The sequence below is a fragment of the Kitasatospora sp. NPDC097605 genome (assembly GCF_040302725.1).
Taxonomy (GTDB): domain Bacteria; phylum Actinomycetota; class Actinomycetes; order Streptomycetales; family Streptomycetaceae; genus Kitasatospora.
In genome coordinates, this window is sequence record NZ_JBEOSF010000010.1 from 170,876 (window position 1) to 227,062 (window position 56,187).

48 protein-coding genes (1 of these 48 running past the window's edge) are annotated in these 56,187 nt (G+C 75.9%); 25 read left to right on the top strand and 23 right to left on the bottom strand.

Translation table 11 applies throughout. The annotated features are described in order from the left end of the window. Nucleotides 1–478, top strand: the final stretch of a protein-coding gene (locus ABTX81_RS14455) for an APC family permease (RefSeq protein WP_350544472.1). Its footprint begins 1,187 nt before the window's first position; 478 of the gene's 1,665 nt are visible here — the last part of the coding sequence; its start codon lies beyond the left edge, outside the window; the stop codon is at nucleotides 476–478. Nucleotides 479–541: 63 nt separating this feature from the next. Here the strand turns inward: ABTX81_RS14455 and ABTX81_RS14460 are convergent, their stop codons facing one another. After that, complete coding sequence (locus tag ABTX81_RS14460; protein WP_350544475.1) at nucleotides 542–2,167, bottom strand: FAD-dependent oxidoreductase; 1,626 nt, start codon at nucleotides 2,165–2,167, stop codon at nucleotides 542–544. A 306-nt stretch (nucleotides 2,168–2,473) separates the two neighbouring features. Between ABTX81_RS14460 and ABTX81_RS14465 the strand changes: the two genes are divergently transcribed. The 7 genes from ABTX81_RS14465 to ABTX81_RS14495 all read left to right on the top strand — a co-directional run bounded on the left by ABTX81_RS14465 (nucleotide 2,474) and on the right by ABTX81_RS14495 (nucleotide 7,862). After that, nucleotides 2,474–3,640, top strand: a complete 1,167-nt coding sequence (locus ABTX81_RS14465; protein ID WP_350544478.1) for a SchA/CurD-like domain-containing protein — start codon at nucleotides 2,474–2,476, stop codon at nucleotides 3,638–3,640. A gap of 110 nt (nucleotides 3,641–3,750) precedes the next feature. Next, on the top strand, nucleotides 3,751–4,185 hold the full coding sequence (locus ABTX81_RS14470) for a cupin domain-containing protein (RefSeq protein WP_350544480.1): 435 nt from the start codon (nucleotides 3,751–3,753) through the stop codon (nucleotides 4,183–4,185). Then, entirely contained in the window at nucleotides 4,182–5,441 is a 1,260-nt protein-coding gene (locus tag ABTX81_RS14475) for a beta-ketoacyl-[acyl-carrier-protein] synthase family protein (RefSeq protein ID WP_350544483.1), read from the top strand. Before ABTX81_RS14470 ends, ABTX81_RS14475 begins: the two co-directional genes overlap by 4 nt. A 5-nt stretch (nucleotides 5,442–5,446) precedes the next feature. Continuing rightward, nucleotides 5,447–6,688, top strand: a complete 1,242-nt coding sequence (locus ABTX81_RS14480) for a beta-ketoacyl synthase N-terminal-like domain-containing protein (protein ID WP_350544485.1) — start codon at nucleotides 5,447–5,449, stop codon at nucleotides 6,686–6,688. A gap of 76 nt (nucleotides 6,689–6,764) precedes the next feature. Next, nucleotides 6,765–7,025, top strand: a complete 261-nt coding sequence (locus ABTX81_RS14485; RefSeq protein ID WP_350544488.1) for an acyl carrier protein — start codon at nucleotides 6,765–6,767, stop codon at nucleotides 7,023–7,025. Between the two features lies 1 nt (nucleotide 7,026). Beyond that, nucleotides 7,027–7,482, top strand: coding sequence for an SRPBCC family protein (locus ABTX81_RS14490; protein ID WP_350544490.1), 456 nt, complete (start codon nucleotides 7,027–7,029; stop codon nucleotides 7,480–7,482). Between the two features lie 2 nt (nucleotides 7,483–7,484). Continuing rightward, nucleotides 7,485–7,862 carry a TcmI family type II polyketide cyclase gene (locus ABTX81_RS14495; RefSeq protein ID WP_350544492.1) on the top strand — a complete coding sequence of 126 codons (378 nt, stop codon included), beginning with the start codon at nucleotides 7,485–7,487 and terminating at the stop codon, nucleotides 7,860–7,862. Nucleotides 7,863–7,928: 66 nt separating this feature from the next. Here the strand turns inward: ABTX81_RS14495 and ABTX81_RS14500 are convergent, their stop codons facing one another. The 9 genes from ABTX81_RS14500 to ABTX81_RS14540 form a co-directional block, all read right to left on the bottom strand. Further along, nucleotides 7,929–10,769 carry a condensation domain-containing protein gene (locus ABTX81_RS14500; protein WP_350544495.1) on the bottom strand — a complete coding sequence of 947 codons (2,841 nt, stop codon included), beginning with the start codon at nucleotides 10,767–10,769 and terminating at the stop codon, nucleotides 7,929–7,931. After that, nucleotides 10,766–12,646: a non-ribosomal peptide synthetase gene (locus tag ABTX81_RS14505; RefSeq protein WP_350544498.1), complete on the bottom strand. Its 1,881-nt coding sequence runs from the start codon at nucleotides 12,644–12,646 to the stop codon at nucleotides 10,766–10,768. The genes ABTX81_RS14500 and ABTX81_RS14505 overlap by 4 nt, the downstream gene beginning before the upstream one ends. A gap of 81 nt (nucleotides 12,647–12,727) precedes the next feature. Further along, entirely contained in the window at nucleotides 12,728–14,587 is a 1,860-nt protein-coding gene (locus tag ABTX81_RS14510; RefSeq protein ID WP_350544501.1) for a non-ribosomal peptide synthetase, read from the bottom strand. A gap of 42 nt (nucleotides 14,588–14,629) precedes the next feature. Further along, nucleotides 14,630–15,829, bottom strand: a complete 1,200-nt coding sequence (locus ABTX81_RS14515; protein ID WP_350544503.1) for an acyl-CoA dehydrogenase family protein — start codon at nucleotides 15,827–15,829, stop codon at nucleotides 14,630–14,632. Continuing rightward, entirely contained in the window at nucleotides 15,826–19,167 is a 3,342-nt protein-coding gene (locus tag ABTX81_RS14520; RefSeq protein WP_350544506.1) for a non-ribosomal peptide synthetase, read from the bottom strand. Before ABTX81_RS14520 ends, ABTX81_RS14515 begins: the two co-directional genes overlap by 4 nt. A gap of 120 nt (nucleotides 19,168–19,287) precedes the next feature. Next, complete coding sequence (locus ABTX81_RS14525; RefSeq protein WP_350544509.1) at nucleotides 19,288–20,604, bottom strand: non-ribosomal peptide synthetase; 1,317 nt, start codon at nucleotides 20,602–20,604, stop codon at nucleotides 19,288–19,290. Between the two features lie 583 nt (nucleotides 20,605–21,187). Next, nucleotides 21,188–22,480 carry an MFS transporter gene (locus ABTX81_RS14530; protein ID WP_350544511.1) on the bottom strand — a complete coding sequence of 431 codons (1,293 nt, stop codon included), beginning with the start codon at nucleotides 22,478–22,480 and terminating at the stop codon, nucleotides 21,188–21,190. A gap of 339 nt (nucleotides 22,481–22,819) precedes the next feature. Continuing rightward, entirely contained in the window at nucleotides 22,820–23,740 is a 921-nt protein-coding gene (locus tag ABTX81_RS14535) for a hypothetical protein (protein ID WP_350544513.1), read from the bottom strand. 78 nt (nucleotides 23,741–23,818) lie between these two features. Then, nucleotides 23,819–24,271: a PPOX class F420-dependent oxidoreductase gene (locus ABTX81_RS14540; RefSeq protein WP_350544515.1), complete on the bottom strand. Its 453-nt coding sequence runs from the start codon at nucleotides 24,269–24,271 to the stop codon at nucleotides 23,819–23,821. 253 nt (nucleotides 24,272–24,524) lie between these two features. On the opposite strand from ABTX81_RS14540, the gene ABTX81_RS14545 reads away from it, so the two are divergent. Together ABTX81_RS14545 and ABTX81_RS14550 are read left to right on the top strand one after the other, a co-directional pair. Beyond that, nucleotides 24,525–24,917, top strand: coding sequence for a hypothetical protein (locus ABTX81_RS14545; RefSeq protein WP_350544517.1), 393 nt, complete (start codon nucleotides 24,525–24,527; stop codon nucleotides 24,915–24,917). Between the two features lie 139 nt (nucleotides 24,918–25,056). Further along, nucleotides 25,057–25,749, top strand: a complete 693-nt coding sequence (locus ABTX81_RS14550; RefSeq protein WP_350544519.1) for a class F sortase — start codon at nucleotides 25,057–25,059, stop codon at nucleotides 25,747–25,749. A gap of 90 nt (nucleotides 25,750–25,839) precedes the next feature. Here the strand turns inward: ABTX81_RS14550 and ABTX81_RS14555 are convergent, their stop codons facing one another. The 3 genes from ABTX81_RS14555 to ABTX81_RS14565 all read right to left on the bottom strand — a co-directional run bounded on the left by ABTX81_RS14555 (nucleotide 25,840) and on the right by ABTX81_RS14565 (nucleotide 29,692). Continuing rightward, nucleotides 25,840–26,871, bottom strand: a complete 1,032-nt coding sequence (locus tag ABTX81_RS14555; RefSeq protein WP_350544522.1) for a methyltransferase — start codon at nucleotides 26,869–26,871, stop codon at nucleotides 25,840–25,842. 85 nt (nucleotides 26,872–26,956) lie between these two features. Further along, nucleotides 26,957–28,144, bottom strand: coding sequence for a right-handed parallel beta-helix repeat-containing protein (locus ABTX81_RS14560; protein ID WP_350544525.1), 1,188 nt, complete (start codon nucleotides 28,142–28,144; stop codon nucleotides 26,957–26,959). A 243-nt stretch (nucleotides 28,145–28,387) separates the two neighbouring features. After that, nucleotides 28,388–29,692 (bottom strand): cytochrome P450 family protein, encoded by a 1,305-nt coding sequence (locus ABTX81_RS14565; protein ID WP_350544528.1) that lies wholly within the window; start codon nucleotides 29,690–29,692, stop codon nucleotides 28,388–28,390. A gap of 162 nt (nucleotides 29,693–29,854) precedes the next feature. On the opposite strand from ABTX81_RS14565, the gene ABTX81_RS14570 reads away from it, so the two are divergent. The 3 genes from ABTX81_RS14570 to sph all read left to right on the top strand — a co-directional run bounded on the left by ABTX81_RS14570 (nucleotide 29,855) and on the right by sph (nucleotide 34,166). After that, complete coding sequence (locus ABTX81_RS14570; protein ID WP_350544529.1) at nucleotides 29,855–30,835, top strand: deoxyribonuclease IV; 981 nt, start codon at nucleotides 29,855–29,857, stop codon at nucleotides 30,833–30,835. A 163-nt stretch (nucleotides 30,836–30,998) separates the two neighbouring features. Next, nucleotides 30,999–33,095, top strand: coding sequence for an MMPL family transporter (locus ABTX81_RS14575; protein ID WP_350544532.1), 2,097 nt, complete (start codon nucleotides 30,999–31,001; stop codon nucleotides 33,093–33,095). 72 nt (nucleotides 33,096–33,167) lie between these two features. Next, complete coding sequence (gene sph / locus ABTX81_RS14580) at nucleotides 33,168–34,166, top strand: sphingomyelin phosphodiesterase (protein WP_350544535.1); 999 nt, start codon at nucleotides 33,168–33,170, stop codon at nucleotides 34,164–34,166. A 13-nt stretch (nucleotides 34,167–34,179) separates the two neighbouring features. Here the strand turns inward: sph and ABTX81_RS14585 are convergent, their stop codons facing one another. Together ABTX81_RS14585 and ABTX81_RS14590 are read right to left on the bottom strand one after the other, a co-directional pair. Next, nucleotides 34,180–34,377, bottom strand: coding sequence for a hypothetical protein (locus ABTX81_RS14585; RefSeq protein ID WP_350544537.1), 198 nt, complete (start codon nucleotides 34,375–34,377; stop codon nucleotides 34,180–34,182). Between the two features lie 3 nt (nucleotides 34,378–34,380). Next, complete coding sequence (locus ABTX81_RS14590) at nucleotides 34,381–37,512, bottom strand: SNF2-related protein (RefSeq protein WP_350544539.1); 3,132 nt, start codon at nucleotides 37,510–37,512, stop codon at nucleotides 34,381–34,383. Nucleotides 37,513–37,636: 124 nt separating this feature from the next. On the opposite strand from ABTX81_RS14590, the gene ABTX81_RS14595 reads away from it, so the two are divergent. From ABTX81_RS14595 to ABTX81_RS14625, 7 genes are all read left to right on the top strand, one after another. Then, the gene (locus ABTX81_RS14595) at nucleotides 37,637–38,029 is read left to right on the top strand and encodes a nuclear transport factor 2 family protein (RefSeq protein ID WP_350544541.1); all 393 of its coding nucleotides are present in this window, start codon (nucleotides 37,637–37,639) and stop codon (nucleotides 38,027–38,029) included. Nucleotides 38,030–38,119: 90 nt separating this feature from the next. Then, nucleotides 38,120–38,311 (top strand): YegP family protein, encoded by a 192-nt coding sequence (locus tag ABTX81_RS14600; protein WP_350544544.1) that lies wholly within the window; start codon nucleotides 38,120–38,122, stop codon nucleotides 38,309–38,311. A gap of 123 nt (nucleotides 38,312–38,434) precedes the next feature. Continuing rightward, nucleotides 38,435–39,664 carry a glycosyltransferase family 4 protein gene (locus tag ABTX81_RS14605; protein ID WP_350544546.1) on the top strand — a complete coding sequence of 410 codons (1,230 nt, stop codon included), beginning with the start codon at nucleotides 38,435–38,437 and terminating at the stop codon, nucleotides 39,662–39,664. Continuing rightward, nucleotides 39,661–40,806, top strand: a complete 1,146-nt coding sequence (locus ABTX81_RS14610; RefSeq protein WP_350544549.1) for a glycosyltransferase — start codon at nucleotides 39,661–39,663, stop codon at nucleotides 40,804–40,806. The genes ABTX81_RS14605 and ABTX81_RS14610 overlap by 4 nt, the downstream gene beginning before the upstream one ends. 51 nt (nucleotides 40,807–40,857) lie before the next feature. Next, nucleotides 40,858–41,787 (top strand): SGNH/GDSL hydrolase family protein, encoded by a 930-nt coding sequence (locus ABTX81_RS14615; protein WP_350544552.1) that lies wholly within the window; start codon nucleotides 40,858–40,860, stop codon nucleotides 41,785–41,787. 487 nt (nucleotides 41,788–42,274) lie between these two features. Next, nucleotides 42,275–43,387 carry an NUDIX hydrolase gene (locus tag ABTX81_RS14620; protein WP_350544555.1) on the top strand — a complete coding sequence of 371 codons (1,113 nt, stop codon included), beginning with the start codon at nucleotides 42,275–42,277 and terminating at the stop codon, nucleotides 43,385–43,387. Between the two features lie 68 nt (nucleotides 43,388–43,455). Continuing rightward, nucleotides 43,456–43,896: a DUF6188 family protein gene (locus ABTX81_RS14625; protein ID WP_350544557.1), complete on the top strand. Its 441-nt coding sequence runs from the start codon at nucleotides 43,456–43,458 to the stop codon at nucleotides 43,894–43,896. Nucleotides 43,897–43,927: 31 nt separating this feature from the next. Here the strand turns inward: ABTX81_RS14625 and ABTX81_RS14630 are convergent, their stop codons facing one another. The 5 genes from ABTX81_RS14630 to ABTX81_RS14650 form a co-directional block, all read right to left on the bottom strand. After that, a complete protein-coding gene (locus ABTX81_RS14630) occupies nucleotides 43,928–44,302 on the bottom strand; it encodes a hypothetical protein (protein ID WP_350544559.1) in 375 nt (124 codons plus the stop codon). 92 nt (nucleotides 44,303–44,394) lie between these two features. Continuing rightward, nucleotides 44,395–44,787, bottom strand: a complete 393-nt coding sequence (locus ABTX81_RS14635) for a roadblock/LC7 domain-containing protein (protein ID WP_502892776.1) — start codon at nucleotides 44,785–44,787, stop codon at nucleotides 44,395–44,397. Between the two features lie 82 nt (nucleotides 44,788–44,869). Further along, nucleotides 44,870–45,964 carry a hypothetical protein gene (locus ABTX81_RS14640; RefSeq protein ID WP_350544564.1) on the bottom strand — a complete coding sequence of 365 codons (1,095 nt, stop codon included), beginning with the start codon at nucleotides 45,962–45,964 and terminating at the stop codon, nucleotides 44,870–44,872. Next, nucleotides 45,961–46,344 carry a hypothetical protein gene (locus ABTX81_RS14645; RefSeq protein ID WP_350544566.1) on the bottom strand — a complete coding sequence of 128 codons (384 nt, stop codon included), beginning with the start codon at nucleotides 46,342–46,344 and terminating at the stop codon, nucleotides 45,961–45,963. Before ABTX81_RS14645 ends, ABTX81_RS14640 begins: the two co-directional genes overlap by 4 nt. Nucleotides 46,345–46,884: 540 nt before the next feature. Continuing rightward, complete coding sequence (locus ABTX81_RS14650) at nucleotides 46,885–47,640, bottom strand: TetR/AcrR family transcriptional regulator C-terminal domain-containing protein (RefSeq protein WP_350544569.1); 756 nt, start codon at nucleotides 47,638–47,640, stop codon at nucleotides 46,885–46,887. A gap of 136 nt (nucleotides 47,641–47,776) precedes the next feature. On the opposite strand from ABTX81_RS14650, the gene ABTX81_RS14655 reads away from it, so the two are divergent. The 5 genes from ABTX81_RS14655 (at nucleotide 47,777) to ABTX81_RS14675 (ending at nucleotide 53,634) form a co-directional block, all read left to right on the top strand. Further along, nucleotides 47,777–49,390, top strand: coding sequence for an amidohydrolase (locus ABTX81_RS14655; protein ID WP_350544572.1), 1,614 nt, complete (start codon nucleotides 47,777–47,779; stop codon nucleotides 49,388–49,390). Between the two features lie 153 nt (nucleotides 49,391–49,543). After that, the gene (locus tag ABTX81_RS14660) at nucleotides 49,544–51,049 is read left to right on the top strand and encodes an APC family permease (RefSeq protein ID WP_350544574.1); all 1,506 of its coding nucleotides are present in this window, start codon (nucleotides 49,544–49,546) and stop codon (nucleotides 51,047–51,049) included. Between the two features lie 218 nt (nucleotides 51,050–51,267). After that, on the top strand, nucleotides 51,268–52,089 hold the full coding sequence (locus ABTX81_RS14665; protein WP_350544577.1) for a YncE family protein: 822 nt from the start codon (nucleotides 51,268–51,270) through the stop codon (nucleotides 52,087–52,089). A 46-nt stretch (nucleotides 52,090–52,135) separates the two neighbouring features. After that, the gene (locus ABTX81_RS14670; RefSeq protein WP_350544579.1) at nucleotides 52,136–52,780 is read left to right on the top strand and encodes an alpha-ketoglutarate-dependent dioxygenase AlkB; all 645 of its coding nucleotides are present in this window, start codon (nucleotides 52,136–52,138) and stop codon (nucleotides 52,778–52,780) included. 107 nt (nucleotides 52,781–52,887) lie between these two features. Beyond that, a complete protein-coding gene (locus tag ABTX81_RS14675; RefSeq protein WP_350544582.1) occupies nucleotides 52,888–53,634 on the top strand; it encodes a VOC family protein in 747 nt (248 codons plus the stop codon). Between the two features lie 100 nt (nucleotides 53,635–53,734). On the opposite strand, the gene ABTX81_RS14680 is transcribed toward ABTX81_RS14675, so the two are convergent. The 3 genes from ABTX81_RS14680 to ABTX81_RS14690 form a co-directional block, all read right to left on the bottom strand. After that, nucleotides 53,735–54,259, bottom strand: a complete 525-nt coding sequence (locus ABTX81_RS14680; protein ID WP_350544585.1) for a nucleotidyltransferase domain-containing protein — start codon at nucleotides 54,257–54,259, stop codon at nucleotides 53,735–53,737. Between the two features lie 78 nt (nucleotides 54,260–54,337). Continuing rightward, nucleotides 54,338–55,186, bottom strand: coding sequence for a carbohydrate ABC transporter permease (locus tag ABTX81_RS14685; protein ID WP_350544588.1), 849 nt, complete (start codon nucleotides 55,184–55,186; stop codon nucleotides 54,338–54,340). Continuing rightward, nucleotides 55,183–56,118 carry a carbohydrate ABC transporter permease gene (locus ABTX81_RS14690; RefSeq protein WP_502892777.1) on the bottom strand — a complete coding sequence of 312 codons (936 nt, stop codon included), beginning with the start codon at nucleotides 56,116–56,118 and terminating at the stop codon, nucleotides 55,183–55,185. Before ABTX81_RS14690 ends, ABTX81_RS14685 begins: the two co-directional genes overlap by 4 nt. Between the last annotated feature and the right edge of the window lie 69 nt (nucleotides 56,119–56,187).

Sequence of the window (56,187 nt, forward strand, 5' to 3'; positions counted from 1 at the left end):
GTACGCGGGCGCCCCGCTCGCCTTCGGCGCCCTGCGCCGCCGGCTGCCGGCCCGCGAGCGCTCGTACCGCCTGCCCGGCGGCGCGGCCGTCGCCCCGGCGTCCTTCATCGTCTCCAGCCTGATCATCTACTGGTCCGGCTGGCACACCCTGTCCCGCCTGGGCATCGCGATCGTCATCGGCTACCTGCTGCTCGGCAGCTACGCCACCTACGCCATCCGCAAGGGCCTGCCGAACGCCCCGCACATGGACTGGCGGGCCGCCCAGTGGCTGCCGGCCTACCTGCTGGGCCTCGGCCTGATCTCCTGGCAGGGCGGCTTCGGCGACGGCACCGGCCGGATCCCGATGTGGTGGGACATGGCCGCCGTCTCGGTCTTCTCGCTGGCGATCTACTACTGGGCGATCCGGGTCGCGCTGCCGGCCGAGATCATCGAGCGGAACATCGAGGACGTCGAGGTCGTCGACGAGGGCGGTCACTGACCTCGCGCCGGACATGACGAAGGGCCCGCCGGATGGTGCGACCGGCGGGCCCTCTGTTGCCGGCTACAGCGACAGCACCGACCGCAGCGCCCGCTCGATCTCCGCCTCCGGGTCGTCGGCGGGGTGCTCGGAGCGCCAGGCGACGAAGCCGTCCGGGCGCACCAGCAGGGCGCCGTCGGGGCGGATGCCGTGGACGGCGGCGAAGTCGGTGCCCGGCTCCGGGGCCAGGTCGTCGTCCGCGCCGTCGCCGATCCGGTAGGCGTCCAGCGGGACGGCCAGCCGGTCGGCCGCGCGGCGGGCGGCGTCCCGCCAGGCGGTGCCCGCCGAGCCGGCCAGCAGCACCATCGCCTGCTCGTACAGGTCGAGGGTGGACAGCCGCACGCCCGCGCGCAGCAGCCACTGGTGCGGCGCCCGGCTGCCCGGCTCGCCCGCCGACTCGAAGGCGTCCGGGACCACCGGGCCGGCCGGGTCGGTGCCGGTGACCGCGCCCTGCCGGTAGCGGTAGCCGAGCGCCACCGCCAGCACCCCGGCCTGCCGGCCGACGCCCGGGACGACGGCGTACCCGGGGTGGCTGTGCTCGGCGGAGCGGGCCGAGGCGCGCTCGCTGGTCACCCGCGCCACCGGACGGCGCTCCTGCCCGTAGGTCTCCAGCAGGCCCGGCCCGGCCCAGCCGCAGAGCACCGCGGCGAGCTTCCAGGCCAGGTTGTGCGCGTCCTGGATACCGGTGTTGGAGCCGAAGGCACCGGTCGGGGACATCTCGTGCGCCGAGTCCCCGGCCAGGAACACCCGCCCGGACGAGTAGCGCTCGGCGACCCGCTCGGCGGCGTGCCACGGGGCCTTGCCGGTCACCTCGACGTCCAGCTCGGGCATCCCGATCGCGGCCCGGATGTGCCGGGCGCAGCGCTCGTCGGTGAACGCCTCCAGCGGCTCGCCGTGCTCCGGGTGCCAGGGCGCGTGGAACACCCACTCCTCCCGGTTGTCGACCGGCAGCAGGGCGCCGTCCGCCTCCGGGTCGGTGAGGTAGCAGGCGATGAAGTGGCGGTCGCCGACCACCTCGGCCAGCCGCTTGGCCCGGAAGGTGATGCTGACGTTGTGGAACAGCTCGCCCTTCCCGCTCTGGCCGATGCCCAGCCGGGTGCGGACCGGGCTGCGCGGGCCGTCCGCCGCGAGCAGGTACTCCGCCCGGACGACCCGCTCCTCGCCGCTCTCCCGGCTGCGCAGCAGCGCGCTCACCCCGTCGGCGTCCTGCTCGAAGGAGAGCAGCTCGGTGCCGAAGCGGATCTCGGCGCCCAGCTCGCGGGCCGCGCGGCGGAGCACCGGCTCCAGGTCGTTCTGGCTGCACAGGCACCAGGAGCTGGGGCTGAACCGGGCCAGGCGCCCGCCCGGGTCGATCTCCCGGAACAGCCACTCCTGCTCCTCGCCGGTCAGCGAGGGGGCCTGCAGGATGCCGTGGTTCGGGGCCAGCACGGACGCGGCCTCGCGGATCGCCGTCTCGATCCCGGCCACCCGGTACAGCTCCATGGTCCGTACGTTGTTGCCTCGGCCGCGCGGGTGATGCGAGGTGTCGGCGTGCTTCTCGACCAGCAGGTGCCTGACACCCAGTCGGCCGAGGAAGAGCGAGGCCGACAGCCCGACCAGCGAGCCGCCGACGATCAGGACCGGTACCCGGTCGTCCACCTTCGGATTCATCAATTGCTCCAGCCTGTACAGGAGTTCGGGGCCGCATGCGGGGCTCGGCGCGGCCCTCGGAGGGGCCCGCGGGCAACGACGGCCCGGTCCTACCGTCCCCCGCCGCGGGAGCGTTGTGCCGTCTCTTCGCCCGGATGGCCCGCATATCTCGCGCCACCCGGGAGCGCCGCGCACGATCGACCTCAGGCCTGATGGCCGACCGCCACCGCAGCACCCCTCCCGCCGGGGGCCGCCCCGGCCCCCTCCGGCACCGGCGCCGCCGCACGCGGCCCCCGACGCGCGCGGCCCAGAAGCAGAAAGTGGATCATGACGACTCTGTCCGAACCGCCCGCCCGGCAGCACTCCTCCTCCGAGACCCGCCTGCGGGTGGTGCTGATGCTGGAGATCCAGGACGGCGCCCAGCAGCGCTTCATGGACGTGTACGAGAAGCTCCGCCACCAGGTCGCGACCGTGCCCGGCCACGTCAGCGACCAGCTCTGCCAGTCCATCAACGACCCCCGGCAGTGGCTGATCACCAGCGAGTGGGAGGACCAGGAGACCTTCCTGGAGTGGGTGGACAGCCCGGCCCACCGGGAGATGGTCAAGCCGATGCACGGCTGCGTCAGCGACACCTTCCGCTCCCTGCGCTACGCCATCCTCCGGGAGACCTCCGCCGCCGGCGCCACCGGCAGCCGGGCGCCGCTGGAGGTGCCGGCCGACCTGCCGCGCAGCGCCCCCACCGGCCAGCCCGGCCCGCCGAAGGCCGTCCCCGGCCCGGACGGCGTGGTCCGGCACGCGCTCACCTTCACCGTCAAGCCCGGCAGCGAGCCCGAGGTGGCCCGGATCCTGTCCGGCTACGCCTCCCCCCGCGCCGAGGTGGACGAGACCACCCGGCTGCGCCGCACCTCGCTGTTCATGCACGGCAACCGGGTGGTCCGCGCGGTCGAGGTGATCGGCAGCCTCGGCGAGGCGCTGCGGCACGTCGCCATGCAGCCCGAGGTGCGGGCCGTCGAGGAGGCGATCAACCCGCACCTGGAGGAGGCCCGCCAGCTCGGCGACCCGCAGGCGGCGCGCGCCTTCTTCGCCCGGGCCGCGCTGCCGGCCGCCAACCAGGCCGTCGCCGGCTCCCCCGCCTCCGGGCGGCTGCACCGGCACGCCGTGCTGTACCCGGTGAAGCCCGGCAAGGGGAAGGTGGTCACCGAACTGCTCGCCGAGCACGACGACCTCGCCACCGCCGACCCGACCGGCCCGGTGGCCGCGAGCACCGTCTTCCACCGCGAGGACGTCGTGGTGCGGCTGGTCGACCTGCGGCTGCCGCCGGAGGCCGACCCGGCGGCGGCGCTCGGCGTGGCCGGCGAGCGCGAGGCCACCGTGCTGGGCCGGCTGCTCGACCTCGGCCCGGAGGGCGACCTGCGGACCGACGCCGGGCGGCGCGCCTTCCTCGCCGCCCGCAGCATGAACCCGGTCACCGACCGGACGTCCCAGGACTCCTGACGACCACCGCTCCCCGGCCCAGCCGGCTCCGGCGCGGCCGACCCCGACGCGGCAACCCCCGACGCGGCAATCCCCGGCACGAGAAGCCCCGGCAAGAGAAGGAAGAAACCATGTCCACGCAGTACCCACGGATCGTGCACGTCTCCGAGGCGCCGGAGAACCGACGGCGCGGCGGCGACCTGCGCGCCATGCTCACCCCGACCACCTGCGGCGCCACCAGCGGGTTCATGGGCCTGGCCATCGTGCAGCCCGGCGAGCGGATCGGGGAGCACTACCACCCGTACTCCGAGGAGTTCGTGTTCGTCGTCACCGGCGACCTGGAGGTGGACCTGGACGGCGAGACCCGGGTGCTCAAGCCCGAGCAGGGCCTGATGATCCCGATCGACATGCGCCACCGGTTCCGCAACGTCGGCGACACGGTGGCCAAGATGGTCTTCCACCTCGGCCCGCTGGCGCCGCGCCCCGAACTCGGTCACGTCGACACCGAGGAAACCGGGCCGGTGGTCAACTCCGGCCCGCCGGAACACGCCAAGGTGAGCTCGTGAGCCGCCGTCGGGTCGCCGTCACCGGAATCGGCGTGGTCGCGCCCGGAGGGGTCGGGGTCCCGGCGTTCTGGGACCTCCTCACCACCGGGCGGACGGCGACCCGGGGCATCACGCTCTTCGACCCCGCCGGGTTCCGGTCCCGGATCGCCGCGGAGTGCGACTTCGACCCGGCGGCCCACGGACTCGGCCCGGAGGACGTCCGACGGGCCGACCGCTACGTGCAGTTCGCGATGGTGGCGGCCGACGAGGCGATCGCCGACGCCGGACTCGACCTGGCCGCCGAGGACCCGTGGCGGATCGCCGTCTCGCTCGGCACCGCCGTCGGCGGCACCACCCGCCTGGAGCACGACTACGCCCTGGTCAGCGCCGGCGGCGCCCGCTGGGACGTCGACCACCGGCTCGCCGAGCCGCAGCTGCACCGGGCGTTCGCGCCCAGCACGCTCGCCTCGGCGGTCGCCGAACGGACCGGCGCGCACGGCCCGGTGCAGACCGTCTCCACCGGCTGCACCTCCGGTCTGGACGCCATCGGGTACGGCTTCCAGGCGGTCGAGGACGGGCGCGCCGACATCTGCTTCGCCGGCGCCTCCGACTCGCCGATCTCGCCGATCACCGTCGCCTGCTTCGACGCCATCAAGGCCACCAGCGAACGCAACGACGACCCGGCGCACGCCTCCCGCCCGTTCGACGCCCACCGCGACGGCTTCGTGCTCGGCGAGGGCGGCGCCGTCCTGGTGCTGGAGGAGCTGGAACACGCCCGCCGGCGCGGCGCGCGGATCTACGGCGAGATCGGCGGCTTCTCGACCTTCGGCAACGCCTACCACATGACCGGCCTCACCCAGGAGGGGCTGGAGATGTCCCGGGCGATCGACCACGCGCTCGACCACGCCCGGGCCGACCGCACCGACGTCGACTACGTCAACGCGCACGGCTCGGGCACCAAGCAGAACGACCGGCACGAGACGGCGGCCGTCAAGCGCTCGCTCGGCGAGCACGCGTACCGGACGCCGATGAGCTCGATCAAGTCGATGGTCGGGCACTCGCTCGGCGCGATCGGCGCGATCGAGGTGGTCGCCTGCACCCTCGCACTGGACCGCGGCGTGGTGCCGCCGACCGCCAACTACGAGACGCCCGACCCGGAGTGCGACCTCGACTACGTGCCGCGCACCGCGCGCGAGCTGCCACTGCGCACCATCCTGTCGGTCGGCAGCGGATTCGGCGGATTCCAGTCCGCCGTCGTGCTCACAAGAACGGGGTGAGACCCATGACGTCACGTCAGCAGAACCGCCGGGCGGTGATCACCGGCCTCGGCGTGGTGGCACCGAACGGCGTCGGGGCCGACGCCTTCTGGAAGGCCACCCGGCAGGGCGTGAGCGTCCTCGACCGGATATCCCGCGAGGGCTGCGGGGACCTCCCCCTGCGCATCGCCGGCCAGGTGAGGGACTTCGACCCGCGGACCGCCATCGACAACCGCTACCTGGTGCAGACCGACCGGTTCACGCACTACGCGATGGCCGCCGCCGACCAGGCGGTGGCGGACGCCGGCTTCCTCGCCGACCCCGAACAGCCGTACGCGGTGGGCGTGGTGACCGCGGCCGGCTCCGGCGGCGGTGAGTTCGGCCAGGGCGAGCTCCAGCAACTGTGGGGCAAGGGACCGCAGTTCGTCGGCCCCTACCAGTCGATCGCCTGGTTCTACGCCGCCAGCACCGGCCAGATCTCCATCCGCGGCGGCTACAAGGGCCCGTGCGCGGTGGTGGCCAGCGACGAGGCCGGCGGCCTGGACGCGATCGCGCACGCCGCCCGGGCCGTCGAGGAGGGCACCGACGCGGTGGTGGTCGGCGCCGCCGAGGCCCCGCTCGCGCCCTACTCGATGGTCTGCCAGCTCGGCTACCCCGAGCTGAGCCTGTCGGACCGCGCCGACCGGGCCTACCTGCCGTTCTCCCCCGACGCGGCCGGCTTCGCCCCCGCCGAGGGCGGCGCGATGCTGCTGCTGGAGGACGAGGCGACCGCCCGCCGGCGCGGGGCCACCGTCCGGGCGCACATCGCGGGCCACGCCGCCACCTTCACCGGCGCCTCGCGCTGGGCGGAGTCCCGCGAGGGCCTGGCGGCGGCGATCCGGATCGCCCTGGAGCGGGCCAGGATCGCGGCGGAGGAGGTCGACGTGGTCTTCGCCGACGCCCTCGGCGTCCCGGCCGCCGACCGGGCCGAGGCGCTCGCGCTGGCCGACGCGCTCGGCCCCTACGCCGAGCGGGTCCCGGTCACCGCCCCCAAGTCCGGTACCGGGCGGGCCTATTGCGGCGCCCCTGCACTGGACACCGCCGCCGCCGTACTCGCCATGGAGGACGGCGTGCTGCCGCCCACCCCCAATGTCACCGAGGTCGCCCACGACCTCGCCCTGGTGACCGGCCGCGCCCGGCCGGCCGAGCTGCGCACCGCGCTGGTGCTCAGCCGCGGGCTGATGGGCTCCAACTCGGCGCTGGTGATCCGGCGCGGCGAGCCGTCCTGAACCCGTCCCTCCCCCATCCCCTGTTCCACCCGCTCACCACCCGCTCACCACTCGCTCGCAACGAAGGGACACCCCCGTGAGCAACACCCTCAACTATCCCGAACTCGCGGCGCTCATCCAGGCCCGGGCCGGCGTCGTGATCGACCCGGCCGCCCTGGAGCGCCCCGGCGCCGCCTTCGACGAGTTCGGCGTGGACTCCCTCGGCCTGCTCGGCGTGGTCGGCGAACTGGAGAACCGGCACGGCGTGAAGGTCACCAACGGCGCGGAGTCCGCCAAGACCCCGGCCGAGTTCCTGGACCTGGTCAACTCCGCCGTGACCGCGAAGGCGGGTGCCTGAGATGCCCGGGCACACGGACAACGAGATCGTCATCGCGGCCCCGCTCGACCTGGTCTGGGAGATCACCAACGACCTGGAGAACTGGCCGCAGCTGTTCAGCGAGTACGCCTCCGTCGAGGTGCTGGAGCGCGAGGGCGACCGGGTGCGGTTCCGGCTGACCATGCACCCCGACGAGGACGGCAAGGTGTGGAGCTGGGTCTCCGAGCGCACCACCGACCGCTCCGAACTCGCGGTGCAGGCCCGGCGGGTCGAGCCCGGCCCGTTCGAGTTCATGGACATCCGCTGGGAGTACGCCGAGGTGCCGGCCGGCACCCGGATGCGCTGGGTGCAGGACTTCGCGATGAAGCCCACCGCGCCGGTCGACGACGAGGGCATGGTCAACCACATCAACCGCAACTCCCGGATCCAGATGCAGCTGATCCGCGAGAAGGTCGAGAAGAAGGCGGCGGAGCTCTGACCATGGCCTCCCCCACGACCACCCCCGGGAGCGTGCCCGGGACCGCGCAGACCCACCGTGCCCTGATCGTCGCCCGGATGAAGCCCGACGCGGCCGGCGGCATCGCCGAGGTGTTCGCCGACTCCGACAACCGGGGCGAACTCCCGCACCTGATCGGGGTGACGGGGCGCAGCCTGTTCCAGTTCGGCGATGTCTACCTGCACCTGATCGAGGCGGACCGCCCGCCGGGCCCGGCCGTCGCCCAGGTGATCGGCCACCCGGAGTTCCGGGCGATCAGCGACGCGCTCACCGCGTACGTCGAGGCCTACGACCCGGCCACCTGGCGGGGGCCGAAGGACGCGATGGCGCGCGAGTTCTACCGCTGGGACCGCCGCGGCTGAGCGCGCGCCGGCGGTGACCGAGCGGACACCCCGAGGGCCTTCCGGCCCCGGGGTGTCCGCTCGTGCTCAGCCTGCGGCGGGGGTACCGGCCGTCATCGCGGCGAGGACCTCGCGCCAGTCCTCGCCGGGCTCCGGGCGCAGCGCCCCGGCCAGCGCGTCGGCCCGGTAGCGCCAGGGGCGCAGCAGGTCGGGGTCGGCGTCCGGGCCGTGCGTGACGGGGCTGGAGGAGCCGAGCAGCCGGACCAGTTCGGCGGTGAAATCGGCCCAGGAGACGTGGCCGGTCACCGCGTTGACGATCCGGCCGGGCGCGCGGGCGGCGCTCTCGGTGACGGCCCGGGCGAGCGCCGCCGAGTGCACCCAGCCGGCGCCCGTCCAGCCGGTGTCGAGCGGCGGCAGCACGATCGGCCGGCCGGCCCGCGCGGCCTGGTGGAGCGCGCCGGTGGCGCCCCAGCGGAGCTGGTCGCGCAGCCGGCGGTGCGGGCCCCAGACGATCGGCGAGCGGACCACCGAGACCGGGCCGCAGGCCCGCCCGGCGGCGTCCAGCAGGATCCGCTCGCAGTCGAGCTTGGCCCGGCCGTACGGGGTGAGCGGTCCGGCCGGCGGGGCGCCCTCGGGGACCTCGCCCGGGGCGGGGCGGCCGTAGGCGTCGACGCTGCTGACGAGGACGAACCCGCCGGCGCCGCGCCAGCCCTCGACCAGCGCGCGCATCGCGGCCACGTCGACGGCGTGCCGGGTGAAGGTGCAGGCGGCGTGGATGACGGTGTCCACGCCCTCGACGGCCCGGCGCAGGCTGTCCGGGTCGGCGAGATCGCCCTCGGCCACCTCCACCCCGACACCGGCCACCAGGTGGGCCGACTCGGGGCGGGCCAGCGCCCGGACGGGGCGGCCCTGGGCGAGGAGTTCCTGGAGGACGGCCGCGCCGACGCCCCCGGTGGCACCGGTGAGCAGCACCGTCCCGGCACGCGCCCCGACGGTGCCGCCGCGTCCGGGGGCGGCGCGGCGTTCGGCGGCGCGGGTGGCGAGCAGGGCGGCCAGGGCGCGCGGGGTGCGGTGCTCCAGCACCTCCAGCCCCGTCAGCGGCAGACCGAAGCCCGTACGCAGGCGCTCGGCCAGTTGCACCGCCAGCAGCGAGTGACCACCCAGCCGGAGGAAGTCCCCGTCCGCCGGCGGCCGCACGCCCAACAGCTCGGCGAACGCGTCCAGGACCTCGGGAAGCCGGACCGGGTCGGCGGCGCGGCCGGGGAGGCGGGCGGCGTCGAGGGTGCCGTCGGGGTGGCGCGGGATGCGGTCCAGCAGGGTGACGGCGAGCGGGAGTCGGGTGGGTTCCGGGAGGCTGCGGCGCAGGGCGGCACGGAGGTCGGCGCCGCTGGGGGCGACCGGGCCGCGGACGGTCGCGTAGGCGAGGGCGGGGCCGTTCTCGGCGACGTGGAGGGCGGCGTCGGTGACCCGGGGGTCGGCGAGCAGGGCGGTGACGGCGGGGTGCTCGCGGCCGGCCGTGGTCAGGCGCTCGCCGGGGAGCTCGGAGAGCGGGCGGCCGGCGTCGGCGGCGACGGCGGTGAGCAGGTCGGTGAAGGCGGTGTGCAGCCGACGGGCCGTGGGCTCGTCCAGCGCCGCCGGGTCGTGCTGCAGCAGGCAGCGCGGCTCGCGACCGTCCTCGACCAGCAGGGACAGCCCGAACTTGGCGAGCCCGAGGTCGACCTCGACGGCCTCCGCCGTGAGGCCGGGCAGCGCCGGCGGCTCCGCCGGGCGGACCAGGTCGCAGCTCACGGCGAGCAGCGGGGTGCCGTCCTCGCCCCGGGCGGCCGGGCCGAGGTGTTCGACGATCAGGTCGAAGGGCGTCTCGTGGTGCCGCTGGGCGTCGAGCAGGGCGGTGCGGACGGCGGCCAGCAGCCCGGTGAAGACCGGGTCGCCGGCGGGTCCGCGCAGCCGCACGGGCAGGGTGTTGACCTGGAGGCCGACCAGCCGGCGCAGTTCGGGCCGGGCGCGGTGGCCGCCGGCGCAGCCGAGCACCAGGTCGGAGCCGCCGGTGGCGGTGCGCAGGACGGCGAAGGCGGCGGCCAGCACGACGGTGAACGCGGTCGCGCCGTGCCGGGCGCCGAGCCGGCGCAGGCCGTCGAGGGTGGCGGGGGTGAGCGGGGCGGTGTGCAGGACGGCGCGGCGCCCGGGGGTGCCGGGCGGGACGGCGCGCAGCAGCGGCAGCGGGCGGGCTCCGGCGAGGTGGGCGGCCCGTTCGGCGGCCGCGGCGGTGAGCCGGTCGTCGCGGGCGCGCTCCCATCGGGCGTAGTCGGCGTACTGGAGCTCGGGTTCGGGCAGGGCGGACGGGCGGCCGTCGGCGGCGGCGGCGTAGAGCTCGGCGAGTTCGGCGGCGAGGACGGGCAGCGAGCCGCCGTCGACGGCGATGTGGTGGAGGGTGAGCAGCAGGGTGTGGTCGGCGGCGGCGTGCCGGAGCACCAGGGCGCGCAGGGCCGGGCCGGTGGCGAGGTCGAAGGGCCGGGCCGCCTCGGCGCGCAGCAGGGCGGTGGCGGCCTCGGGGGTGGCCTCGCGCACGGGCAGCGGGACGGGGGCGGCGGGGCCGACCGTCTGCTCGGCGTGGTCGTCGCCCTGCCCGTAGCGGGTGCGCAGGACGTGGTGGCGGGTGGTGAGGCCGGTCAGGGCGGCGGCGAGGGCGTCGAGGTCCAGCGGGCCGCGCAGCCGGGTGGCGAGCGGGACGTGGTAGCGGGGGCCGCCCTGGCCGAGGCGGTCCATCAGCCACATCCGGTGCTGGGCGTGGGAGAGCGGGGCCGGGCCGGAGGCACCGGCGGCGGGCACGGCGGGTCCGGCGGGCGCGGTGGCCGAGGTGGCCGAGGTGGCCGAGGTGCGGCGGCGGGCGCGGCGGAGCAGGTCGGCCTGGGCGGACTGGGTGCTCATCGGCCGGACTCCCCCGCCTCGGCGGCCTCGGCGGCCTCGGCCGCCAGCAGGGCGCGTTCGACCAGCGCGGCCTGGCCGGCCACCGTCGGGTGGTCGAGGAAGTCGCCGAGCGGCAGGTCGACGCCGAGGTCCTCGCGGAGGTCGTCGACCACCCACATGGCGAGCAGCGAGTGCCCGCCCTCGGCGAAGAAGTCGGCGTCCGGGGCGGTCACCTCCTGCTCCAGGGCGCGCGACCAGGCGGCGGCGACCACCTGCTGGATCGGGGTGAGCGCGGCGGGCGCGGCCGGGGCCGCGGGAGCGGGAGCGGCCTCGTCGGCTGCGTCGACTGCTTCGGCTTCGTCGACGGCCAGCGCCCGCCGGTCGACCTTGCCGCTGGTGGTGAGCGGCAGGGCGTCGAGCACCGTCCAGGCGGTGGGCACCAGGTGGGCCGGGAGCCGTTCGGCGAGCCGGCGGCGGAGCGCCTCGGGCGTCGGGCGGCCGCCCTCGGCGGGCACCACGCACGCGGTGAGTGCGGCGTCCTCCCGGCCGGCCCGGCGGACCACGACCGCCGCCTCGGCCACCTCGGGCAGGCCGCACAGGGCGTGCTCGACCTCGCCGGGCTCGATCCGGAAGCCGCGCACCTTCACCTGGTCGTCCAGCCGGCCGTGGTACTCCAGCACGCCGTCCGGCCGCCGGGAGACCAGGTCGCCGGTTCGGTAGGCCCGGCCGAGGCCGGGGAGCTCCACGAACCGTTCGGCCGTCAGCTCCGGCCGGCCGAGGTAGCCGAGCGCCAGCCGGCCGGTCAGCCAGAGTTCACCGCGGGTGCCGTCCGGAACGGGCCGACGGTCCTCGTCGAGGACGGCGGTGCCGGTGCCGCCGAACGGCCGGCCGATCGGCACCGGGCCCGCGCAGTCGGCGGGCCGGACGCGGTGCAGGGTGGCGAAGGTCGTGGCCTCGGTCGGGCCGTAGCCGTTGACCAGCCGCAGCCACGGGAAGGTCCGCAGCACGGCGCCCGCGTGCTCGGCGGCGAGCGCCTCGCCGCCGACGACCACGGTCCGCAGCACGCCGAAGATCCGCGAGCGGCGGGCGGCCAGCTGGTGGAAGAGGGCGGTGGCGAGGACGGCGTGGGTGGCCCCGAACCGTTCGACGTCGCGGGCGAGGTCCTCGGCGCTGGGGCGTTCGGAGGACGAGACGGCCAGCGCGGCACCGTTCGCCAGCGGGCCCCACAGCTCCAGGGTGGAGAGGTCGAAGCCGGCGGACGTGCGGAGCAGCATCCGGTCGCCGGGCCGCAGCGCGATCCCGTCGGGGGCGGTGACCAGGTCGGCGACGGCGTGGTGCGGCACCAGGACGCCCTTGGGCTGCCCGGTGGACCCGGAGGTGTAGTAGACGACGGCGACGGCGCCCCGGTCGGGGTCGGCGGGCTCGGGGTCGCTCCCGGTCCCGGCGCCGGCGGGGCCGGTCCCGGTGAGCACCAGGGAGCGGTCCTCGGGCAGCCCGAGGTCGGCGAGCAGCGCCTTGTCCCCGAGGGTGAGCCGGATTCCGGCGTCGTCGATCATCGCGGCGAGCCGGGCGGCCGGGTACGCCGGGTCGAGCGGGACCACGTGGCCGCCGGCCCACCAGACGGCGAGGTGGGCGACGGCCACCCGGGTCGAACGGGCGCAGAGCACGCCGACGGCGGCGCCGGGGCCGACCCCGCGGTCGGTCAGCTCGGCGGCCAGCCTCCGGGCGTTGAGGACGAGTTCGCGGTAGGTCAGGACGGTGGCGCCGTCGGTGACGGCGAGCGCGTCGGGGCGCTCGGCGGCCTGCCGGGCGATCAGCGCCGGGACGGTCGTCGGAGCGGAAGCCGCGACGGTGACCAGGAGTGTCGCCGGGACGGTGGTGGCGGCGGGAGAGGTCATGGGTGGTCAGCCTTCCGGGCGCCCCGGCGGTGGCCGGGGCGCCGTGCGAGGGTGGGAGGGAGGGGAGCGGCGGCCGCCGGGTCAGCCGGCGATGTCCGGACGGCGCTCGTCGAGCAGGCGCGCCACGGCCCGCAGGTCGGGCTGGCGCAGCAGCAGCGGGGCGCGCAGCCGCACGCCGCACGCCTCCTCCAGGGCGGCGAGCAGCCGGGCCGCGGTGACGGAGGTGCCGCCCGCGTCCAGGAAGTTGTCGGCGAGGGTGAGGCCGGTGCGGCCGAGCAGGTCGCGGCAGAGCCGCAGCACGGTCCGCTCGGTGGGTGTCAGTGCCTCCTCGGCGGGCCGCCCGCCCTGCTGGGCGGCGGTCTCCTCGGCCTTGAGCAGCGCGGCCCGGTCGATCTTGCCGTTGGCGTCCAGCGGGAAGGTGTCGACCAGCCGCAGGACGCCCGGCACGGCCTGCTCGGGCAGCCAGGGGCGCACCGCGTCCAGCAGCAGGGCGCCGTCCACCGGCTCGCCGTCGGCGGCGGGCTGGACGAAGGCGAGCAGCTGGGCGCCGCCGCCGGCCGGGGCCGGGCGGGCGACGACGGCGGCGCGCCGCACCCGGGGGTCGCGTTCGAGGGCGGCCTCGACCTCGGCCGGCTCGATCCGCACCCCGCTGACCTTGACCTGGTCGTCCAGCCGGCCGAGGAACTCCAGCACCCCGTCCGGGCGCATCATGACCCGGTCGCCGGTGCGGTAGACCCGGTCGGTGCCGTCCACCTCGTCGGGCGCGGAGACGAAGCGCTCGGCGGTCAGCGCGGCGTCGAGGTAGCCGATGGCCAGGCCCTGGCCGCCGATCCGCAGTTCGCCGGCCTCGCCGAGCGGCAGCGGGCGGCCGTTCTCGTCGGTCACCAGGACGATCGCGCCGGGGATCGGGCGGCCGATCGGCGGGGCACCGGCGCCGTGCCCGACGCCCGGGGGCATGGTGTGCACGGTCGTCACGACGGTCGCCTCGGCCGGGCCGTAGGCGTTGTGGACGGTCGCGGTGACGTCCGGTCCGGGGGCCCGGCGCAGCCGGTCGCCGCCGACCATGAGGTGGCGCAGCGCCAGGTCGGCGGGCCAGGGTCGGTCCAGCACCGGCTCGGCGAGCGGGGTGGGCAGCACGCCGACGGTGATGCCGGCGGTGCGCCACCAGTCGGTGAGCGCGGCCGGGTCCCAGCGGACGGCGTCGGGGGCGACGACGAGTGCCGCGCCCGAGCTGAGCGCGGCCCACAGCTCCATCAGGTGCGGGTCGAAGGCGACGCCGATGAGCAGGCTGTGCCGGTCGCCCCGGCCGAGGCCGGTCAGCTCGCGGTACCAGGTGAGCAGCGCGCCGAGCGCGGTCTGGCCGACCGCGACGGCCTTGGGCAGGCCGGTGGAGCCGGAGGTGAGCACGGTGTACTGGGCGCCCCTGGGCGCCTTGACGGCGCTCCCTCCGGTGGCCGCGGGGTCGGCGAAGGCGGCGACGATCCCGTGCGCGCCGGGGGCGGCGAGCGGCAGGTGCCGGCCGTCCCGGTGCGCGGGCGGCAGCAGCGCCGGGTCGCCGATCAGACAGGCGGGGCGCAGCTGTTCGGCGACGGCCCGCAGCCGGCGCTCGCCGGGGCGCGGGCCGAGCGGCAGGTGGACGGCGCCGATCCTGGCGACGGCCAGGGTGGCGGCGACCAGCGCGGCGGAGTGGTCGAGGCAGAGGCCGACCAGCTCGCCGGGCCGCACGTGCTCGGCCAGCTGTCCGGCCACCGCGTCGGCGAGGCGGTCGAGTTCGGCGTAGCCCAGGGTGAGGCCGCCGTCGGTCAGGGCGGGGGCGTGCGGGGTGCGGCGGGCCCAGCTGGTGAACAGGTCGAGGACGGCGCCGTCGCGGTGCGGGCTGCCGTGGGCGACGGAGCGGCCGGGCAGGAGTCCGGGCACGGGGCGGGCCGGGGTGGTGGTCATGGTCAGTCCTCCGGACGTCGGTCGATGGTCGTCGGTACGGGGTCAGCCCAGGCCCATGGCCCGGGCCACGATCACCTTCTGGACCTCGGAGGTCCCCTCGATGATGGTCGTCATCCGGACGTAGCGGTAGAGGTACTCCAGCGGGTGGCCGCGGACCCAGCCGGTGGCGCCGTGCACCTGGAGCGAGCGGTCGACGGCCCGCACGGCGGTCTCCGAGGAGGTCAGCTTGGCGAGCGCGGCGTTCTCGGGGGCCTCGGTGCCGTCGTCGACCAGCCGGGCGCAGGCGAGGGTGAGCAGCTTGGCGGCCTCGACCTCGGCGCGGGTGCGCACCAGGTGCTCCTGGATGTGCTGGTAGTCGCCGATCGGCTGTCCGAAGGCCCGCCGTTCGCGGGCGTACTCGACGCCGAGCCGCAGGGCGTACTCGGCGATGCCGTTGCACATCGCGGCGACCACCAGCCGGCCCCGGGAGAGGCTGTCCATGGCGAGCCCGGTGGCGGCGGCGACGCCCGCCTCGCCGCCGATGACGGCGGACATCGGGGCGTGCAGCCGGTCGATGGTCAGCTCGAACAGCGGCTCGCCGGACATGCCCTCGTAGCGCTGGCCGATGCGCAGCCCCGGGTGGTCCATGGGCAGCACGAAGGTGGTGGCGCCGGCGGTCGGCCCGGCGCCGTCGCCGAGGTCGGTGGCGGTGACGACGAGCGCGAGGTCGGCGCGGTCGGCGTTGCTGACGAAGGTCTTGCGGCCGTTCAGCAGCCAGCCGTCGCCGTCGCGGACGGCGGTGGTGCTGAGCCGGAAGGCGTCGGAGCCGGCCTGCGGTTCGGTGAGCGCGAGGCAGCGGGTGCGTTCGCCGCGGACCAGCGGGACGAGGTGGCGCTCGATCTGCTCGGGGGTGCCGTACCGCAGCAGCGGGCTGGGGCCGTCGGAGCCGGCCAGCGCGTAGGGGGCGAGCGGGCAGCCGCTGCGGCCGGCGGCGTGGTGGAGCTGCACGACGGCGGTGAACGGCATGCCGGCGCCGCCGAGTTCCTCGGGGTAGTCGCCGGCGTAGAAGCCGAGGGCGGCGGAGCGCTTGCGCACATAGGCCCGCAGGTCGGCCGGGGGCTGTTCGGCGGACTCGCCCGACTCGGCGGCGAGCGGGTCGAGTTCGCGGCGCACGAAGCTCTCGAAGGCGTCGGTGAGTTCGCGGTGCCCGGCTTCGAGGACGGCGGACGGCGCGGAGAGGCCGGGGGCGGTGGTCCTGGTCACTGGTGGCCTCCGGTCAGGGCGCGGGCCTGGTCGGCCAGGACGGGGTGCTGGAAGAGGGTGCGCAGCGGGGGCCGGCTGCCGAGCCGCGGCTCCAGCCAGGCGGCGAGCCGGGCGGCGAGCAGGGAGTGGCCGCCGACCTCGAAGAAGTGCGAGCCGGCGGTGAACCGGTCGTGGCCGAGCACCTCCTGCCAGGCCTCGGCGATCAGCAGCTGGCCGGGGTCGGTGAAGGGCTGCGGTGCGGTTCCGTCGGCTCCGTCGGCTCCGTCCGCCCCGTCGGCGCGCGCGGCGGGGTCGGCGGGGTCCGCGAGCGCGGTTGCCTCGGCGGCCAGCCGGGCGAGGGCCGTCCGGTCGGGCTTGCCGCCGGGCAGCAGCGGCATGGCGTCGAGCGCCGTCCAGGACGCCGGGACGAGGCCGGCGGGCAGCCGGCGGGCCAGCGCGGCGTGCAGGGCGGCCTGGTCGGGCCGCGGGCCGCCGTCGAGGAAGCCGAGCAGGCGCGGACCCGCGGTGCCGTCGTGGTGCAGGACGACGGCGCAGGAGCGGCCGCCGAGTTCGGCGGAGGCGGCGGCCTCGATCTCCTCCAGCTCGATCCGGAAGCCGCGCAGCTTGACCTGGTTGTCCTGGCGGCCGAGGAAGCGCAGCCGTCCGTCGAGGTCGCGGTAGCCGCGGTCGCCGGTGCGGTAGACGCGCTCGCCGCCGAGCGCGGGCGGGGTGGTGAACCGGGCCTCGGTGGCCTCCGGCAGGCCGAGGTAGCCGTCGGCCAGCAGCGCTCCCCCGATGGCGAGTTCACCGACGGCGCCGGGCGGCAGCGGCTGTCCGCCGGCGTCCAGGACGTGCACCCGGACGCCGGGCAGTTCGGTGCCGAGCGGGATCTCGGCGGCGTCGGCGTGCCCGGCCCCGCCGGCGTCCTCGTCCCCGTCGGCGTCCTCGTCCGCCTGGGTGAGGTCCGCCTGGGTGAGGTCCGCCGCGGTGATCTCGTGCACGGTGGAGGTGACGGTGGCCTCGGTGACGCCGTAGGCGTTGAGGACGGTGACGGCGGTGCCGTCGGTCAGCCCGCGCAGGGCGCGCGCGGGCAGCCGCTCGCCGCCGAGGACCAGCAGGCGCGGGGACCAGCGGCCGTCCGCCAGCGCCTCGCGCAGGTCGGCGCGGACGGCGAGGGCGTAGCTGGTGGGCAGGTTGGCGACGGTCACGCCGCGGGCGGCCAGCACGGCGACCAGCTCGGGCCCGGTCGGCACCTCGCGCTGCGGCACCACCAGGGCGGCGCCGGCCGACAGCGAGGGCAGCACCTCCTCCAGCGCCACGTCGAAGGAGGGCCGGGCGAACAGCAGCACCCGGTCGGCGGGGCCGAGGCCGTAGCGGGCGGCGAGCGCGGTGGTCCAGCGGGCCAGCGCGCCGCGGCCGACCAGGACCGGCTTGGGCACGCCGGTGGAGCCGGAGGTGTGGATCAGGTAGGCGGCGCCGTCGAGCACGGCGGCGGGCTCGGCCTTGGGGAACGGCGGGCCGTCCAGCAGCGCCGGGGCCACGGCGGCGGGCAGGGCGAGCGCGCTCTGCCGGGTGGCGAGCACCAGCGCCGGGGCGAGCCGGTCCAGCAGCAGGCCGAGCCGGGCCTGCGGGTCCTCGGCGGACAGCGGGGCGTACACCGCGCCGTGCCGCAGGCAGGCGAGCAGGGCGACCACGCTGTCCACGCCGCGCGGCAGGACGGTGGCGACCGGCTGGCCGGGGGTCACTCCGGCGGCGCGCAGGCGCTCGACGAGTTCGCCGACCCGGCGGTCGAGGTCGCCGTAGCTCAGCCGCTCGGAGCCGGCGAGCAGGGCGAGCGCGGTGGGGTCGTGGGCGGCGGCCGGGTCGAGGTCGGCCGGTTCCGGTGCTTCGGCGGGGGCGGCCGGTTCGGGGGTGGTTGGTTCGGGGGTGGTCGGTTCGGGGGCGGCCGGTTCGGGGGTGTTCGGTTCGGGGGCGGCCGGTTCGGGGGTGGTTCCGGCGGCCGCTTCCGCCGGGGCGGGGCGGGACGCGAGGTCGGCGAGCGGGACGTCCGGGCCGTCGAGGTAGCCGCGCAGCAGGTCGAGCAGCCGCTCCGCGAGCAGGGTCGCGACCGGCTCGCCGAACAGGTCGGCGTCGTAGTCCCAGACCAGGGTCATACCGGCCGCGCCGTGCTTCTCGCCGACCACCCGCCGGTCGTCGGGCAGCAGGACGAGGTCGAGGTCGAAGCGGGTGGTGCCGGTGTTGAACCCCTCGTACAGCGAGACCTCCAGGCCGGGTGCCTGGACGTCGGGCAGCGGCGCGTCGTGGGCGCTGAACATCACGCTGAACAGCGGGTTGTCGGTGCCGGAGGTGTGCCGGCCGAGTGCGCGGGTCAGCTCCTGGACGGGCACGTCCTGGTGCGGCAGGGCGCGGAACAGCACGTCGGTCACCTCGTCCACCGCCTCCGTGCCGGGCGCGTCCGGGTCGAGCCGCAGGCGCAGCGGCACGGTGTTGACGAACATGCCGACGGTGCCCTCGAAGCCGGGCGGGCGGTTGCCGACCGCGGTGCCGACCACCAGTTCGCGGTGGCCGCTGTGGCGGCGCAGCAGTTCGGCGAAGAGGGTGAGCAGGGTGGAGAAGGGGGTGTGCCCGTCGGCCTTGGCGCGCTCGCGCAGCCGCTCGGCGAGGTCGGCGCCGATCGACTGGCGCAGCTGTCCGCCGCGGTGGCGGCGGCGCGCGCCGGGGCGGGCCAGGCCGGGCAGCGCGAGGTCGAGCGGGGCGTCGGCCAACTCGCGCTTCCAGTGGGCGAGTCCGCGCTCACGGTCAGCCGCGCGGTCGGCTTCGGCGGCGCGTACGTGGTCCTCGTAGGAGGGCGCGGCGGGCAGGGTGACGGCGGTGTCGGCCGGGCCGAGCACCCGTGCGCGGTAGACGGTGAACAGGTCGCGCAGCAGGATCGCGAAGGAGTGGCCGTCGTGCACGAGGTGGTGCTCGACGTGGATCAGCCGGTGGTGGTCGGTGCCGAGCTTCGCGAGGTGCCAGCGCAGCAGCGGGGCCTCGGTGGTGTCCAGCGGCTCCTCGGCCTCGGCGGCGAGCAGGGTGCGGAACGCGGTCTCGGGGTCGGGCTCGGCGCTCAGGTCGCTGGTGCGCAGCCGCGGCTCGCTCCGGACACCGACCCGCTGGAGCGGCAACCCCTCGGCCTGCTCGACCAGTTCGAGCCGCAGGCCGGGGTGGTGGGCGAGCACGGCGGCGAGGCCGGCGCGCAGCGCGTCGGTGTCGAGCGGGCCCCAGAGGTCGAGGGCGGCGGTGAAGTTGTAGGCGCGGCTGCCGGGCAGCAGCTGTTCGTGCAGCCAGACGATCTGCTGCGAGGAGGACAGTGCGAACATGGGCAACTCCCTTGCTGTGTCGGGTGGTTGTTCGGTTCGATGGAGCCGGTGCGGGCCGGGGTGGACCGAGGTGGCGGCGGGACCCGACGGGGTCAGGCCGCCGGGGTCAGGCCGACGGGGTCAGGCCGCCGCGCCGAGGTGGCGGCGCAGGGTGGCGAGCACCAGCTCGAAGGCGGCCTCCGCCGCGGGATCGGCGTAGCGCTCGCGGTCCCAGGCCAACCGGACCAGCAGGTCCGCACCGTGCGAGGCGGAGACCGCGAGCGGCGCGGCGAGCGGGCGGCCGGCCAGGTGAACCTCCCGCCCGGCGGTCCCGCCGAGCACCAGCGGCGGGCGGCGGTGCAGGTCCTCGAAGGTGAGCAGGCCGTCGAGCGCGCCGGACCAGCTCGCCCCGGCCGTGCGGGCGGCGCGCACCACCTCGTCGTACGGCGTGTCCGCGTGGTCGAGGTCGTCCCACCAGGCCGCGCCGAGTGCGTCGAGGTCACGCGGCGGGCCGGGCGGTGCCGGGTGGACGAGGGTGTTGAGGAAGCAGCCGAGGACCGGGTCGGCGTCCGCCGGGCGGCCGCCCCACGGGTAGCCGAGCGCGAGCACCCGCCCGTCGCCGTCGAGGTGCTGCGCGGCGGCGGCCACGGCGTCCAGCAGGGCGGGGAAGACCCCACCGCGGGCGGCTCCGGTCACCGCGGGCAGCCGTTCGACGGCCATGCCGGTCGACCAGGCGGCCCCGGCCGGCCGCACATCCCGCGCCGGCCCACCGAGGGCGCCGAGCCGGGCGGCCCAGTGGGCCCGCGCGGCCTCGCTCGCGGCGTTCGCCTCGGTGGCCAACTGGCCCTCCACCGCTGCCCGGTAGGCCTCGACGGCCTCGTCCTGGGCGGCGGCGGGGGCCGTCTCGCCGTCCACGGCGTAGGCGGCGCCGAGCCCTTCGGTGACCAGGCCGAGCGACTGCTCGTCGCAGGCGGCGTGGTCCAGGGCGACGGCGAGCACCTCCTCGTCGTCGCCCGGCGCGGCGGCCAGCAGCAGACGCAGCACCGGACCGTCGTCCGGCCAGTCCAGCAACGCCCGCCGCAGCGCCGCCCGCACCGGCCCGTCCACCCCCTCCGGGGCCTCCCCCGGGTCGACCGCGACCCGGGCCACCCCGACGGACGGCTCACCCAACCGCAGCACCGGCGTGCCGCGCTGCACGGTGAATCCGCCACGCAGCACCGGGTGGTGGCCGGCCAACCGGACGGCGGCACGGCGCAGCCGGGGCAGGTCGACCGCCCCGCGCGGAAAGGCGAAGAACAGCGGCACGATGTCCGTCCGACCACGCGGATCGCGGCGACGGGTGATCAGAAAGCGGCGCTGGGCACCGGTGAGCGGAAGCAACCCCGCCGGGCCAAGCTCGGCGACGGCAGCGAGGGACCGGTAGCGGGCGAGATAGGCGGCCGTGATGCTGGAGTGCACGGGAGGGTCTCCGCTTTCGGGTCGGGTCAGGGCGTTCGAGTGTCCACGGGGTCCGCGTCGGCGACGTCCGGTGGCGCGGACGGCAGATCCCGCGGGCCGCGCACGAGCTGGATCAACGGGCCCGCCGGAGCGCAAACGCGCGGCACGGGCTGCCGGCTGGCGGTCCGGTGCAGCCGGGGCAGGCCGACGGTGCCGCGTGGAGAGGTGAGGAACAACGGCGCACGATTCGTCCGGCCACGCGGACGCACATCCGCCACCGAGGCCCCACGCAGCACCGGCTGCCGTGCGACGGCCCAAGAGCGTTCGGATGTCCTCGGAGCCCACATCGACGATGTCCGCCGAGCGGCCACCCGGGCCCGGGGCCAACACCCCCCGGTGCTGCGCCCGGTGCCGATCATCCGACCGGACGGCGGCCCGGCCCGGCGCAGCCGAGGCAAGGCGACGGCGCCGCGCAGGCCTCGGCGGGTGGCCAGGGGGCGACGCCGGCCGCCGGCGGGCGGGGGCGGGTCGTCCGGCGGGGTGAGGGACTCGTGGGCGGCCGTGATGCTGGAGTGCACGGGAGGGTCTCCGCTTTCGGGTCGGGTCAGGGCGTCCGGGTGTCCACGGGGTCCATGTCGGCGGCTTCCGGTGGGGTGGACGGGAGGTCGCGCAGGCTGCGGAGGGGGGAGAGCAGCAGGGGCAGCGGTGTCACCAGGAGGCCCGCCGCGCAGAGCCAGAGGGCGGTGCGCGGGCCGGCCGCGTCGGCGACGGTGCCGCCGAGCAGGGCGCCGAGGGGGAGGGTGCCCCAGACCAGGAACCGCATGGTGGCGTTCATCCGGCCGAGCAGCCGGGGCGGGCAGAGGCTCTGCCGGAAGCTCACCTGGGCGACGTTGTAGACCACCGCGCCGAAGAGCACCGCCACCCCGCCGACCGCGAACAGCACCGGACCGGCGGCGCCGTCGGCGAGTGGCCACAGCAGCGCGAACGGTGCGGTGACCAGGGGTGCCAGCCAGATCAGCCGGGCCTGCCCGAGCCGCGCGGCGAGCCGGCCGGCGCACAGCGCGCCGGCGAGTCCGCCGACGGCCGTGCCCGAGAGCAGGATGCCGATCGCGGCCGGCGAGAGCTCCAGCACCCTTACCCAGAAGACGGTCTGCACCGCCATCAGCACGGCGCCGAACAGGTTGGACAGCGCGGTGGTGGCGGCGATCACCCGCAGCAGCGGGTGCCGGGTCACGAACCGCAGGCCCTCCGCGACGTCCGCGCCCAGTGAGCGTGCGGGGTCGGGCGCGGGCAGCCGCTCCTCGGCGCGGATCCGGCCGAGGAGCACCGCCGAGAGCAGGTATCCGGCCGCGTCGGCGACGATCGCCAGTGGCGCGCCGAGCAGTTGGACCAGTCCACCGCCGAGGCCGGGGCCGGCGATCTGGGCGGAGGAGCGGACGGTCTCGATGGCGCCGTTGCCCGCGACCAGGCGCTCGCGCGGCAGCAGCACCGGGAGGAAGGACTGGTGGGCGACGTCGAAGAAGACCGTGGCCACGCCGGTGACCAGGGCCACCAGGTAGAGCTGGAGCAGGCTGAGCAGGTCCAGCGCGGCGGCGAGCGGGATCGACCCGACGGCGAGGCAGCGCAGGACGTCGGAGCGGACCAGCACGGGCAGTTTGCGCATCCGGTCCAGCCAGGCGCCGGCGGGCAGGCCGACCAGCAGGAAGGCGGCGGTCTCGGCGGCGGTCAGCAGACCGACCTGGAAGGGCGTGGCGTCGAGTTCCACCACCGCCACCAGCGGCAGCGCGACCAGGGTGACCTGACTGCCCGCCTGCGCCGCGACGGCTCCCGCGAGCAGGAGCCGGAAGTCGCGGCGGGCCGGCGGGCCGGTGCGGGACGGGGAGGGCTTGTCGTTCATCGGTTCGACTCTCGGTTACCGCTTCGCTACCGGGCAACCGGCTGGCCAGATTCCGGCCCCCGCCCGAATCGACCGGATACGACCGCCGTTCCAGCCTTCCCTCACGTGCGGCCCGCACCGCCCCGTCCGGCCCGACGCCGATCCTCGCGGGCCCCACCAGGGGTGACGCCCGGACCGGCCCCGGGCCGCGGGATGTCCAGTTCTGCGTCCGCTATCCGGACCACCGGTTTCGCGCCAGCGGACGGATACCTTCAACTTGGCCGGAACGTAAGCGGTGCTGACGCACCGTCACGCACACGTGGCCCGGGCGTGGTATCCGCCCGCGTACGGCGGCGGGCGTCAGGCCGGGTCGAGAGCGGCGTCCGGGGTGCGGCCGGCCTGGGCCTGCTCCACGCGCTTCACCAGCATCGCGGCGAGCCGCCGGGTGCCCGCCGGATCCACCGGGCCGCCCTCGGTGGTGACGGTCACGACCACCGTGCCGGAGCGCAGCACCACCGCCACGCCGTCGCGGCCCGCCAGCTGGCCCTGGAAGGCGCGGCTCTCCGTCCCCAGCGGGCCGATGTCCGCCGGGCCGTACTTGGTGGTGTCGCCGTACGCGGCGTACGCCTCCTTGAGGCGGTCCTGGGCCTGGGTCCGGCCGGGCAGGGTGTCGACGGCGAACCGCACGGTCACCTCGCCGGCGCTGAACCGGGCCTGCCCGCTCAGCGGTTTGCCGGTGCACGGTGCGGCGGCGGTGCAGGTGGTGGCGTGGTCGGCGGTGTCGACGCGCCGCTTCTCCTCCTCCCAGCCGGTCATCGCCTTCTGGTCGGGCAGGAGCTGGGCGACGAGCGCGGAGTCGAGCAGCGGGGTGTCCGAGTCGGGCCCGGTGGCCGGCTGCCCGCCGCCCGTCGCCGATCCGCCGGCCGGTCCGCCGGTGGACGCGCCGGTGGACGCGCCCGCCGGGGCGCCGGTGGACGCGGCCGGAGCGGACGTACCCGAAGCGGCCGCGCCGGCCGACGGGGCACCGGGCGCCGGGCTGCCGGGCGCCGGGGCGCCGCCGGCCGCCGGAGTGCCGGCCGCGGCGTCCCCCGGGGCCGCCGGGGTGCCGGTGGCGCCCGCGGTGGCCGCGTCGGCCGTCGCTCCCGGGCTCGCCGACGCCGCCCGCGTGCCCTTCGCCGCGTCCCCGGAGTGCGTCGAGCCTCCCGAACCGCAGGCCGCCACCGCCGCCAGCAGCGCACCCGTCGCCGCCGCGGCGGCCACCTTCCGACCGGCCCTGCCCATGTCCCGCCCCTCTCGTGTCCGTGGACCCTCAAGATAGACGCGGCCCCGGACGGCCGGTCCCCCGGGGCGGGCGGGCGCTCAGGAACCGTCCGCCGGGGTGGCTCCGGGGGCGCCCGGCGGGAGCGGCTCGACGCCGACGACCCGGCTGACCCTGGTCGGCTCGATCAGCACGACCACCCGCCGCTCCCCCGGGATCCCCCAGCCGAAGGACTCCGCGCCGAGGTAGGTGCGGGCCAGCCGGTCCATGTTCCGATCGGCCTCCTCACCCTCGACGAAGCGCACCACCCGCCCCCGGATCTGCACCCGGTCGTACGGGTCGGCGGGGTCGGAGAGCGACAGGCAGACCCGGGGGTCCCGCCGCAGGTTCCGCTCCTTGACCCGCCCGACGGAGGTGTTGAACAGCAGCAGGTCCCCCTCCATCCCCACCCACATCGGGCTCACGTGCGGCGAGCCGTCGGCGTTGACCGTGCCGACGTGCCAGATGTGTCCGGCGGCGATCCGGTCCCGGACGTCCTTCGAGATCTCGACCATGCGCCGAGTCTGCCCACGCCCGTCCGGCCGCACTCCGCTCCGCCGCGCGCGGACGTCACCCGGACCGCCCAGGGCACTCGGGTGAACACGCCGGGGACTTCCACTCGAAGGGCCCACCGGCCGGGCCGCCGGTGCCGCCCTCCGGTGGCACCGGACGCCACCGTGGTTGACGTTGGATCAGGCGCCTGCCCGTGAGTCCCCTGGCCGACGACGTGTCGGCGATCTCGGGTTCCGCGCCGGAAGGATCATCATCATGCGTTCTGCACGCACGCTGCTCGCCGGGGCCGCCGTCGCCGCGGTCCTGACCGTCGGTGCCCCGCTGGCCTATGCCGATGGCGCCTCCGACCAGGGCAAGAACCTGACCTGGCAGGAGAAGCAGGAGAAGGCCGCCAGCCCCGAGGGCCAGAAGACCTGGGAGGAGAAGCAGAAGGGCTCCTCCGGCGGCGAGGAGAAGGGCTCGGAGAGCAAGGGCCACGAGGGCAAGGGCGAGGAGAAGGCCCCGCACGGCGGCGTGCACACCGGCGGCGGCGGGCTCGCGCTCTCCGGCGGCGGTCTCGCCTCCGGCGCGGTCCTGCTGCTCGGCGGCCTGGGGGCGGGCGCGCTCGCGCTGCGCCGCGGCCGCCGCACCGCCGGCGCCGCCATCTGACCCCGCGCCGCTCCCGCCGCCTCCTTGTTCCGACCCGCACCCGGTACGCCGGGCGCGGCGGAGGCGCGCGGGGCGGCGCTTCGCCGTGTCGGGCCCGCCGTCCTCACGGCGCGGGCCCCGGAGAGGAGTACGAGCGACGATGGCCGGTGTGATCCCCGGTACGTCCCGGCTGCTGCGCGGCGGGATGGGCGCTGCGGCGCTCGGACTGCTGCTGATCTACAACTCGGTGGACACCGTCCCGGCGGACGGGTCCGTACCGGGCCAGGCCGCACCGCCGGCCATTGCCGCGCCGGCCGCCGGCGCCCCCTCGGCGGGTGCGGCCGGCGGGCCCGGGCCCGCCGCGCCGGTCACGGCGGCGCCGCCGCTGAAACGGTCCAAGCCGGTCCGGCTGCGCATCCCGCAGATCAATGTGGACGCGCCGTTCACCGAGCTGGCGCTGGACCCCGCCGGTCAGCTCAACGCCCCGCCGCCGGACGACAAGAACCTGGTCGGCTGGTACGCCGAGGGCGTCTCGCCCGGTGAGCGGGGCGCCTCGGTGGTCGCCGGGCACGTCGACACCACCAAGGGGCCGGCGGTGTTCCTGCTGCTCAGCCTGATGCTGCCGGGCAACAAGGTGGAGGTCCAACGCGCCGACAACACCGTCGCGGTGTTCGCCGTCGACTCCGTCGAGACCTTCGCCAAGGACGCCTTCCCCGACCAGCGGGTCTACGGGAAGACGCCCGACGCGCAGCTGCGGCTGATCACCTGCGGCGGCACCTACGACAAGAAGCGCCGGGACTACCTCGACAACGTGGTGGTCTTCGCGCACCTGGAGTCCTCGCGCCCGGCGTGAGCGGCCACCGGGGCGGCGCGACCGCCGGTCCCCTCCCGAGGGGGGACCGGCGGTCGCGGCGTGACGGCGGACGGAGCCGCCGCCGGCCGGTCAGCCGCGCACGACGGCCTCGAAGGCGTGCAGGTACGGGTTGACCGGGCGGACCTCGCGGACGTCCAGACCGGCCTCGGTCATCAGCCGGACCATGCTCGCCTCGGAGTGCTTGGCGCCGCCGACGTTGAGCATCAGCATGAGGTCCATGGCGGTGGTGAACCGCATCGAGGGACTGTCGTCGACGAGGTTCTCGACCACCACGACCCGGGCGCCCGGGCGGGCCGCCGCGACCACGTTCGCCAGGGTGCGGCGGGTGCTCCCGTCGTCCCACTCCAGGATGTTCTTGATGATGTAGAGGTCGGCGATCACCGGGATGTCGTCCCGGCAGTCGCCGGGGACCAGCCGGGCCCGGTCGGCGAAGACACCGCCGTCGCGCAGCCGGGGATCGGCACCGGCGACCACCTTGGGCAGGTCGAGCAGGGTGCCGTGCAGCGCCGGGTGCTTCTCCAGCAGGCTGGCGAGCACATGGCCCTGGCCGCCGCCGATGTCGACCACCGAGTCGATACCGGTGAGGTCGAGGTAGGCAGCGAAGTCGGCGGCGGACTGCCGGCTGGAGGTGGTCATCGCCTTGTCGAAGACCTTGGCGGACTCGCCCCCGTCGCTGTGCAGGTAGTCGAAGAACTCCTTGCCGAACAGCTCGGGGAAGACGTTGCGGCCCGAGCGCACCGCCTCGTCCAGCTTGGGCCAGGCCTCCCAGGTCCACGGCTCGGTGCACCACAGGGAGATGTAGCGGAGGCTGTTCGGGGCGTCCTCGCGCAGCAGCCGGGACATCTCGGTGTGGGCGAAGCGGTCGCCGTCGAGCTCCTCGAAGATGCCGTAGCAGGTGAGGGCGCGCAGCAGGCGGCGCAGCTGCCGGGGCTCGGTGCCGAGGTCGGCGGCGAGGTCGGTGACGGTGGCGGGGGTGTCGCCGAGCGCGTCGGCGACACCGAGCCGGGCGGCCGCGCGGACGGCGGCGGCGCAGGCGGCGCCGAAGACGAGCTCCCGCAGGCGCATGGCGGCCTGCGGGGTGGTGGCGGGTGCGGTGGTCATGGACCGTCTCTCTGCTTTCTGCGGGAACGGGATGGCGCGGGGCCTCGGGGTGCCTGGGGTGCTTCGGGAGCGGCGGGCGGACCGGTCAGCAGTGGCCGACCGGCTCGGAGACCGCGCACTGGTTGCGGGCGAAGGCGTTGTCGGTGCCGGTGTCGCGGTCGGCGAGGTCGGCCGGGCCGTTGCCGAGCACGAGGTTGTCGGCGATCGTGTTGCGGGCGTTGGCCACGCCGACCACGCTGTGGACGAGCACGATGCCGCCGGAGAACGGCGAGGCGCCGACGTTGTCGCGGACCTCGTTCTCGGTCACCGAGGTCTCCTCGGCACCGGTCAGCACGATGCCGGCGCCCTGGATGTGGTCCAGCCGGGGGTTGGGCGGGCAGTAGCGGTTGTTGGCGACGACCTGGTTGCGGAAGACGGTGAGCGCGCCGGCCCGGGGCACGCCCTCGTCGCCGACGATGAAGACCCCGCCGCAGTTGCCGTGGATCCGGTTGCTCTCGATGTTCAGGTCGCGCAGCCGGCGCACGGTGACGCCGATCCGGTTGTCGGTGAGCACGTTGCCGCTGACCATGGTGCCGTCGGCGGAGAGGGCGCCGCCCTCGCTGTCCACGGTATTGGCGAGGAAGACGCCGGACTGGCCGTTGCGGGCGGACTCGTTGGCGGTGATCACGCCCCGGGTGGACTTCTCCTGGCTGATGCCCTGCTGCCCGTTGTCGTGGACGTAGGTGGCGCGGACGGTCAGGCCGGCGGTGCCGGTGGCGTTGATGCCGTTCTTGCGGAAGCCGGTGACGGCGAGCGCCTCGACGGTGACGCCCTCCAGCGGCCGGTCGTCGGTGCCGACCACGCAGAGGCCGTGGCCGGCGCCGGAGCAGGCAGCGGCGAGCTCCCCGGCGGAAGCGGCGGGGGCGGCCGCGGTGGGCGGGGTGGCGGCGGGGGCGGCCGCAGGTGCGCCGGCGGGTACGGCAGCGGCTGCAGGTGCGGCGGCCGGGTCGGGCGCCTCGGCGGGGAGGATCACGCTCTCCGAGCCGGTGCCGCGCAGGGTGAGGCCGGGCGTGGTGATCCGGACGCTGCCCCGGTACTCGCCGGCGAGCAGCTGCACGACGTCACCCGGCCGGGCGGCGTCCAGGGCCTGCTGGATCGATCCTCCGGGTGGCACCACGTGCAGTTCGCCGGAGGCGTGCGCGGGCGCGGCGCCGACGGCGGTGAGGACGGTGGTCAGGGCGGTGGTGGCGGCGGCGGTGGCCGCGGCGAGGTGGTGGACCCGTCGCGTGGGCATGAGTGATGACCTGCTTTCTGGCACGCCGCCGCGTGGGAGCCCCGACGCGCGCGTGGGGGCCATCAGTACGGTGACGCTTGGTGAGTGGGGGATGACGGCCGGTGGGTGTCGGCCGAATCGACGCTAGGGGTGCGCGGGTGCCCCCGCCACCAGGGTTGGGCTGCCGGACTGACGGGGCGTCGGGCCGGGCGTGTCCCGGAGGGGCGGGCGGTGGTGGGCGGTGGCGGTGGCGGTGGCGGCCCGTCAGCTCATCGGCGCCCCCAACCGGACCGGCAGCTCCGCCAGGTGCCAGGCCACCGGGTTGGGCCCGCGCCGCACCTCGGCCGGGGCGACGGCGAGCGCCAGCCCGGGGTAGCACCGCAGCAGGGCGCCGAAGGCGGCCACGGCCTCCTCATGGGCGAGCACCGCGCCGAGGCAGCGGTGGGCACCGTGGCCGAAGCCGAGGTGGGCCTCCTGCCGCGGGGCGGCGGCCCGGCCCACGTCGAGCCGCTCGGGGTCGGCGAAGACCCGGGGGTCGTGGTTGGCCCCGGCGAGGATCGGCATCACGGCCTCGCCCCGGCGGACCAGCCGCCCGGCGAGCCGGACGTCCTCGGTGGCGTAGCGCGGCAGCGCGCCGAGTGTCGGTCCGCACCAGCGCATCAGCTCGTCGACGGCGGCCGGGAGCAGGCCGGGGTCGGCACGCAACCGGGCGAGCTGCTCGGGGTGGGCGAGCAGGGCGGCCGTCCCGTTGCCGATCAGGGTGGCCGTGGTCTCGTGGCCGGCCACGATCAGGTTGAGGACGAGCGAGATCGTCTCGACCCGGTCGAGGGCGGTGCCCTCGGCGGCGGCGAGCCGGGAGACCAGGCCGTCGTCCGGCTCGGTGCGGCGGCGCTCGATCAGTTCGTGGGCGGCGGCGACCATCGCGCGCAGCGCTTCGTCCAGGCCGGGGCCGGCGCCGCGGCCGAGGTAGGAGCTCCACCCGCGCCATCGCGGCCGGTCCGGTTCGGGGATGCCGAGCAGTTCGCAGATGACGGTCACCGGCAGCGGGTAGGCGAAGTGGGCGACGAGGTCGACCACGCCGTCGGCGTCGGCGTGCTCGCGCAGGGCGCGGGCGTGCTCCTCGGCGAGCCGCTCGATCCGGGGCCGCAGCCGGCCGACGCCGCCGGCGGTGAAGGAGGGGTGGACCAGGCCGCGCAGCCTGCGGTGCTCGGCGCCGTCCGCGTCGAACACGCCGGCGCGCAGGTACCGCTCGCACTCGGGCGGCAGTCCGCGCGCCCGCCAGACCTGCGCGGTGCGGTGGGCGGGGCGGGCGCCGGGCACCGTGGCCGCGTCGTTGACGAAGCGCGGGTCGGCGAGGACGGTGCGGACGTCCTCGTAGCGGGTGACGATCCAGAACGGCTCGACCCCCGGGACGGTGCCCCGGGCGATCGGGGTCCGCTCCCGGATCCGCGCGAAGGTCTCGAACGGGTTCCGCACCAGCTCCGCGTCACGCAGATCGACCGTCTCGATCCGGTCGATCCGCTCCACCTGCTCGACCTGCTCGGCGGACCGCGGGGACTCGGTGGTCATGGGCGCCTCCCTCGGCACTCGGGTGTCGGTCCTCTCACGAACCAAGACGGGACGGCCCGGGCCCGGGGACGACCCGATTCGCCCGATTCACCCGATCGGGTGGGACCTGGACGGCGGCCCCGCCCCGGGGGAGGCCACCGACCGCGTGCCATGCTCGAAGGCATGAGCACCACCACCGCCACCCCCGTGATCCCCGCACCGGCCGCCGCCCCGCGCCCGCCGTCCCCGGCCCGCCGCAACCCGGTCGGCGCCCATGTCCCGGTGGCGGCCCGGGGCCTGGCCGGGACCGGCCTGGCGTACGCCCGCCGGGTGGGCGCCGAGACGGTGCAGGTGTTCGTGGCGAACCCGCGCGGCTGGGCGACCCCGCCCGGCAACCCGGCCCAGGACGAGGAGTTCCGCGCGGCCTGCGCCGAGCAGGCCATCCCCGCCTATGTGCACGCGCCCTACCTCATCAACTTCGGCTCCGACACCGCGGCCACCCGCGAGCGCTCGGCCGCCTCGCTGCGCCACTCGCTGCGGCGCGGGCACGCGATCGGCGCGCTGGGCGTGGTGCTGCACACCGGTTCGGCGGTCGGCATGGCCCCGGGGGGCGGCTCGCGCCGGGTCGAGGCGATGGCGCAGGTCCGGGCGGACGTCCGCCCGCTGCTGGACGAGCTGGACGCGCTCGGCGACGACGCGCCGTGGCTGCTGCTGGAGCCGACCGCCGGCCAGGGCCGCTCGCTCTGTTCGCGGATGGAGGACCTCGCCGAGTACCTGGACGCGCTGGACGGCCACCCGAAGGTCGGGGTCTGCCTGGACACCTGCCACGCCTTCGCGGCCGGCCACGACCTGGCGGCGCCGGGCGGCGTCCGGGAGACGCTGGACGCGCTGGTCGCGGCCGCCGGCCCGGACCGGCTGCGGCTGATCCACGCGAACGACTCCGAGGACGCCGTCGGCGCGCGCAAGGACCGGCACGCCAACATCGGCGACGGGCTGATCGGCGCCGAGCCGTTCCGCGAGCTGTTCGAGCACCCGGCGACCGCCGGGGTGCCGCTGATCGTGGAGACCCCGGACCGCAAGCACGGCGGCGACGGCACCGGCCACGCCCGGGACATCACCGCGCTCAAGGCCCTGCGGACCCGCGCCGCCGCCCGGCCCGCGTAGCGCGCCCCGCCCGCGTCGCCACCGCCCCGCCCGCGCGGCGCTGCTCCGCCCGGGGCCACCCGGGACCGCTCGGGCTGCCGGGGCCCGAGGCCGATGGCACGCTGGAACGAGTCATGCGCCCCGAGGACGGGGGCCACCCCGATCAGCCCGACATGAGGCCGACATGAGCCCGACCCGGAAGTTGGCCGAGCTGCCGTGCGGACGCCGCAGCAAGTGGGTGGTGCTGGCCCTGTGGCTGGTGCTGCTGGTGGTGGCGGGCCCGCTGGCGGGCAAGCTCACCGACGCCGAGGACAACCAGGCCTCCAGCTGGCTGCCGAGCAACGCCGAGTCCACCCAGGTGCTGGACGAGCAGCGGGCGTTCCAGCCGGTGGACACCGCCCAGGCGGTGGTGGTCTACGTCCGGGACACCGGGATCACCCCCGCCGACCGGGTCGAGGCGGCCCGGGACGCCGAGGCCTTCGCCTCCGCCCCGCACGTGCTCGGCCGGATCACCGGGCCGGTGGAGTCGGCGGACGGCCAGGCGCTGCAGACCATCGTGCCGATCGACATCGGCACCGGCGGCTGGCAGGACCTGCGCCCGGCCGTGGACAGCCTGCGCGCCACCGCCGCCGAGAACAGCCTCGGCATGACCACCCATGTCACCGGTCCGGCCGGCATCGGCGCCGACCAGGCGGAGGCCTTCGCCGGGATCGACTCCACCCTGCTGGCGGCCACCGTCAGCGTGGTGATCATCCTGCTGCTGCTCACCTACCGCAGCCCGGTGCTCTGGATGCTGCCGCTGTTCTCGGCGGCCGGGGCGCTGGTGGTCGCGCAGGCGGTGATCTACCTGCTGGCCGACCACGCCGGACTGACCGTCAACGCGCAGAGCGCCGGCATCCTGATCGTGCTGGTGCTCGGCGCGGGGACGGACTACGCGCTGCTGCTCACCGCCCGCTACCGGGAGGAGCTGCGCCGGCACGAGGACCGCCACGAGGCGATGGCCTTCGCCCTGCACCGGGCCGGGCCCGCGATCCTGGCCTCGTCCGCGACCGTGGTCGCCTCGATGCTCTGTCTGCTGGTCGCCGAGATGAACTCGACCAGCGGTCTCGGCCCGGTCTGCGCGATCGGCGTGCTGGTGGCACTGGCCTCGATGCTGACCCTGCTGCCGGCGCTGCTGGTGATCGTCGGACGCTGGGTGTTCTGGCCGGTGCGCCCGGCGTTCGGGACGCCCGAGCCGACGAGGACCGGCCGCTGGGCGCACATCGGGGCGTGGATCGGGCGGCGCCCGCGCAAGGTCTGGATCGGCACCACGCTGGCTCTGGCGGCCTGCTGCGTCGGTCTGGTCTCGCTGAACGCGACCGGCCTCAGCACGGCCGGCACCTTCACCGGCAAGCCGGACTCGGTAGTCGGCCAGGAGGTGCTGGCGGAGCACTTCCCGGCCGGAACGGGCGCGCCGCTGACGGTCATCTCCGCCGCCGGCCAGTCGGCGGCGGTGCGCGCGGTGACGCAGGAGACGCCCGGGGTGGCGAGCACCACTCCCCCGGTCACCCACGAGGGCCGGGCGATGTTCCAGGCGACCCTCACCGACCCGCCGGACAGCCAGCCGGCCAAGGACACCGTGGACCGGCTGCGGACCGCGGTGCATGCCGTGCCGAACGCCGACGCCAAGGTGGGCGGCTCGACGGCGGTGATCCTGGACGCGGGCCGGGCCGCGTCCTCCGACAACCGCACGATCATCCCGCTGGTGCTGGGCGTCGTCCTGGTGATCCTGGCGCTGCTGCTGCGCGCGGTCACCGCGCCGCTGGTGCTGATCGCCACCGTCGTGCTGTCCTACGCGGCGGCGCTCGGCATCAGCGCGTTCTTCTTCGCGCACGTCTTCCACTTCGAGGGCCAGGACAACGCCTTCCCGCTGTTCGTCTTCGTCTTCCTGGTCGCCCTCGGCATCGACTACAACATCTTCCTGATGACCCGGGTCCGCGAGGAGACCGCCCAGCACGGCACCCGCCCGGGGGCGGTGGCCGGCCTGGCCGCCACCGGCGGCGTGATCACCTCGGCCGGTCTGATCCTGGCGAGCACCTTCGCCGTCCTCGGCACCCTTCCGATCGTTGGGTTCGCCGAGATCGGTTTCGCGGTGGCCCTGGGCGTGCTGCTGGACACCTTCGTGGTGCGCTCCGTCCTGGTCACCGCGGTGACCATGGACCTGGACCGCCACATGTGGTGGCCGAGCAGGTTGTCCCGACAATTTCCTCCGCCCAAGGAGGAGTTGGCCAGACAGCTTTAAGTTACCGATGAGTTCATATGGTTATCGTTCACCGTCTGGACGACCGTGGCCCGGCGTCGCTTCACTGCGGGCATGCCAACTCCCTCCGCGCGCCTCGCCGCCGTCTGCACGGCCGCCGCCGCCCTGCTCGCCCCGCTCGCCGCCGCGCCGGGCGCGTACGCCGCCCCCGCCGAGAGCGCCGCCACGTCCCCGGCGAGCGTCCCGGCGCTCAAGGTGCTGACGTACAACGTCTTCCTGATGAGCAAGAACCTCTACCCCAACTGGGGCCAGGACCACCGGGCCGGGGCCATCCCCGCCGCCGGCGTCTTCCAGGGCCAGGACGTCGTGGTGCTCCAGGAGGCCTTCGACAACGCCGCCTCCGACGCGCTGGTCGCCCAGGCCTCGGCCGCGTACCCGTACCACACCCCGGTGGTCGGCCGCTCGACCAGCGGCTGGGACGCCACCTCCGGCAGCTACAGCTCCGCCACGCCCGAGGACGGCGGCGTCACCCTGCTCAGCAAGTGGCCGATCCTGCGCAAGGAGCAGTACGTCTTCAAGGACGCCTGCGGCTCCGACTATTGGTCGAACAAGGGCTTCGTCTACGCCGTGCTGAACGTCAACGGCCTGCGCACGCACGTGATCGGCACGCATCTGCAGTCCACCGACTCCGGCTGCTCCGCGGGCCGGCCGGCGGCGGTCCGGGCCGCCCAGCTCAAGGCGATGAAGGCGTTCGTGGACGCCAGGAACATCCCCGCCGCCGAGCCGATCGTGCTGGCCGGGGACCTCAACATCGACTCCCACGGCGCGGAGCACCCCGCGCTGCTGGCCAACGCGGGCGTGGCGCCGGCCACCACCCGCGACGGCTGGGCCGACTCCTTCGACACCGCCGACAACTCGATCGCCGCCTACCGCTACCCGGGCGAGCCCAAGGAGGACCTCGACTACGTCCTCTACCGGGCCGACCACGCGCGACCGGCGACCTACACCAACACGGTGGTCCGCTTCCACAGCGCGCCGTGGACGGTGAGCAGTTGGGGCACCAGCTACACCTACGACGACCTGTCCGACCACTACCCGGTGACGGCGGGCTGACGCGGTCCGGGGGTCAGCCGGTCCCGGTGAACCGCCGGTAGGCGGCGGCGAGCGCGGAGTCCAGCGGGCGGCCGTTCAGGGTGAGGCCGGAGGGCCCCAACTCGTCGAGGGCGGTGGGCGCTCCGCCCTCGCCCTCGACGGGGTCGGGCACCTCCACCCGCCAGAAGGCGTCGAGCGGCCCGGCGAGCGGGTGTTCCTCGGACGTGGGCATCGATCACTCCCCGATCGCGTCGGCGGACAGGGTCAGCACCTCGCGCAGCCGCTCGGCGGACAGTTCGGCCAGCCACTGCTCGCCGTCGCCGACCGCCGCCTCGGCCAGGGTGCGCTTGGCGGCGAGGAGCTCACCGATCCGCTCCTCGACGGTGCCGGCGCAGACCAGCCGGCGGACCTGCACGGCACGGCGCTGGCCGATCCGGTGCGCGCGGTCGGTGGCCTGGTCCTCGACCGCCGGGTTCCACCAACGGTCCAGGTGGACCACCTGGTTGGCGGCGGTCAGGTTGAGCCCGGTGCCGCCCGCCTTCAGCGACAGCAGGAACACCCGAGGCCCGTCCGGGGACTGGAAGCGCTCGACCATCTCGTCCCGCCGGCCGCGCGGCACCCCGCCGTGCAGATAGAGCACCTCCTCGCCCAACGTCCGCCGCAGGTACGGACGGAGCATGGCGCCGAACTCCGCGTACTGGGTGAAGACCAGCACCCGGTCGCCCTCGGCCAGCGCCTCCGCCAGCAGCTCGACCAGCCGTTCCACCTTGCCCGAGCGCCCGGCCACCGCTGTACCGTCGTGCAGGAGTTGGGCCGGGTGGTTGCAGACCTGCTTGAGCCGGCCGATCGCCGCCAGCACCGCACCCTTGCGCTCGACGCCGCGCAGCCCGCCGAGGCGCTCCAGCAGGTCGGCCACCACCGCTCGGTAGAGCCCGGCCTGCTCCGCCGTCAGCGCGCAGGAGACGGTGAACTCCTGCTTGGCGGGCAGGTCCTGGACGATCAGCGGGTCACTCTTGCGGCGGCGCAGCAGGAACGGGCCGGTGACCCGGCGCAGCCGGGCCGCCGCGTCCACGCTGCCGGTCTGCTCGACCGGGATCGCGAACCGCTCCCGGAACGCCTCCGGGCTGCCGAACAGCCCGGGGTTGGCGAAGTCCAGGACGGCGTGCAGATCGGCCAGCCGGTTCTCCACCGGGGTACCGGTGAGCGCGATCCGCGGGCCGGAGCGCAGCGAGCGCAGGGCCCGGGACTGCCTGGCCGAGCGGTTCTTGATGTGCTGGGCCTCGTCGGCGACGATCCGCCGCCAGTGGACGCGGCGCAGCTCGGCGGCTTCCCGCTGGACCAGACCGTAGGTGGTGATCACCAGGTCGGCGGCCTCGTCGGGCGCGCCGCGCTCGGGGCCGTGGTGGACGTGCACCCGCAGGCCCGGTGCGAACCGGGCGGCCTCCCGCCGCCAGGTGCCGACCATCGACATCGGGCAGACCAGCAGCACCGGTCCGCGCTCCCCGCGCCCGTGCTCCAGGGCGAGCAGGGCGAGGGTCTGCACCGTCTTGCCGAGGCCCATGTCGTCGGCCAGCACGGCGCCGAGGCCGAGCCGGCCGAGCGCGTCCAGCCAGGCCAGCCCCCGCCACTGGTACGGGCGGAGGGTGCCGGTGAAGCCGTCGGGCAGCTGCGGGACCCGGTCGGCGGGGCCGGGCCGGCCGGCCAGCAGGTCGCCGATCGGGCCGGTGGCGCGCACGGCGGTGACCGGCAGGCCGTCGACCACGGCGCCGTCCTCCGCGGCCAGCCGCAGCAGCTCGACCGGTTCCATGGTGCCGCTGCCCTGCTCGGCCAGGAACCTCACAGCGGCGGCGAGTTGGGCCTGGTCGACCTCGACCCAGCGGCCGCGCAGCCGGACCAGCCCCTGCTGGGCGGCGGCGAGGTCGGCGAGCTCCTGCTCGGTGAGGGTCTGCTCGCCCAGCGCGAGCCGCCACTCGAAGGCCAGCACGGCGTCCCGGTCGACCTGCGCGGTGCGGGCCACCGCGGACGGGTCGCCGGCCGGGGCGCCCGCCGTCAGGACCAGGCCGAGCCGGGGGCGGCGCTGCCACCAGGCGGGCAGCAGGACGCCGAAGCCGGCGCGGGCCAGCGCGGGCGCGCCCTCGCGCAGGAAGCGCAGGGCGCCCGCCCGGTCGAGCCGGGCCTCGGTGGCGAAGCCGCCCGGGAGCACCGCGCGCAGCCCCGGGTCCACCCGGACGGCGCGGGCCAGCTCCGCCCGGTAGGCCTCGGCCGGGTCGCCCGCCTCGGCGGGGACGGCGCGGGCCAGCGCGAGGTAGCCGGGGTCGGCGGCGGCGCCCGGGCGCAGGACGTCGGCGGGGACCACCAGGGAGGGGCGGTCGGCGGCGCGGACCAGCAGGTCGAGCCGCCAGGCGTCGGCGCGCACCCCGCCGTCGCGGTCGTCCGGGTCGGGGCCGAGCGGTTCGGTGAGGCGGAAGTCCAGGCGCAGCGGCGCGCCGGCCGGGCGGGTGGCCTGCCAGCCGGCCAGCCGCTCGGGCAGCCCGGCGGGCGGGGCCTCGGCGAGCCGGCCGTCGGGGCCGTGCAGGGCGGCGAGGAACGGGTCGGCGGGCGGGTCGAGGTCGGCGAGGGCGACCCGGGCCTCCTGGTCGACGAGGGCGTCGAGCAGGCCGGCGACCAGGGCGTCGGCGGACGGCAGGTCGGCGGAGCGCCGGTCAGCGGGGGGCCGGTCGGCGGAAGGCCGGTCGGCGGGGTGTTCGGCGAGGCAGACCGGCGGGCAGCCGGCGACCAGCGCGGCCTCCTCCCGGTGCGCCGGGGCGTCCGGCGCGGGCCGCCAGCGGGCGTGCCACCGCCCCGCCTCCTCGACCAGCACCGGCAGCAGCCGCCCCCGCCCGACCAGCCGCCAGGCGAGGTCGTGCACCGCGGCCAGCCAGCGCACCGAGGCGCCGTAGGCCAGCTCGGCCGGGGTGCCGTCGGGCAGCTGGACGGTCGCGCCCGGCCAGTGCGGGTCGTGCAGCGCGCCGAGCAGCTGGGCCGCCTGCGAGCGGTCGAAGAGCAGCGCGGGCACCCGCCACGGGCTCAGCGCCACGCCGCGCGACACCGCGCCCACCGGTAGGTCGGGGGAGGGCACGGGCCGGCCGCCGAGCGTCGGCAGCACCAGCCCGGTCCACCGTTCGGCGGCCTGCTCGGCCAGCCAGCCCAGGCCCGGTCCGACCGTCCCCAGCAGCCGCGCCACCTCGCCGGCCGGACACGCGAACGGGTGCGCCGTCGTCCCGGCGCGCTCCGCCCGGCCGGGCGCGTCGCCCCGGTACACCGCCGCGTCCTCCGCCCAGACGGCGAGCCGCCCGTCGGCCCGCCAGAGCGCGTGCAGGGCGTACATCGGTGGGCGGCACCTCTCCGGGCAGCGGGAACAGAACGGGTTTCCCACCCTAATCCGCACCACCGACAGTGCGGGCGGGTAGGAGACCCGCAGGGGGCGTGACGGACGGTGGAAGGAGCGGACCATGCTCGTCGAGCGGCTCCGCCGGGCGATCGACGACCACGACCTGGACGGCTTCGTCGGCTGCTTCGCCCCCGGGTACGACAGCCGGCAGCCCGCCCACCCGGCCCGCGCGTTCACCGGCCGCGAGCAGGTCCGCAGGAACTGGGGCCGGTTCTTCGAGGACGTCCCCGACCTGCGGGCGGAGCTGCTGGCGCACGCCCGCGCGGACGGCGTGGAGTGGGGCGAGTGGCACTGGCACGGCACCCGCCGGGACGGCACCGCGTTCGACATGCGGGGCACGACGCTGTTCGGCGTCCGGGACGGGCTGATCCGCTGGGGCCGGCTCTACATGGAGGAGACCGAACCGGACGGCAGCGGCATCGAGCGGACCGTACGACGGCTGGCCGGTGGATGACTCGGATGGATCGGCCCGGCGGGCGGGGCGCCGGAATTGCTCCTACGTTGCGGTGCGAGGGGGCTTCCTGAACGAGAGGTGTCGACTGCCATGGCGGGAAAGTTCGAGCTGTACACCGATGAGAGCGGCATGCACCGGTTCCGGCTCAAGGCGAGCAACGGATCGATCGTGGTGACGGGTGACCCCGAGGAGAGCCGGGACGACTGCCTCAAGAGCATCGAGTCGATCCGCAAGCTCGCGCCCTACGCGGAGCTGAAGGAGGCGGCCGCCGGGTCCGCCTGAGGGCTTCGGTAGCGCCCGGGACCGGGCGGGACGCGGGTCGGCGGGACAATTCGCCGACCCGCGTTCGTTTGTACGACAGATCCCTTTGGCCGCGTGCACGCCGGGCGCGGACAGAACACAGGCATGCGTGTCGTCATCGTCACCGAGTCCTTTCCCCCCGAGGTCAACGGCGTCGCCCACAGCGTGCTGCGGACCGCCGAGCATCTGCTCCGCCGGGGGCACCAGCCGCTCGTCGTCACCCCGGCGCCCGCCCGCGGCGCGCAGAGCCCCTCGCACACCTTCGGCGCCGGCGGCGTGCCGGAGGAGCTGCCGGTGGTGCGCGTCCCGTCCGTCCCGCTGCCCGGCTACCCGCAGGTGCGGATCGCGCTGCCCAGCCGGCAACTGGCCGCCGCGATCCAGGGGCACCGGCCCGATCTCGTCCACCTGGCCAGCCCGTTCGTGCTCGGCGCGCGCGGGGCGCAGGTCGCCGCCCGGCTCGGCGTGCCCGTCGTCGCCGTCTACCAGACCGACCTCGCCGGGTACGCGCACGCCTACCGGGCCGGGCGCGGGCTCGGCGAGGCAGCCGCCTGGCACCGGATCCGCTCCGTCCACGGCCTCGCCGCCCGGACGCTCGCACCCTCCACCCCCGCCGCCCAGGACCTCACCGCGCACGGGGTCGCCCGGGTGCAGCTGTGGCCGCGCGGCGTGGACTCCGTCCGCTTCCACCCGCGCCACCGCGACGAGGCGCTGCACCGGGCCCTCGCCCCCGGCGGCGAGGTGCTGGTCGGGTACGTCGGGCGGCTCGCGCCGGAGAAGCGGGTCGACCTGCTCGCCGAGACCGCGACGCTGCCCGGGGTGCGGGTGGTGATCGTCGGCGACGGGCCGTCCGCCCCCGGACTGAAGGCCGCCATGCCCGGCGCCGTCTTCCTCGGCCGGCGCACCGGCGAGGAGCTGGCCCGATGTTTCGCCACCCTGGACGTCTTCGTGCACACCGGGCCGCTGGAGACGTTCTGCCAGACCATCCAGGAGGCGATGGCCAGCGGGGTCGCGGTGATCGGCCCGGCCGCCGGCGGCCCGCTGGACCTGGTCGCGCACCACCGCACCGGCCTGCTCGTCCCGCCCCGGGACGGCGCGGCGGTGGCCCGGGCGGTGACCGGCCTGGCCGGGGACGCGGAGCTGCGGGCCGCGTACGGGCGCGCGGGGCGGGCGGAGGTGACGGCCCGCACCTGGGAGGCCGTCGGGGACCTGCTGCTGCGGCACTACGCCGAGGTGCTCGCGGAGCACCACGGGACGGCGGCGCCCGCGCCGGCGGCTGTGGCCGCGGCCGAGCCCGCCCAGCCGGCCGCGCCGCTGACGGAGGAACTGTCCGCATGACCACCGGCCCGCTGCGGATCGTCCGGGTGGCGAACTTCGTCACCCCCGTCTCCGGCGGACTGCGCACCGCCCTGCGCCACCTCGGCGCGGGCTACCGGGCCGCCGGGCACACCCCCGTGCTCGTCGTGCCCGGGGAGCGGCGCACCGTCGAGGAGGACGAGCAGGGGCTGGTCGTCACCCTGCCCGGCCCCGTGTTCCCCGGCAGCGGCGGGTACCGGCTGCTCACCGACCGCCGGGCGGTGGCCGCCGAACTCGAACGGCTCGCCCCCGACCGGCTGGAGGTCTCCGACCGGACCACGCTGCGCTGGACCGGGGCCTGGGCCCGGCGGCACGGGGTGCGGTCGGCGATGGTGTCGCACGAGAGCGCCGTCGGCGTGCTGCGGACCTGGGGCCTCCCCGGCCCGGCCGCCGACGCGGCCGCGAACCGGCTCAACGGCCGGACCGCCCGGTCGTACGACACGGTGGTCTGCACGACCGACTGGGCCGCCGCCGAGTTCCGCCGCCTGGGCGTGCGGAACCTCGCGCGCGCCCCGCTCGGGGTGGACCTCGCCGCCCTGAGCCCGCCCGCCGCCGACCGGGCCGGGGAGCGGGCCCGGTTCGCGGCCCCCGGACAGGTGCTGCTGGTGCTCTGCTCCCGGCTCTCCACCGAGAAGCGCCCCGCGCTCGCCCTGGACGCCCTGGCCGCGCTGCGGTCCGCCGGCGTCGAGGCGGTGCTGGCGGTGGCCGGCACCGGACCGCTGCGGTCACGGCTGGCCGCCCGGGCCGCCCGGGAGCGGCTGCCGGTCCACTTCCTCGGCCACCTGGCCGGGCGCGGGGCCGTCGCCCGGCTGCTCGGCTGCGCGGACGTGGTGCTGGCGCCGGGACCGGTGGAGACCTTCGGGCTGGCGGCGCTGGAGGCGCTCGCCTGCGGCACGCCGGTCGCGGTCAACCGCGGCTCCGCGCTGCCCGAACTGGTCGGCCCGGCCGGTGTGGCCGCCGAACCGACCGGCGCGGGGTTCGCGCAGGCGGCGCGCGAACTCCTCGCGCGCCCCGAACCGGCCCGGCGCGCCGCCGCCCGCGCCCAGGCCGAACAGTACGGCTGGCCCGTGGCCGTGGCGGCCTTCCTCGCCGCCCACGGCGTGGCGCCCGTCACCGCCCGTTGAACGGGGCGGCACGGAACAGCACGGAGGAGCACGGAACGGGTGGGAGATCCGATGAACACCATCACCCCAGTGGACGGAGGAGGCGGCACCGTACCGGGTGCCGCGCACGACACGACCCGGGGGCACGGGAGACGGACCGGCGAACCGGTCCGCTTCGTGGCCCTCGGCGACTCGCTCACCGAGGGCGTCGGCGACCCGATCGCCGACGGCTGGCGCGGCTGGGCGGCCCTGCTCGCCCGGTCCCTGGCCCCGCCGCAGACCGGGGTCGACTTCACCAACCTCGCGCGCAGCGGCGCGCTCACCACCGACCTGACGACCGAGCAGCTGCCGGCGGCGCTCGCCGTGCGGCCGCGGTTCGCCGCCGTGGTGGCCGGCGGCAACGACACCCTGCGGTCCGGCTTCGACGTCGGCCGCACCACGCTGGCCCTGGACACCGTCCTCGGCGAGCTCACCGGCAGTGGCGCGGTGGTGCTGACCGCCTGCCTGCCCGACCCGGGCGCCCTGCTGCGCCTGCCCCGTCCGCTCGCCCGGCCGCTGGCCCGCCGGATGCGCGCGGTGAACACGGTGGTGCACGCGCTCTCCGCCCGCCACGGGGCCGTCCACCTGCACATCGCCGAGCTGCCCTGGACGGCGGAGCGCGGGCTGCTCAGCGTCGACCGCCTCCACCCGAGCGCCGAGGGCCACCACCTGATCGCCCGCGGGTTCCACGACCTGCTCGCCGCCGCCGGCCGCCCCCTCGGCCCGGCCCCCGCCCCGGAACCGGCCGAACCCCCGCCCAGCACCCTCGCCGACGTCTGGTGGATGGCCACCAAGGGCACCCGCTGGGTCGCCGACCGCAGCACCGACCTGCTCCCCGGCCTGGTCGCCCTCGCCGCCGCCGAGGGCTACGCCCGTCTCCGCGGCACCACCGGCCACCACGACCGCCGCATGGCCCACGCCACCACCACCGCCCTGTCCACCCTCCCGCCCCACCCCGCCTGACCCACCCTCGCCCGCAAGGGATCGGCGCACCGGAGTGGGAAGTCGACGGCATCGACTTCCCGCTCCACCCGCCACAACGCAGCCCCGTCGGACGGCCGCCGGCGCCGTCGGGACGACCGAAGCACCGACGCGACCGGGGCCACTGAAACGGCCGGGGCGGCAGCAGGACCGCCGGGTGATCGAAGCAGCCGGCGGTGGGGTGCGGTCGAGGCGGCCCGGAGCCCCAACAACCGGTCGAGACCGCTGGAGCGTCCGCCGGGTGATCGGGACGACCGGGCCGCAGTGACGGCGGCACCCACCGCATCGGGACGACCGGGCCGCGGTGCCGTCGAGCCACGCGTACTCGCGGCGACTTGAGCGCGGCACCGACGGATCCGGGCGGCCGGGGCCAGTGGGGGTCGGTTGGCGTCGGGGGTGGCGGGTTCGGGGAACCGGTGGGGTGGGGTGGGGTGTCTTCGGGGGTGGATGACGGGTGGAAGGAGTGCGGGTGGGCGAGTCGGAGCGGGAGTTGCTGGCGGCGGCCGGGGTGCTGTTCCCGGACGAGCGGGGGCGGGTGCTGGTGGTGCGGTTGCCGTACGACCGGAAGCATCCGGTGGCGGTGCCGGGTGGGGGGTGGGATCCGCAGGACGGGTCGCCGCGCCGGACGGCGGTGCGGGAGATCGAGGAGGAGCTGGGGTTCACGCCCCGGCTCGGGGCGCTGGCCTGCCTGGACTGGACGCTGGACCGCCACCGTCCGCCGATCGCCGCCCACCTGTACTGGGCCGAGCCGCTGACGCCGGAGCAGGCGGCGGCGTTCACGCCGGACCGTGCCGAGGTGGGCGGTTGGGCGTGGCTGACGCCGGAGCAGGCGGGCCACGCGCTGCCGCCGCGGCTCTCCCGGCGGGTGACGGCCTGTCTGCGGGCGCCCCGCGTGGCCGCGCCGCTGGAGCTGGAGGACGGCCTGCCGGTCGGGCACGCGCTCGACCACCTGGCGCCCGGCCCGGCCCCCGCCTACACGGGCGCGACAGGGCTGGCGGCACTGTCTGAGAACTGGCCCCCGGCGACGGACCCCGCTCCCCCGGCCGACGCCCCGCCGTTGCTGGACCGGGACGCCTACATCGCGAGCCGCCCGCGGATCCGGGCCAAGGCCCGCGCGGTGTTCACGGACCGGGCGGGCCGTGTCCTGCTGGTGCGGCAGCGGCCGTGGGACCTGCCGGGCGGCGACGCGCCGTACTGGACCCTGCCGGGCGGCGGCGTCGAGGCCGACCGGGAGCTGCCCCGGGCAGCGGCCCGCCGGGAGGTCCGCGAGGAGCTGGGCTGGTCCTGCGAGCCGGGGCGGCTGCTGGCGCTGGACTGGCTGCCCGGCCGGGCGGCCGACCCGGCGGCGCCCCGGGAGAACGCCGTCCTGGTGTACCTGTTCGACGGCGGCACGGTGGCGGACGAGCGGTTCGCGTCGATCGTGCTGGCCGAGGACGAGCTGACCGAGTGGCGGCTCTGCGACCCGGTGGAGGCGCGAGCCCTGCTGAGGCCCGCGTCCTGGGCCCGGACGGCGGCCGCGCTGGCGGCGCGGGACCGGCCGGGCGGCCCGGCCGAGCTGGTCGGCGGCTACCCGGCCGGATGAGCGTGCCCGCGCCGAACGGGAACACGGACGGCGGGACGGGCGGCGTCCCGCCGGTCCACACTGACCGCATGCAGAACACGCAGCACACGACACGCCCCGCGGACGGCCTCGGCGCCGTGCTGGCCGGTCGCCGGGTGACGGCGGTCGGCGGCGGCGACCGGCTCGACCTCGTGCTCGACGGGCCGGCGACCGTCCGGGTGGCGCACGAGTTCCGCTTCACCGGGGCGACCGGGGTCGGGGTGTTCTATCCCGCGCTGACCTTCCGGCCCACCCGACCACTGCTCGGTCTGGTCGGCCGGAAGGTCGGCTCCGCCCGGATCACCCCGGCCGGAGGGCTGGAGCTGGTGTTCACCGGCGAGGGCGGCGGGACGCTGTCCGTCCCGCCGCACGCGCTGCTGGCGCCGTGGCGCGTGGTCACGCCGGACGGCACGGTCTGCGCGGGGCTCCCCGGCGGCGAGGTCGCCTGGTCCGGAGAGCCGGACGCGGACGGACCCGACGAACCCGCCTGACCCGCCGAACCCGCCGGCCCCGCCGGACCGGTCAGACCTCCAGGTCCGCCTCGATCCTGGTGAGCTGGTGCCGGGCCATCGCCAGGTTGGCCCGGGTCTTGTCCAGCGCCAGGTAGAGGAACAGGCCCTTGCCGCTGCGGCTGGTGAGCGGGCGGATCAGGTGGTACTGGCTGCTGAGGGTGATGAGGATGTCCTCGATCCCGTCGCCGAGCCCCAGCATGTCCATGGTGCGCATCTTGGCCCGCACCACGTCGGTGTTCCCGGCGGCGGCCACATTGAGGTCGAGGCCGCCGGGGCCGTCGAGGGTGGCCAGTGCCATGCCGCTGTTGTAGTCGACCAGGGCCGCGCCGATGGCGCCCTCGATCACGGTCATGGCCTGCTTGAGCGCGCCTGCGGCGTCGGTCATCTCGGGGTCTCCCGTTCCTGGATGGGTCGGTGGGTCGGTAAGGGTCGGTGAAAAGCGGTAGTGGAGAAGCGGGGTTCGACGGGCCGGGGCCCTCAGAGCTCCCGGGCGTCCTTGGGCGGCGGCGCGTCGTTCAGCAGCGCGGCGATCCGCTGGGCGGAGCGGCGGGCCTCCAGGTGCAGGCGGCCGACGTTCGCGTCCGGATGGGCGAGCAGGGTGAGCACGCAACTGCCGCCCGCCGCGTAGATGGCGACGTAGCCGTGCTCGCCGCGCACCAGCGACTCCCGGAACTCGCCCTGGCCGGTGCTGTCGGCGAGCCGCTGCGCCAGGCCGAGCGCGGCGGCGGTCAGCGCCGCCAGTCCCGACGGCTCGGTCCCGTGGGTGTCGTGGGCGACCAGCAGGCCGTCCACACTGGCCACCAGGCCGCCCGCGAGGTGCGGCATCCGGTGCTTGATGGCGCGGAGTTCGGCCAGCAGCTCGGTCTCCAAGGCGATCAGTTGTCTCCTTCCGGCACGCTGCTTGAGCGCCCGCCTCATGGCCGTGAGGGCGGGGTCGCGGGCGGAGAGTGGTTCAAAGTCGGGCCTCCAGAAGGGTTCGGACCCGGATCAGCAACGCGATGTCCGGATCGGTGGCGGTGGTCGGGACGGCGGTGGGATCCGACCCGCGCCGCCCCCCGGTGAGGGCGGCGAGCGCCGCGCCGGGCACCCGCCGGTGCAGTCCGCCGGGGGCCCGCGGCGCCGGAACGCGGCCCGTCCCCGGTGGCCCGGACGCGCACCGGGGGTCGGAGCCGGTTCCGGGGACGGCTCCGGAGCCGTCCCCGGAACCGGCCAGCAGGCCGGCGGCGGCGAGCCGGCGGACGTCCGCCGTGGTCGCGAACGCGGAGCGGCCGAGCAACCGGGCCAGCTCCGCCGGGGTTCTCCGGCCGTCCGCGTGGTCGAGCAGGTCGCACTGGCGCCGGGTCGGCGGGCGCAGCCGGCGGGCGTGGCGCCCGGGGCCGTGGCCGGCGGCGGCCGGCGGGCCGGCGGAGCGGCACAGCGGCGCGGTGTCGAGCTGGGCCGAGGGCCAGATCCGGTCCAGCAGGTGCTGCCGCCGCTCGGCCTCCCGGCGCAGCCGGTGGGCGCCGACCGCGACCACCGGGCCGAGCCAGTGCCGCGCACCGGGCGCGAAGGTCCAACCAGGTTGGGTCGCAAGGGCGTTGCCGGTACCGTCGAACGCCTCGAACAGGAAGCAGGCGGCGTCGTAGAGCGCGCCGAGGTGGCAGAGTTCGAGCTCGCCCCGGGTCAGCCGGCCCTGTTCGACCAGCGCCTCGCCGACCCTGGCGTGCGGGCCGAACCGGTGGACGGCCTCCTGCCAGGTCTCGCGGGTGAGCCGGCCACAGGCGGTGAGCAGGGTGGCGAGGTCGGGGGCCCGGTCGGATTCGGCGTGGGCGACCAGGCCGTCGACGAGGTAGACGGTGCCGGCGGGGCCGCGCAGGGCGCCGGTGGCGCGTTCGCCGGCGAGCCGTTCGACGGCCGCGCCGGGGGTCCAGCCGGGGCCGGCGGCGACCGGGAGCGGTGCGGCGGCGGCCCCGCCCGGTGGCCGGAACCCGACGGCGGTGCGCGCCGCCTCCGCGCCGTGGCCGCCCGGTGCGGGGTTCGCGTCGGTGTTCGCATCGGCGTTCGTCATCCGAGCACCAGTTCCTCGGCGATCGACTGGAGACGGAACCGGGCGACGGCGAGGTTGCCCTCGGCGCGGTCGAGCCAGAGGTGCAGGACGAGCCGGCTGTCGAAGACGGTGTCGATGAAGCACAGCAGGTGGTAACTGCTGTCGGCGGTCAGGATGATGTCCTGCAGCGGCACCGCGCGGTCCTCCGCGGCGGTGAAGGTCGCGGCGTCAACGGCCGCCCGCACCAAGTCGGTTGCCTCCGCTGCCGTGGTGTCGTGGTCGCCGGTCGGACTGGCTCCGACGCTGCCCAGGGCGAGCCCGCTGCTCCAGTCGATCAGACCGGCGGCACGGGCCCCGGCGATCGCCATCGCCCGGGACAGGCACTCGTCGATACCCGGCACTCGGGCTCCTTCGGAGGGTTCGGGGAGGAAACGGCACGGCGGGACCCGACCGCCGGAGGCCGGCCGGACTGCCACGACCTGTGGCGGGGTCGACACGGAAGGCTACTGATGGAATCCATGCAGAGAACATTCCAATGGCATATTCACACCACAAGGGCGCGTTTCCGGCCATCCTTTGACACGCCGTCAGGCCGATGCCCGCGGCATCGCCGCTGACCGCACACCCGCACGTGACACGAACGAACGATCCACCTGGGGTGCGACCTTGGCCGGTTGTCGGCCGACCCGACGGGTTTCGGACCGCGCATGCGATAGAACCGGTGGGCGGACCCCCGGGCCCCGGAGCGGGGGAACGACGAAGCGGCCGCCCCCCGCAGGGGAACGGCCGCTTCCGATGGAGCGCCAGGCCCGGGTCGCACGGACTCTCCCTACTGAAAGTAGGGCGTGCTCTGGTAGCACCGCTGACGCCTGGTCGAACCGGTCCCGATCCCCGCTCCGCGAAGACCGTTCCCTTTCGACGAGATGAACACTAGCAGGCCATCACGCCTGGTCAGAAATCGGATGCCCGGCGCCCGCGACGGGCCCGCGCCCGGCGGGCAGCAGCGCGGCGTAGCCGGCGATCAGCGCCGCGAGCCCGACCTCGAAGGCCTGGTCGGCCCGCTGCCGCCCGGTCGGGACGGCGGCCAGCGCGTCGGCCAGCCGCGGCGTGGCGGCCCGGTCGACGGCGTCGACCATGACGGCGGGCGCGACGAGGTCCAGCGCCGAGCCGAGGATGAAACTCTCCAGGGCGGTGATCACACCCATCACGTCCTCCCGCGCGAAGCCCGCCACCTCCAGGGTGACGACGGCCCGCTCGTAGAGCTCGTGCATGAACGGTTCGGCGAGCGGCGCGGTGGCCAGCAGCCGGATGATGCCGGGGTGCTCGGCGAAGGCCTCGCGGTAGGCGCGGGCCCAGCCGCGCAGCGCCTCGTCCCACGGACGGTCCCAGAGCGACCGCTCGCCGATGACCCGGACGAGCTCGCCGCGCATCAGGGCGACGATCTCGGCACGGCCGGCGACGTGGTGGTACAGCGCGGAGGGGCTGACCTTGAGCGCGCCGGCGAGGGCGGGGATGGTCAGGTCGCCGGCCTCGTCGACCAGCCGCAGCGCGGTCTGCACGATGCGCTGCCGGTCCAGCAGGGGGGTGCGCGGCCTGGCCATGGGGTTCCCGTTCCTCTCCGCGGTGGCGGCTTCGGTGTCGGCGTCGGTGTCGGTGCCGGTGTCGCCGCACAGGGCGGCCCTACGATCATCGCGCAAGATCATCGTGATGAAAACGTAATCGAATGACTTTCAATAAAACTCTTCCGCGCCCCGCCCGGTCGCACCTACGGTTACCGAATCCCATTCAGTTAACCAGGTCACACCAGACCGCACCGGGAGAGGACGCACCCGCATGCGCGCCGACACGATCTTCACCGGAGGCCGGATCCACACCGGCGACCCGGCCCGCCCCGTCACCGACGCCCTCGCCGTCACCGCCGGACGGATCACCGCCCTGGGCGCCACGGCGCACGCGCTGCGCGACGAGCGGACCGAGACCGTCGATCTGGCCGGCGGCGCCCTGCTGCCGTCCTGGGGCGACGGCCACGTCCACCCGCTGATCGGCGGACTCGGCCTGCGCGGCGTCCCGGTCCGGGACTGCACCAGCCTGGCCGAGGTGGTCGAGGCCGTCCGGGTCTGGGCCGAGCGGCACCCCGAGGCCGAGTGGATCACCGGCGACGCCTTCGACCCCTGGCTCGCCGAGGGCGGCCTGTTCGACGCCGCGCTGCTCGACGCCGTCGTCCCCGACCGGCCGGTGCTGCTGCGCACCATGGACCACCACACCGGCTGGGCCAACAGCGAGGCGCTGCGCCGCGCCGGGTACACCGCCGAGACGCCCGAGCCGGCCCACGGCGAGATCGTCCGCCGCCCCGACGGCAGCCCGCTGGGCACCCTGCGCGAGTTCGGCGCGCTCAACCCCGTCCTCGCCCTGGTCCCGCTGCCCGACCTCGCCGAGCAGGTCGACGCGCTCCACGGGACGGCCCGGGTGCTCGCCTCCGCCGGCGTGACCTGGGTCCAGGACGCCTGGGTGGAGCCCCAGCAGGTCGACACCTGGCTCGCCGCCGTCGCCGACGGCCGAGAGCTCGCCGTCCGGGCCAACCTCGCCCTGCTGCTCGAACCGGACGACTGGCGCGGGCAGCTGCCCCGGCTCGCCGCCGACCGCGAGCGGGTCGAGGCCGCCGGGCGCGGCCAGGTCACCGCGCGGGCCGTCAAGTTCTTCGCCGACGGCGTCCTGGAGTCCGGCACCGCCGCGCTGCTGGAGCCCTACTCCGACTGCCCGCACTCGCACGGCGCCGCCAACTGGACCGGCGCGGAGCTGGCCGACGCCGTCACCGCCGTCGACGCGCTCGGCTTCCAGCCGCACATCCACGCCATCGGCGACCACGGCGTGCGGATCGCCCTGGACGCCGTCGAGGCCGCCGCGCGCCGCAACGGACCGCGCGCCCGCCGCCCGGTGATCGCGCACGTCCAGCTGGTCGACCCGGCCGACCTGCCGCGGTTCGCCGAGCTCGGGGTGATCGCCAACTTCGAGCCGCTCTGGGCGCAGCCGGACCCGCTGATGACCGAGCTGACGCTGCCCCGGATCGGCCCCGAGCGCGGCGCCCGGCAGTACCAGATCGCCGCCCTGCTGCGCGACGGCGCGCGGGTCTCGTTCGGCAGCGACTGGCCGGTCACCCGGTACGAGCCGCTCGCCGGGCTGGCCACCGCCGTCACCCGGCAGACGTCCGAGGGCCTGCCGGAGGGCGGCTGGCTGCCGCAGGAGCGGATCGGGCTCGACCAGGCGCTCGCCGCGTACTCGGCGGGCGTGGCGCACCAGGCGTTCGAGGAGGACGCGTGGGGGGTGCTGCGGGTCGGCCTGCGGGCGGACCTGGTGCACCTGGCCGCCGACCCGTACGCCGTCCCGGCGGGCGAGCTGGCCGGGGTCGCCGTGCTGGGCACCTGGCTCGGCGGCCGCCGCACGCACTGAGCGGAGCTCCCACCCCCGCCCCGCCCCCCGACCGCGCCGCGCCGCGCCCCCGATCAACGGGGCGCGCCCCGGGCGCGCACCGAGGCCGAACGCGCCCCCACCCGGACGTCCTGCCCTACCCTCGACCGCACGACCACCAGGAGAGCTCCCCCCATGCACCTGCCCTCCGACACGACCGCCGCGACCGCCCCCGCGGCCGCGCCCCCGGCCCCGGCACCGGCCCCCGGGCTGGAACGCGGTGTCCTCGGCACCGGCGACATCGTCTTCTTCGTCGTGGCCGCCGCCGCGCCGCTCACCGTGATGGCCGGGGTCGCGCCCTTCGCCATCGCGTTCGGCGGCATCGGCGCCCCGGCCGCCTACCTGGCCACCGGTCTGGTGCTGGCCCTGTTCGCGGTCGGCTTCACCACCATGGCCGCGCACGTGCGCAACGGCGGCGCGTTCTACGCCTACGTCACCCGGGGCCTCGGCCGCCCCGCCGGGCTCGGCGCCGCCCTGCTCGCGGTGCTGTCGTACAACGCGATCCAGATCGGCATGTTCGGCGCCTTCGGCTACTTCGCCAAGGAGACCGCAGCGGACCTGCTCGGCCTGGACCTGCCCTGGCCGTTCTGGGCGCTGCTCGGCGTCGTGGTGGTCTGGTTCCTCGGCTACCGCTCGATAGACCTCGGCGCCAAGGTGCTCGGCGCGCTGCTGATCGCCGAGACCGGCATCCTGCTGGTGCTCGCCGTCGCGATCCTGGCCAGGGGCGGGGCGCACGGCCTCTCGCTCGCCTCCTTCGCGCCCGGGAACGTGGCCACCGGCGGCATGGGCGGCGTGCTCGGCCTGTCGTTCGCCGCGTTCGTGGGCTTCGAGGCCACCGCGATCTACCGCGAGGAGGCCCGCGCCCCGCACCGCACGGTGCCCCGGGCCACGTACGCGGCGATCGCCTTCCTCGGGCTCTTCTACACCTTCATCACCTGGACGATCGTGCAGGCCTTCGGCGACTCCGGGGCGGTGACCGCCGCGACCGACGACCCGGCCGGGATGTTCTTCACCGCGATGACGGACTACGTCGGCGGCTGGGCGACGGACCTGCAGCGCGTCCTGATCGTCACCAGCCTGCTGGCCGCGCTGCTCGCCTTCCACAACACCATCACCCGCTACGGCCACGCGCTGGCCACCGAGGGCGCCGCGCCGGCCGCGCTCGGGCGGATCCACCCCCGGCACCGCTCGCCGTGGGTCGGCGGGGTCGCGCAGAGCCTGCTGGCGGCGGGCGCCGTGGTGGTGGCCGCGCTGATCGGCGCGGACCCGTACAACCAGTTCTTCCTCTGGGTGAACTCCCCCGGCGTGGTCGGCATCCTGCTGCTCCAGGCGCTGGCCGGGCTCGCCGTGTACGCGTACTTCCGGCGCGAGCGGGCGGCCGCGGCGAGCGCCGGGCGGCTGCGCACGGTGGTCGCGCCACTGCTCTCCACGGCGCTGCTGTGCGGCGCGACCGGGCTGGTGGTCTGGCGCCTCGACCTGTTCACGGCGGCCGGACCGGAGGTCAACTGGCCGCTGGTGTCGGTGGTTCCGGTGGTGTTCCTGACCGGGGTCGGCCTCGCCCTGCGGCTGCGTTCGCGCCGTCCGGAGGTGTACGCCCGGCTCGGCAGCGCGGACGCCGACGGGGAGCCGGACCCCCGCTGAGGTCCGACCGCACGCCGGCTGTACGCCGACCGCGCGCCCGTTCGAGCGGGTGCGCGGTCGGCGTACGATCGAAGTGCGGCGACCACCCGCGTGCCCCTCGACCAGGGGCCGGATCCGGTGGTCGGCGCCCCCGGACGCTCCCCGGCCGCCTGCGGCGGCACCCGGCGCCGCACCCGGTCGAAGGCCGGCGGAGGACCCGACAGAGGGAAGAGCGGACCATGTCACTCTCCACCACTCCGACGACCGGCCCCGACCGGGCCGGCTCCCAGCCCTTCGAGACGATTCCCGTGGGCGCGGGCCCGCACAGCGTGGCCGCGAGCGGCGACGGCCGGCGGGTCTACGTCACCAACTTCCTCGACGGCACGGTCACCGCCGTCGACACCCCGGCGCACACCGTCGCCATGACCTTCCCGGTCGCCGCCGGCCCGTACGGGGTGGCCCTGGACCCGCCCGGCGAGAAGCTCTACGTCGCCGATCACTCCACCGACGCCGTCAAGGTGTTCGACACCGCCACCGGCGACGAGACCACCAGCACCGGCACGGGCGCCCGGCCGTACGGGCTGGCCGTCACCGTGCACCCCGAGCAGTTACTGATCGCCGACGCGATCGACGACCAGGTGATGGTCGCCGACCTGCTCACCAAGACCCACGGCGCCCTCACCGGCATCGACTTCCCGGTCGGCCTCGCCGCCGACCCGAGCGGCAACCGCTTCTACGCCGCCAACTACTTCGCGAACACGGTGTCCGTGTACGACGCGACCGAGGTCATCGAGGTGAAGGGGCCGACGCCGGCCGAGCCGCTCGAAGTGATCACGGTCGACCGGGGACCGTACGGCCTGGCCGTCGGCCCGCACGACTCGCAGCTGTACGTGGCCCACTTCCCGTTCGACACGGTCTCCGTGGTCGACCTCCACAGCAGCACCGTCACCCGCACCATCACCGTGCCCGGCGGCCCGCGGGGCGTCGCGGCCGACCCGGACGGCCACCGCCTCTACGTCACCGCCTTCTTCCGGCGGAGCCTGGTGGTCGTCCCGCTCTGACCCATTCATTCGAGCATCTGTTCGATTGTCGTCGTAGGCTGGAGGCATGAGCACCACCGCCGCCGTCCACCTCCAGCCGTCCCTGTTCGACGATTCCGGGCCGACCGGGCCCGCCCTCGGGCCGCTCGCGGGCGTACGCCGGGAGGTGCTGGGCTCGGGTGCCTGGGTGGACGTGCTGCCCGGCTGGCTGCACGGAGCGGACCGGCTGTTCGAACAGCTGGCCGCCGAGGTGCCCTGGCGGGCCGAACGGCGCGAGATGTACGAGCGCACGGTGGACGTCCCCCGGCTGCTCGCCTCCTACCGGGAGGGGAACCCGCCGCCGCACCCGGTGCTCGGCGAGGCCCGCGCGGCGCTCAGCCGGTACTACGCGCGCGAGCTGCGCGAGCCGTTCCGCACCCTGGGCCTCTGCTACTACCGGGACGGCCGGGACAGCGTGGCCTGGCACGGCGACCGGATCGGACGCGGCGCACGCGAGGAGACCATGGTGGCGATCCTCTCCGTCGGCGAACCCCGCGCGCTGCTGCTGCGCCCCCGGGGCGGCGGCCCGGTGCTGCGGCACCGGCTCGGGCACGGGGACCTTCTGGTGATGGGCGGCACCTGTCAGCGCACCTGGGAGCACGCGGTGCCGAAGACGGCCCGGCCGGTGGGCCCCCGGATCAGCGTCCAGTTCCGGCCGCGCGGCGTCTCCTGACACACGCGGACGGGACGGCCCGCGCTTGCCGGCCGCGCGCGCCGGGCGGACGCTGGCCGGGGGGCGGGTGGCGGGGGCGACCGGCGGGGCGAGGAGGGCAGAGCGGCATGCCGAAGGCGGGCAGGTACCACGAGGGCGTCCCCTGCTGGGTCGAGCTGGGCGCGGTGGACCTCGGGCGGGCCCGGCGCTTCTACGGCGGACTGTTCGCCTGGGAGTTCGTCGACCTGCCCGGCTGGACCGTCGCCACGCTGCGCGGCGCCCAGGTCGCGGGCCTCACCGCCGGGCCGCCGGGCACCGGGCAGTCCTGGACGACGTACCTGGCGGTCGGCGACGCGGCGCGGACGGCCGCGGCGGTCCGGGAGGCGGGCGGCCGGGTCCTGCGGGAGCCGTACGAGGTACCGCCCGAACAGGGCTGGGCGGCACTCGCGGCCGACCCGGCCGGAGCGGTCTTCGGCCTGCGGCAGGGGCTGCTCTGGCAGGGCGCCGGCCTGGTCGACGAGCCGGCCGCGTTCAGCTGGAGCGAGCAGCACTCCCCCGACCCCGACACCGCCCGGGACTTCTACCGGCGGGTCTTCGGCTACGAGTACGGCCGTGAGAGCGACGGCGCCACGGTCTTCCGGGTCGACGGGCTGCCGGCCGGCGACATCGCCCGGCGGCCCGGGGCCGGCTGGGCGGTGCACTTCGGGGCCGCCGACACCGACCGCGCGGTCGAGCAGGTGCGCGAGCTCGGCGGCACGGTGCTGGCCGGGCCGGAGCCCACCCCGTTCGGGCGGCGGGCGGTGGTCCGCGACGACGGCGGCGCGGCGTTCACGCTGGTCGGCGTCCCGTCGGCGGAGCGGACGCCGGCCGCCTGAGCACCCCGCCGCTTGAGCGCCCCGTTGCCCGGGCACCCCGCCGCTTGAGCGCCCCGCCGCCCGGGCACCCCACCGCCTGAGCGCCCCGCCGCCCGGGCGCCTACCGCCCCAGCGCCCGCTCCAGACGGGCGATGTCCGCGGCGTCCTTCGCCCGGCGCGGACGGCGCGGGTCCCAGACCGGCATCATCCGCTTGATCTCGATCTGCGCCTCCGGGGCGACGATCGGGCAGACCAGCCCGCCGAGCCGCCCCGGCGGCCCGTCCAGCAGCCCGGCCGGCCAGGCCGTCCCCGCCCAGGGACCGCCGGCCACCAGCACCCGGCCGTCCGGCGCCGGGTCGACCAGCGCGAAGCTCGACTCCAGGCCGTCCCTGACGAAGTCGAGCTGCTGCTCCGGCGGGCTGCCCGGCAGCGGGCGGTGGCCGAGGGCGCGCAGCGCGGCGGCGAGCGCCCCGGCGTCGGCGGCCGGCGCGAACCAGTCGACGTCCTCGTGGTCGCGGGTCTGCTCGCCGAGGAAGAAGTCCATCGCCCAGCCACCGCGCAGCCAGACACGCGAGCCGAGACGGCGGGCCAGGCCCACCGTCTCGGCGATCTGCGCGAGTTGCCCGTCGGCTCGCTTCCGGTCCATGGACCCCACCTCCACGGTCCCGGACGCTATACCCGTCGCAGCCCCTCCGTCGCGGGGATGTCCGTCAAGGTCCGGGTCTCAGTCCTTGACCGCGCCGGCCAGCCCGGAGACCAGCTTGCGCTGCACCGCGATGAAGAAGATCAGCACCGGGACGGTCATCAGCGTGGAGGCCGCCATGATGCCGCCCCAGTCGTTCTCGTCCGGCTTGAAGAACACCAGCAGGGCCGAGGGGAGGGTCTGGTTCTCGGTCGCGCTGATGATGAAGGTCTTGGCGAAGACGAAGTCGTTCCACGCCGCGATGAAGGAGAACACGCTGGTCGCGGCCAGCCCGGGGGCGACCAGCGGCAGCAGGATCGTCCACAGGATGCGGGCCCGGCTGGCACCGTCGATCTGCGCGGCCTCCTCGATCGACACCGGCACGGCGGCGACGAAGCCCCGCATCATCCAGATCCCGAAGGGCAGCGAGAACGCCAGCTGCACCAGGATCAGCGAGGCCAGGGTGTTGAGCCCGATGCCCGGCGCGAACCGGCCCGCGTCGCGGAACATGAAGAACAGCGGGATGGTCAGCGCCTCGACCGGGATCATCTGGGCGATCAGGAACATCACCATGATGGTGGTGCGGAAGCGGAAGTTGAACCTGGTCACCGCGACCGCCGCGAGGAAGACCACCAGCGCGGAGAGCACCACCACCGACAGCGCGATCACCAGGCTGTTGACGAAGTACCGGCCGAAGCCGTCCACGCTGAGCACCTGGCGGAAGCTCTCCAGCGTGGGGTGCGCCGTCCACGGGCGCGGGTTGAGCGACTGCACCTCGCCCTTCGGCTTGAAGGCCGAGAGCACCATCCAGAAGATCGGGAAGGCGGTGACGACGGCCACCAGGAGGGCGGTGGTGTTGGCGCCCAGGCGCCAGCGGCTACGGGCGTTCACAGTTCGTTCCCCGTCCTGCGCAGCGAGCGGATGTAGAGGACGGTCGGGATCACCAGGATCAGCAGCATGATCACACCGATGGCCGCGCCGAGCCCGTACTGGGAGGAGGCGAAGGCCTTCTGGTAGGCGTAGACGTTGAGGACCAGGTTCTGGCCGGCGATGCCGCCGCCCTCGGTCATCACGTAGATCTGGGTGAAGACCTTGAAGTCCCAGATGACCGACTGGATCACCACGATGGTCAGGATCGGCCGGAGCATCGGGGCGGTGATCCGGCGGAAGGTGGTCCAGGTGCCGGCGCCGTCCAGCGCCGCCGCCTCCATGACCTCGGTCGGGATCGCCTTGATGCCCGCGTACAGCGTCACCATGACGAACGGGAAGGAGTGCCAGACCACGACGGCGCCGACGATGAGGAAGGCCGTCCACTTGTCGTAGAACCAGTTGTACTCGTGGAAGCCGTCCAGGCCGATGCTCACCAGGGTCTTGTTGACCAGGCCGAGGTTGGTGTCGAACAGGAAGCTCCACACCGTCGAGCCGGTCATCGCCGGCGCCGCCCAGGCCGCCATCGCGGCGGTGGTCAGCACCAGCCGGGGCACCCGGCCCACCCGGGTCAGCAGCACCGCGAGAGTGGCACCGACGGCCAGGGTGGCGACCACGCAGAACGCGGCGAAGCCGATCGTCTGCAGCAGCACCGACCAGAACTGCCCGTCGCTCAGGATCTTCTGGTAGTTGCCGAAGCCGACGAAGCTGGTCGGCACACCGCCGGAGGCCTGCGCCTGGCCGAAGTCCAGCACGGACAGCAGTCCGAGCTGGTAGATCGGGTAGGCGACCAGCGGGATCATGATGACCGCCGCCGGCAGCAGGAGTCCGGGCGGGCGGCAAAGCCGTACGGGACCGGACAAACCGCCTCGCCCCCGCCAGGTGGGCGTCCGCATCGCCCAGCAGCTGAACGCCCAGCTCCCGCAGACGCATCCCGGCTACATCGCCCACGGAGGCGCGGACCT

Bases quoted from the DNA above. Each gene is read 5' to 3' on its own strand.
- ABTX81_RS14460 (WP_350544475.1), bottom strand. From the start codon at position 2,167: ATGAATCCGAAGGTGGACGACCGGGTACCGGTCCTGATCGTCGGCGGC.
- ABTX81_RS14465 (WP_350544478.1), top strand. From the start codon at position 2,474: ATGACGACTCTGTCCGAACCGCCCGCCCGGCAGCACTCCTCCTCCGAG.
- ABTX81_RS14470 (WP_350544480.1), top strand. From the start codon at position 3,751: ATGTCCACGCAGTACCCACGGATCGTGCACGTCTCCGAGGCGCCGGAG.
- ABTX81_RS14480 (WP_350544485.1), top strand. From the start codon at position 5,447: ATGACGTCACGTCAGCAGAACCGCCGGGCGGTGATCACCGGCCTCGGC.
- ABTX81_RS14490 (WP_350544490.1), top strand. From the start codon at position 7,027: ATGCCCGGGCACACGGACAACGAGATCGTCATCGCGGCCCCGCTCGAC.
- ABTX81_RS14495 (WP_350544492.1), top strand. From the start codon at position 7,485: ATGGCCTCCCCCACGACCACCCCCGGGAGCGTGCCCGGGACCGCGCAG.
- ABTX81_RS14500 (WP_350544495.1), bottom strand. From the start codon at position 10,769: ATGAGCACCCAGTCCGCCCAGGCCGACCTGCTCCGCCGCGCCCGCCGC.
- ABTX81_RS14505 (WP_350544498.1), bottom strand. From the start codon at position 12,646: ATGACCTCTCCCGCCGCCACCACCGTCCCGGCGACACTCCTGGTCACC.
- ABTX81_RS14510 (WP_350544501.1), bottom strand. From the start codon at position 14,587: ATGACCACCACCCCGGCCCGCCCCGTGCCCGGACTCCTGCCCGGCCGC.
- ABTX81_RS14520 (WP_350544506.1), bottom strand. From the start codon at position 19,167: ATGTTCGCACTGTCCTCCTCGCAGCAGATCGTCTGGCTGCACGAACAG.
- ABTX81_RS14530 (WP_350544511.1), bottom strand. From the start codon at position 22,480: ATGAACGACAAGCCCTCCCCGTCCCGCACCGGCCCGCCGGCCCGCCGC.
- ABTX81_RS14535 (WP_350544513.1), bottom strand. From the start codon at position 23,740: ATGGGCAGGGCCGGTCGGAAGGTGGCCGCCGCGGCGGCGACGGGTGCG.
- ABTX81_RS14540 (WP_350544515.1), bottom strand. From the start codon at position 24,271: ATGGTCGAGATCTCGAAGGACGTCCGGGACCGGATCGCCGCCGGACAC.
- ABTX81_RS14545 (WP_350544517.1), top strand. From the start codon at position 24,525: ATGCGTTCTGCACGCACGCTGCTCGCCGGGGCCGCCGTCGCCGCGGTC.
- ABTX81_RS14550 (WP_350544519.1), top strand. From the start codon at position 25,057: ATGGCCGGTGTGATCCCCGGTACGTCCCGGCTGCTGCGCGGCGGGATG.
- ABTX81_RS14555 (WP_350544522.1), bottom strand. From the start codon at position 26,871: ATGACCACCGCACCCGCCACCACCCCGCAGGCCGCCATGCGCCTGCGG.
- ABTX81_RS14560 (WP_350544525.1), bottom strand. From the start codon at position 28,144: ATGCCCACGCGACGGGTCCACCACCTCGCCGCGGCCACCGCCGCCGCC.
- ABTX81_RS14565 (WP_350544528.1), bottom strand. From the start codon at position 29,692: ATGACCACCGAGTCCCCGCGGTCCGCCGAGCAGGTCGAGCAGGTGGAG.
- ABTX81_RS14570 (WP_350544529.1), top strand. From the start codon at position 29,855: ATGAGCACCACCACCGCCACCCCCGTGATCCCCGCACCGGCCGCCGCC.
- ABTX81_RS14575 (WP_350544532.1), top strand. From the start codon at position 30,999: ATGAGCCCGACCCGGAAGTTGGCCGAGCTGCCGTGCGGACGCCGCAGC.
- sph (WP_350544535.1), top strand. From the start codon at position 33,168: ATGCCAACTCCCTCCGCGCGCCTCGCCGCCGTCTGCACGGCCGCCGCC.
- ABTX81_RS14585 (WP_350544537.1), bottom strand. From the start codon at position 34,377: ATGCCCACGTCCGAGGAACACCCGCTCGCCGGGCCGCTCGACGCCTTC.
- ABTX81_RS14590 (WP_350544539.1), bottom strand. From the start codon at position 37,512: ATGTACGCCCTGCACGCGCTCTGGCGGGCCGACGGGCGGCTCGCCGTC.
- ABTX81_RS14595 (WP_350544541.1), top strand. From the start codon at position 37,637: ATGCTCGTCGAGCGGCTCCGCCGGGCGATCGACGACCACGACCTGGAC.
- ABTX81_RS14600 (WP_350544544.1), top strand. From the start codon at position 38,120: ATGGCGGGAAAGTTCGAGCTGTACACCGATGAGAGCGGCATGCACCGG.
- ABTX81_RS14605 (WP_350544546.1), top strand. From the start codon at position 38,435: ATGCGTGTCGTCATCGTCACCGAGTCCTTTCCCCCCGAGGTCAACGGC.
- ABTX81_RS14610 (WP_350544549.1), top strand. From the start codon at position 39,661: ATGACCACCGGCCCGCTGCGGATCGTCCGGGTGGCGAACTTCGTCACC.
- ABTX81_RS14615 (WP_350544552.1), top strand. From the start codon at position 40,858: ATGAACACCATCACCCCAGTGGACGGAGGAGGCGGCACCGTACCGGGT.
- ABTX81_RS14625 (WP_350544557.1), top strand. From the start codon at position 43,456: ATGCAGAACACGCAGCACACGACACGCCCCGCGGACGGCCTCGGCGCC.
- ABTX81_RS14630 (WP_350544559.1), bottom strand. From the start codon at position 44,302: ATGACCGACGCCGCAGGCGCGCTCAAGCAGGCCATGACCGTGATCGAG.
- ABTX81_RS14640 (WP_350544564.1), bottom strand. From the start codon at position 45,964: ATGACGAACGCCGATGCGAACACCGACGCGAACCCCGCACCGGGCGGC.
- ABTX81_RS14655 (WP_350544572.1), top strand. From the start codon at position 47,777: ATGCGCGCCGACACGATCTTCACCGGAGGCCGGATCCACACCGGCGAC.
- ABTX81_RS14660 (WP_350544574.1), top strand. From the start codon at position 49,544: ATGCACCTGCCCTCCGACACGACCGCCGCGACCGCCCCCGCGGCCGCG.
- ABTX81_RS14665 (WP_350544577.1), top strand. From the start codon at position 51,268: ATGTCACTCTCCACCACTCCGACGACCGGCCCCGACCGGGCCGGCTCC.
- ABTX81_RS14670 (WP_350544579.1), top strand. From the start codon at position 52,136: ATGAGCACCACCGCCGCCGTCCACCTCCAGCCGTCCCTGTTCGACGAT.
- ABTX81_RS14675 (WP_350544582.1), top strand. From the start codon at position 52,888: ATGCCGAAGGCGGGCAGGTACCACGAGGGCGTCCCCTGCTGGGTCGAG.
- ABTX81_RS14680 (WP_350544585.1), bottom strand. From the start codon at position 54,259: ATGGACCGGAAGCGAGCCGACGGGCAACTCGCGCAGATCGCCGAGACG.
- ABTX81_RS14690 (WP_502892777.1), bottom strand. From the start codon at position 56,118: ATGCGGACGCCCACCTGGCGGGGGCGAGGCGGTTTGTCCGGTCCCGTA.